42 protein-coding genes and 2 tRNA genes (1 of these 44 running past the window's edge) are annotated in these 47,680 nt (G+C 59.7%); 27 read left to right on the forward strand and 17 right to left on the reverse strand.

What is annotated here, in order from left to right; genetic code table 11:
- The 4 genes in view from yidC to rpmH are tightly spaced (at most 11 nt apart) and all read right to left on the reverse strand, a layout consistent with a single transcriptional unit that may run on beyond the window.
- Positions 1-740: the 5' portion of a membrane protein insertase YidC gene (gene yidC, locus AC5RK6_RS02265; protein ID WP_320757399.1), read on the reverse strand. Its footprint begins 388 nt before the window's first position; the window shows 740 of its 1,128 coding nt (coding positions 1-740); the start codon lies at positions 738-740; the stop codon falls past the left edge of the window.
- An 11-nt stretch (positions 741-751) separates the two neighbouring features.
- Positions 752-1,129: a membrane protein insertion efficiency factor YidD gene (gene yidD, locus AC5RK6_RS02270; protein ID WP_493926343.1), complete on the reverse strand. Its 378-nt coding sequence runs from the start codon at positions 1,127-1,129 to the stop codon at positions 752-754.
- Positions 1,126-1,500: a ribonuclease P protein component gene (rnpA, locus tag AC5RK6_RS02275; protein ID WP_410374591.1), complete on the reverse strand. Its 375-nt coding sequence runs from the start codon at positions 1,498-1,500 to the stop codon at positions 1,126-1,128. The genes yidD and rnpA overlap by 4 nt, the downstream gene beginning before the upstream one ends.
- A complete protein-coding gene (gene rpmH, locus AC5RK6_RS02280; RefSeq protein ID WP_039898524.1) occupies positions 1,501-1,641 on the reverse strand; it encodes a 50S ribosomal protein L34 in 141 nt (46 codons plus the stop codon). It lies immediately after the preceding gene.
- Positions 1,642-2,123: 482 nt separating this feature from the next.
- Here rpmH and dnaA point away from each other — a divergent pair, with 482 nt between their 5' ends.
- From dnaA to AC5RK6_RS02300, 4 genes are all read left to right on the forward strand, one after another.
- A complete protein-coding gene (dnaA, locus tag AC5RK6_RS02285) occupies positions 2,124-3,767 on the forward strand; it encodes a chromosomal replication initiator protein DnaA (protein WP_284901293.1) in 1,644 nt (547 codons plus the stop codon).
- Between the two features lie 557 nt (positions 3,768-4,324).
- On the forward strand, positions 4,325-5,455 hold the full coding sequence (gene dnaN / locus AC5RK6_RS02290) for a DNA polymerase III subunit beta (protein ID WP_016442054.1): 1,131 nt from the start codon (positions 4,325-4,327) through the stop codon (positions 5,453-5,455).
- A gap of 13 nt (positions 5,456-5,468) precedes the next feature.
- Entirely contained in the window at positions 5,469-6,731 is a 1,263-nt protein-coding gene (recF, locus tag AC5RK6_RS02295; RefSeq protein WP_320757398.1) for a DNA replication/repair protein RecF, read from the forward strand.
- Positions 6,721-7,311: a DciA family protein gene (locus AC5RK6_RS02300; protein WP_284901286.1), complete on the forward strand. Its 591-nt coding sequence runs from the start codon at positions 6,721-6,723 to the stop codon at positions 7,309-7,311. Before recF ends, AC5RK6_RS02300 begins: the two co-directional genes overlap by 11 nt.
- Before the next feature lie 19 nt (positions 7,312-7,330).
- Here the strand turns inward: AC5RK6_RS02300 and AC5RK6_RS02305 are convergent, their stop codons facing one another.
- Positions 7,331-7,702 (reverse strand): metallopeptidase family protein, encoded by a 372-nt coding sequence (locus AC5RK6_RS02305; RefSeq protein ID WP_231366691.1) that lies wholly within the window; start codon positions 7,700-7,702, stop codon positions 7,331-7,333.
- Positions 7,703-7,850: 148 nt separating this feature from the next.
- Here AC5RK6_RS02305 and gyrB point away from each other — a divergent pair, with 148 nt between their 5' ends.
- From gyrB to AC5RK6_RS02375, 14 genes are all read left to right on the forward strand, one after another.
- Positions 7,851-9,932 (forward strand): DNA topoisomerase (ATP-hydrolyzing) subunit B, encoded by a 2,082-nt coding sequence (gyrB, locus tag AC5RK6_RS02310; RefSeq protein WP_284901285.1) that lies wholly within the window; start codon positions 7,851-7,853, stop codon positions 9,930-9,932.
- A 14-nt stretch (positions 9,933-9,946) separates the two neighbouring features.
- Positions 9,947-12,565, forward strand: a complete 2,619-nt coding sequence (gene gyrA, locus AC5RK6_RS02315) for a DNA gyrase subunit A (protein WP_320757397.1) — start codon at positions 9,947-9,949, stop codon at positions 12,563-12,565.
- 1 nt (position 12,566) lies between these two features.
- Positions 12,567-13,226 (forward strand): DUF3566 domain-containing protein, encoded by a 660-nt coding sequence (locus AC5RK6_RS02320; protein ID WP_435730772.1) that lies wholly within the window; start codon positions 12,567-12,569, stop codon positions 13,224-13,226.
- Complete coding sequence (locus AC5RK6_RS02325; protein WP_320757909.1) at positions 13,219-13,908, forward strand: YczE/YyaS/YitT family protein; 690 nt, start codon at positions 13,219-13,221, stop codon at positions 13,906-13,908. Before AC5RK6_RS02320 ends, AC5RK6_RS02325 begins: the two co-directional genes overlap by 8 nt.
- 249 nt (positions 13,909-14,157) lie before the next feature.
- Positions 14,158-14,231: transfer RNA gene (locus AC5RK6_RS02330), tRNA-Ile, on the forward strand.
- 17 nt (positions 14,232-14,248) lie between these two features.
- Positions 14,249-14,374, forward strand: coding sequence for a hypothetical protein (locus tag AC5RK6_RS02335; protein ID WP_257960159.1), 126 nt, complete (start codon positions 14,249-14,251; stop codon positions 14,372-14,374).
- Positions 14,374-14,449 (forward strand) — tRNA-Ala (locus AC5RK6_RS02340). Before AC5RK6_RS02335 ends, AC5RK6_RS02340 begins: the two co-directional genes overlap by 1 nt.
- Positions 14,450-15,005: 556 nt before the next feature.
- On the forward strand, positions 15,006-16,250 hold the full coding sequence (locus tag AC5RK6_RS02345; RefSeq protein WP_320757910.1) for an ATP-binding protein: 1,245 nt from the start codon (positions 15,006-15,008) through the stop codon (positions 16,248-16,250).
- Positions 16,251-16,531: 281 nt separating this feature from the next.
- Entirely contained in the window at positions 16,532-17,299 is a 768-nt protein-coding gene (locus AC5RK6_RS02350) for a GntR family transcriptional regulator (protein ID WP_320757911.1), read from the forward strand.
- Positions 17,300-17,381: 82 nt separating this feature from the next.
- Positions 17,382-18,350, forward strand: a complete 969-nt coding sequence (locus AC5RK6_RS02355) for a ribokinase (RefSeq protein ID WP_320757912.1) — start codon at positions 17,382-17,384, stop codon at positions 18,348-18,350.
- Positions 18,351-18,373: 23 nt separating this feature from the next.
- Positions 18,374-19,078, forward strand: coding sequence for a deoxyribose-phosphate aldolase (gene deoC, locus AC5RK6_RS02360; RefSeq protein WP_320757913.1), 705 nt, complete (start codon positions 18,374-18,376; stop codon positions 19,076-19,078).
- Positions 19,079-19,086: 8 nt separating this feature from the next.
- Positions 19,087-20,061, forward strand: coding sequence for a nucleoside hydrolase (locus tag AC5RK6_RS02365; RefSeq protein WP_320757914.1), 975 nt, complete (start codon positions 19,087-19,089; stop codon positions 20,059-20,061).
- Positions 20,062-20,103: 42 nt separating this feature from the next.
- Positions 20,104-21,558 (forward strand): MFS transporter, encoded by a 1,455-nt coding sequence (locus AC5RK6_RS02370; RefSeq protein WP_320757915.1) that lies wholly within the window; start codon positions 20,104-20,106, stop codon positions 21,556-21,558.
- Positions 21,559-21,693: 135 nt separating this feature from the next.
- On the forward strand, positions 21,694-23,079 hold the full coding sequence (locus AC5RK6_RS02375) for an MFS transporter (RefSeq protein WP_320757916.1): 1,386 nt from the start codon (positions 21,694-21,696) through the stop codon (positions 23,077-23,079).
- Between the two features lie 21 nt (positions 23,080-23,100).
- Here AC5RK6_RS02375 and AC5RK6_RS02380 read toward each other — a convergent pair whose 3' ends face one another.
- The 6 genes from AC5RK6_RS02380 to AC5RK6_RS02405 form a co-directional block, all read right to left on the reverse strand.
- Positions 23,101-23,919 carry a class II aldolase/adducin family protein gene (locus tag AC5RK6_RS02380; RefSeq protein ID WP_320757917.1) on the reverse strand — a complete coding sequence of 273 codons (819 nt, stop codon included), beginning with the start codon at positions 23,917-23,919 and terminating at the stop codon, positions 23,101-23,103.
- Between the two features lie 16 nt (positions 23,920-23,935).
- On the reverse strand, positions 23,936-25,435 hold the full coding sequence (locus AC5RK6_RS02385) for a rhamnulokinase (protein WP_320757918.1): 1,500 nt from the start codon (positions 25,433-25,435) through the stop codon (positions 23,936-23,938).
- A 128-nt stretch (positions 25,436-25,563) separates the two neighbouring features.
- The gene (gene rhaI, locus AC5RK6_RS02390) at positions 25,564-26,742 is read right to left on the reverse strand and encodes an L-rhamnose isomerase (RefSeq protein WP_320757919.1); all 1,179 of its coding nucleotides are present in this window, start codon (positions 26,740-26,742) and stop codon (positions 25,564-25,566) included.
- A 33-nt stretch (positions 26,743-26,775) separates the two neighbouring features.
- Positions 26,776-28,068 (reverse strand): MFS transporter, encoded by a 1,293-nt coding sequence (locus tag AC5RK6_RS02395; RefSeq protein WP_026428932.1) that lies wholly within the window; start codon positions 28,066-28,068, stop codon positions 26,776-26,778.
- 23 nt (positions 28,069-28,091) lie between these two features.
- Entirely contained in the window at positions 28,092-28,457 is a 366-nt protein-coding gene (locus tag AC5RK6_RS02400) for an L-rhamnose mutarotase (protein WP_016442073.1), read from the reverse strand.
- 185 nt (positions 28,458-28,642) lie between these two features.
- Positions 28,643-29,653, reverse strand: a complete 1,011-nt coding sequence (locus AC5RK6_RS02405) for a LacI family DNA-binding transcriptional regulator (RefSeq protein ID WP_320757920.1) — start codon at positions 29,651-29,653, stop codon at positions 28,643-28,645.
- Positions 29,654-29,879: 226 nt separating this feature from the next.
- Here AC5RK6_RS02405 and AC5RK6_RS02410 point away from each other — a divergent pair, with 226 nt between their 5' ends.
- Complete coding sequence (locus AC5RK6_RS02410) at positions 29,880-31,100, forward strand: hypothetical protein (RefSeq protein WP_320757921.1); 1,221 nt, start codon at positions 29,880-29,882, stop codon at positions 31,098-31,100.
- Positions 31,101-31,106: 6 nt separating this feature from the next.
- On the opposite strand, the gene AC5RK6_RS02415 is transcribed toward AC5RK6_RS02410, so the two are convergent.
- The gene (locus tag AC5RK6_RS02415) at positions 31,107-31,769 is read right to left on the reverse strand and encodes an NADPH-dependent F420 reductase (protein WP_320757922.1); all 663 of its coding nucleotides are present in this window, start codon (positions 31,767-31,769) and stop codon (positions 31,107-31,109) included.
- A 187-nt stretch (positions 31,770-31,956) separates the two neighbouring features.
- Between AC5RK6_RS02415 and AC5RK6_RS02420 the strand changes: the two genes are divergently transcribed.
- Positions 31,957-32,625 (forward strand): VIT1/CCC1 transporter family protein, encoded by a 669-nt coding sequence (locus AC5RK6_RS02420; protein ID WP_435730771.1) that lies wholly within the window; start codon positions 31,957-31,959, stop codon positions 32,623-32,625.
- A gap of 31 nt (positions 32,626-32,656) precedes the next feature.
- Complete coding sequence (locus AC5RK6_RS02425) at positions 32,657-33,769, forward strand: Atu2307/SP_0267 family LLM class monooxygenase (RefSeq protein WP_493926347.1); 1,113 nt, start codon at positions 32,657-32,659, stop codon at positions 33,767-33,769.
- A gap of 89 nt (positions 33,770-33,858) precedes the next feature.
- Here AC5RK6_RS02425 and AC5RK6_RS02430 read toward each other — a convergent pair whose 3' ends face one another.
- Positions 33,859-34,806, reverse strand: coding sequence for a hypothetical protein (locus AC5RK6_RS02430; RefSeq protein ID WP_320757925.1), 948 nt, complete (start codon positions 34,804-34,806; stop codon positions 33,859-33,861).
- A gap of 144 nt (positions 34,807-34,950) precedes the next feature.
- On the opposite strand from AC5RK6_RS02430, the gene AC5RK6_RS02435 reads away from it, so the two are divergent.
- The 4 genes from AC5RK6_RS02435 (at position 34,951) to AC5RK6_RS02450 (ending at position 40,553) form a co-directional block, all read left to right on the forward strand.
- Positions 34,951-35,472: a peptidylprolyl isomerase gene (locus AC5RK6_RS02435; protein WP_087070133.1), complete on the forward strand. Its 522-nt coding sequence runs from the start codon at positions 34,951-34,953 to the stop codon at positions 35,470-35,472.
- 397 nt (positions 35,473-35,869) lie between these two features.
- Complete coding sequence (locus tag AC5RK6_RS02440; RefSeq protein ID WP_320757926.1) at positions 35,870-37,222, forward strand: ATP-binding protein; 1,353 nt, start codon at positions 35,870-35,872, stop codon at positions 37,220-37,222.
- A gap of 239 nt (positions 37,223-37,461) precedes the next feature.
- Entirely contained in the window at positions 37,462-38,130 is a 669-nt protein-coding gene (locus AC5RK6_RS02445) for a rhomboid family intramembrane serine protease (RefSeq protein WP_320757927.1), read from the forward strand.
- Between the two features lie 263 nt (positions 38,131-38,393).
- Positions 38,394-40,553 (forward strand): CAP domain-containing protein, encoded by a 2,160-nt coding sequence (locus AC5RK6_RS02450; protein ID WP_320757928.1) that lies wholly within the window; start codon positions 38,394-38,396, stop codon positions 40,551-40,553.
- 134 nt (positions 40,554-40,687) lie between these two features.
- Here the strand turns inward: AC5RK6_RS02450 and AC5RK6_RS02455 are convergent, their stop codons facing one another.
- Entirely contained in the window at positions 40,688-41,827 is a 1,140-nt protein-coding gene (locus tag AC5RK6_RS02455; RefSeq protein WP_016442084.1) for a 6-phosphofructokinase, read from the reverse strand.
- Between the two features lie 3 nt (positions 41,828-41,830).
- Positions 41,831-42,208 (reverse strand): cell division protein CrgA, encoded by a 378-nt coding sequence (locus tag AC5RK6_RS02460; RefSeq protein WP_320757929.1) that lies wholly within the window; start codon positions 42,206-42,208, stop codon positions 41,831-41,833.
- A 257-nt stretch (positions 42,209-42,465) separates the two neighbouring features.
- On the opposite strand from AC5RK6_RS02460, the gene AC5RK6_RS02465 reads away from it, so the two are divergent.
- Positions 42,466-43,368 (forward strand): class E sortase, encoded by a 903-nt coding sequence (locus AC5RK6_RS02465; RefSeq protein WP_320757930.1) that lies wholly within the window; start codon positions 42,466-42,468, stop codon positions 43,366-43,368.
- 56 nt (positions 43,369-43,424) lie between these two features.
- Complete coding sequence (locus AC5RK6_RS02470; RefSeq protein ID WP_016442087.1) at positions 43,425-43,583, forward strand: hypothetical protein; 159 nt, start codon at positions 43,425-43,427, stop codon at positions 43,581-43,583.
- Positions 43,584-44,030: 447 nt separating this feature from the next.
- On the opposite strand, the gene pknB is transcribed toward AC5RK6_RS02470, so the two are convergent.
- Together pknB and AC5RK6_RS02480 are read right to left on the reverse strand one after the other, a co-directional pair.
- On the reverse strand, positions 44,031-46,163 hold the full coding sequence (gene pknB / locus AC5RK6_RS02475) for a Stk1 family PASTA domain-containing Ser/Thr kinase (RefSeq protein WP_320757931.1): 2,133 nt from the start codon (positions 46,161-46,163) through the stop codon (positions 44,031-44,033).
- A 29-nt stretch (positions 46,164-46,192) separates the two neighbouring features.
- Positions 46,193-47,680, reverse strand: a 1,488-nt coding sequence (locus AC5RK6_RS02480; RefSeq protein ID WP_493926349.1) for a penicillin-binding transpeptidase domain-containing protein, incomplete at its 5' end; no start/stop codon positions are given.

Consider the following 47,680-nt stretch of genomic DNA (forward strand, 5'->3'; position numbering starts at 1 on the left):
GCACACCAGTAGATGAGCACACCCACCGGGAAGACCGCACCGGAGAAGACATAAATCAGCGGCATACCGTAGAGCATCATGCGCTGCATGCGCAGGGCCGCGTTATTCGGATCCTTCTGTTCCGGCATATTCTTCGTCATGAGCTGACGCTGCGTCCAGAACATACTGACGATCATGATGACAACAAGAACGACGGCGACAATCCGCACCTGGGTGGCATTAGCAAATTGACCTGCGGTCGAAATAGTGGCGGACATCGGAGCACCAAAGAAGGTGGTTTCTTCGAAATCCTGCGCAACCGACTGCGTAATCGGCCCGATGGGACCACGCTTACCCGTCGCAATGGAGGGGAAGTTAATAAGCACCCGATACAGCGAGAAGAGAATCGGCATCTGCACAAGCATGGGCCAGCACGATGCCATGGGGGAGGCCCCGTGTTTGCGGTAGAGCGCCTGCAGTTCTTCCTGCTGCCGCTGCATGGACACCTGGTCCCGCTTCCCCTTGTACTTCTTCTGCAGCTTCTGGATATCGGGTTGCAGCACCTGCATTGCCCGGGAAGCACGAATCTGCCGGTTATACAGCGGCAAGATGAGCAGACGAACCACAATGGTCAGGCCGATAATGGCGCATACCCAGGCCGGCCCAGCGCCCTGGTTCATACCCAGGAGTACGAGTCCTTCATGGATGCCGTACATCACCCACGAGACCGCCCACATAAACGGAGCGAGAATTGTATCCACTTAGTTTCTCCTCACGCTGCTGGACGACCCTCGTTGGGATTGTCCGTAGCGTTGTTCTTATCGTCTAACGCGTCTTCTTTGGCGTAAAGCTCGAGAAGCTCATCTTGGTCCAATGGTTTCTTTGGCCACTGACCCGGTGGTGGCACTCTATCTACGCCGCCCTTCGTCAATGGGTTGCACCGTAGCAAGCGCCACACGGTTAAAAGTGTACCTTTGCCGGTCCCGTGAATCTGTATGGCTTGTATCGCATAGGCCGAACAGCTCGGTGCATAGCGGCACCGCGGGGGACGCGCGGCTGAGATTGTGCGTTGGTACCAGCGCACCGCTCGTACCAGCATGCTTTCTTTGCGCCGTTCTTCCGCTTCTCCGTTGTCCCGCGCCGGCGTCATGGGGTGCTCACCAGCCGAGAACGGTGCGCGCGTGCCTTGGCGAGCGCTCGGTCCACATCGGCACCGAGTTGCGCACTGCTACTTCCCGCCGCGGCGGGAAAAGCGCGAACGACGACGAGATCGCCGTCGTCAAAAAAACTTAGGCGGGCACGCATGAGATGGCGCAGTTGCCGGTATACCCGATGCCGCACCACGGAATTTCCCACGGCTTTGGATACGACAAAACCGACCCGCACAGGGTGAGGGCCGGTTAGGGTCGATTCCGACTGGGAGCCGAGGATGACTTGGACGCGCCGCGCAGAGCCGCGCGTTCCGGAAAAGGCCGAGTCGAAATCCGCCGAACTCCGCATGCGGTGAACGGCTGGAAGCATTTACTGAGCCGAAATCTTGGCGCGACCCTTGCGACGGCGAGCTGCCAGAACAGCGCGACCCGCGCGGGTCGACATGCGCTTGCGGAAACCGTGTACCTTAGCGCGACGGCGATTATTCGGCTGGAAAGTCCGCTTAACCACGGTGATCCCCTCCACTAGATATTGACGGGCTTATCCACAAGCGGTGGCGGCCCTTCTTGACAAATAACGCGTGGCTGAACCACGCATGGACTAGATGACTTTACGCGAGATCGGGCCGATGAGTCAAAGGTTTTTAGCGCGCGGTGACCGTTATCTCAAGGATGATCACTGTGAGAAAACACGTACCGAAGCAATTTTTTCGACCTATACACATCTGTGGAAAAGATTGAGGATAGGTTTTTAAGGCTCCACAGCGCGCAAGTGACCTGTGAATAACAGGGATGTAATTTCCACAGGTGTGGAGAAGCCTGTGGATAACTTGTTAGCGTGTTGCGCGTCAATTCACCTACGATAGGCAGACAGATAGGGCATGGCCTCACCAGATAGTGTGAAACTTACAGTCGTGATCATCAACGGCGCTCGGATCACCTGGCTGCGAGGCTCGCCCCCTTTTTTCTTAGGAGAGTCCTCAGGAGGATGTCATGGCGGAGATGAACCCCGCGCGCGATGCTTGGCTGGCAGCCTTAGAATTGCTGCGCATGCAGGGTGACCTCTCCGATTCGCAATCCGCTTTTGTGCGCATGGCCCATCCACTCGCCACCGCCGAGGACATTTTCATGATCGTGGTGGGATCCGAGTTCGTGAAGAACTGGATCGAGGAGCACGTTGCCGATCTTATGACCGGGGCGCTATCCAATATTCTTGGCCACAACATTCGCTTGGTTATTTCCATTGATCCAAGCGTCAATGAATCCCCACTCCCGGCTGCGGAACGCCGCGAATCCCGCCCGGTAGAGACCGCTCCGGCTCCGCGCCGCGCGGAAACTCCCACTGCACTATCCCCGGATTCGGAGTGGAATCAGTCCGCTACCTATCGAGATTTCACCCGGGAGGAACCGGGGGGCTACCCGGAGTTTCCCGCCGAGCCGGTGGCCGCTGCTGCGCCGTCGGCCCTGAGTTCCCCGCGAGTAACCGCACCGGTCGAAAAAACTGAACCGACCTCCCTCGCAACTTTGGCAATGGCCTCCGGGGAAGAAAAAATTTACGGGAATTCTGCCGATCCTTCGTTTGCGGCGATGTCCACGGCCGCCGGGCTCAACCCGAAATACACTTTCGATAATTTTGTGATTGGGGATTCGAATCGTTTTCCGACCGCGACCTCGCTAGCGGTTTCCGAAGCACCCGGAACTACCTATAATCCACTTTTCCTCTATTCGGATTCCGGGATGGGGAAAACACATCTTATGCACGCGATCGGGAATTATGCGATTTCGCTCTACCCGAATATTCACGTGCGTTATATCAGCGCCGAAGAATTCACCAATGCTTTTATTAACGCGGTGCGCGACGGCCGGCAAAGCGAATTCAAGGATTCTTTCCGCAAAGTCGATATTTTGCTGATCGACGATATCCAATTCATTGGCGGGCGTGATACCACCGTGGAGGAGTTCTTCCACACCTTCAATGCTCTGACGAATTCCAATAAGCAGATTGTTATTACCTCCGATGTGGCCCCGAATCTACTCAATGGCTTCGAAGAGCGGATGCTTTCGCGTTTTAACTCCGGGGTGGTGGCCAGTATTGACCGCCCGAATCTGGAAACCCGTATCGCTATTCTGGAAAAGAAAGCGCATGTGGACGGTATTAGCGTGCCGCGCGAGGTGCATGAATATATCGCCACGCATATGACCACAAACGTGCGCGAAATGGAAGGCGCACTGCGGCGGGTCACCGCTTTCGCGGATCTGTCCAAGCAGCCGGTTTCGCTCACGCTATCCGAGATGGTTCTCAAGGATCTTATTACCAATCCGGATTCGGTGGATATTAAACCGAGCCTCATCATGGCGCAAACGGCGAATTACTTCTCCATCACCATTGATGATCTCACCAGCGCGGATCGTTCCCGGATTCCGGTGACCGCGCGGCAAATCGCCATGTACCTGTGCCGGGAAATGACGGATCTTTCCCTCCCCAAGATCGGTTCGCTCTTCGGCGGACGCGACCACACCACCGTCATGCACGCCTATCGCAAAATCGATAAGCAGATGGCCGAGCGGCAGACCACCTATAACCAGGTCTCCGAGCTTTCCGTGCGTATTAAGCAGGCCGCCAGCCAGGCGGAGTAACGCTGTAGCTCGCGTTTCGTCCGTGCGGCACGTTTAGTGCGGCACTTTGAATTCGGCACATGTAGTGCGACTAATGTAGTGCGACGACGCAGCTACCTGACGATCTGCGTCACATCATCTTTAATGCCAGCCTGAACCTTGCCCTGTTTCCTCACCCACATTACGTGCATGAAAGCTATCCACAGGTCTTGCGGATAAGCTGTGGACAGGAGCATAAATTTAGCGGATCGGCGAGATCTAGCGGTGGATAGCCACGTGAGGAAAGTGTCTCATCCCCCGAAAGCCCTCATTATCCACAATGCCGTCCACAGGCCCATCCACAAGCAGGATCCGCATGCTCACGCCGTTTCGAACACATTTCCACAGTGTCCACAGCACCTACTACTACCACTACCTATTAACACTCGCACGGACAACAACCGGTCGCCGAGGGCCTGTGCACCCGCCGCGGTAAACTACACCGTTGTAATTACAAAGCCGCTAAATTCTTTTCCTTCCGGGCCCTCCCTCGCGTAAAGTAGCTCTAGAAGTTCTTGTCATTGGGAGGAAGGTTCGCTGTGAAATTGCGGATTGAACACGATGTCTTCGCGGACGCCGTCTCGTGGACGGCACGCACTATCCCCACCCGCCCTTCGCTGCCCATCCTCTCCGGGATCAAAATTGAAGCCAAAGACACCGGTGTCGTTGCACTCTCCTCTTACGATCCTGATATTTCCTCCTACGCTGAAATTACCGGTGATGTAGAAGAAGCCGGAACTATTTTGGTGCACGGGCGTCTCCTGGCTGAATATGCCCGCGCACTCCCCAATAAGCCCATTGACCTCACTGTCGAAGGAACCAAACTTGATCTCCAATGCGGCTCTTCGCGCATGGTCATGACCTCGATGCCGCTGGAAGATTACCCGGCCGCTCCGCCCCTCGACGGGGTATCGGGCGTGGTTGATGGTGCGGCCTGGCAGCATGCGGTAGCCCAGGCTGTCACCGCCGCCTCCACCGATGACACCCTTCCGCTCCTCGTCTCGGTCTGCATTGAAATCAACGGTGAAAATATTGCCCTCATGGCAACTGACCGCTACCGCCTGGCCATCGCTAACCTCACCTGGGAACCGGAAGATCCGCAGATTTCCGCGCGAATCCTGGTACGGGCCAGTCGGCTTTCCGATATTGCGAAGTCCCTCGGCTCGGTTGGTAATGTGCGCATGACCCTGGATACCACCGGACGTACCGGCCTCATTGGTTTCCGGGCTGCGGACCGCCAGAACGTGGCTCGCCTTATCGACGGCGATTACCCGCAGGTTCGGGCTCTCTTCCCGGATACCGTCAATGGCTACGCGGTGATTGATCGCCTCATGTTGCTTGATGCCATTAAGCGTGCGCGGCTCGTCGTCGAAAAAAATAGCGCGGTGCGCCTGAGCTTTAGCGAAGGCAGCGTGGTATTGGACGCCGGTCAAAACGATTCGGCGCAAACCAGTGAAGCACTGCCGGCAACCCTCACCGGAGAAGACATTGCGATGGCTTTCAATCCGGCTTACCTGCAAGATGGCTTGACCGCGGTAGATACACCCTTCGTGCGTCTCTCCTTCACCAGCCCCACGAAACCTGCGGTTATTACCGGCCAACCCGAAGAAACCGGCTCCGATACGGATGAGTTCCGCCTCCTCCTCATGCCGATTCGCACCTATTCCTAAGGCGCGGGTGTGAGTGTACATCTCTGACTTAGCGCTGGCGGATTTTCGTAACTACCGGCGTGAAGTGGCTCGTTTCCGCCCCGGGGTGACTATCCTCGTGGGCGAGAACGGCCAGGGGAAAACCAATCTGGTGGAGGCTATCGCCTACCTCGCCACTCTCACCTCCCATCGAGTTTCTTCCGATAATGCCCTGATCCGCCAGGGTGCGACCGCTGGCGTGGTACAGGCCCGGGTGGTGCGTGGCGAATCACCAACCACCGCGGAAGTGGAAATTTATGCCGGGCGTGCTAACCGAGCCCGCCTCAATCGCGGTAATGTGCGCCCGATAGAAATTCTCGGAACGATCCGCGCGGTGCTCTTCGCACCCGAAGATCTCGCTCTTGTGCGCGGCGAACCTGCGGTACGGCGCGCTTTCCTGGACGACCTTATGGTGCAGCTCCGCCCGCGGCTCGCCTCGGTGAAAAGTGAATATGAACGGGTGATCCGTCAGCGTGCTGCCCTTCTGAAAACTGCGGGAGCCGCGCGCCGCCGCGGAAAAGCAGTGGATCACGCCGCTATTGATGTATGGGATGAACAGCTGGCCACCCTTGCCGCCCAGATCGTGGCTGCCCGCGCTGAATTGGTGGCGCGGCTACGCCCGTATGTCACGGATATGTACAACATTGTGTCCGGTAACCGCGGGCACGCCCGCCTCGATTACGCGGCGAATGCGTGGCGCGGTAGTTTCACTCTTCCCGATGCTGCCGCACTGTTAAACGACGACGCCGCCAGCTGCCAGGCCGTCACCGCCCAAGAAGAGGCGCTGCGGGATGTGGAAACCGCCCGGTCTCTGCTGCGTTCTCAGCTGGATGAACGCCGGGATCAAGAAATTGAGCGCGGCGTGAATTTGGTGGGTCCACACCGCGATGACCTGCGCTTATCTTTAGGAACCCTGCCGGCCAAAGGCTATGCCAGTCACGGGGAAAGCTGGAGTTACGCCCTCGCCTTGCGTCTGGCCTGCTGGAAGTTACTGAGCGAGGATGGCGAACCCATTCTCCTTCTCGACGATGTTTTTGCTGAACTTGATGCCCGGCGCCGGGAGCGCCTGGCTGAGCTGGTGGCGCAGGCTGACCAGGTGATTGTTACCGCCGCGGTGGGCGATGACCTGCCCGAAAGCCTGCGCGGGGATCGCCTCCATATTACGGCGGGCAGCATTACCGGGGAGCTTCGTGACGGTACGTTGACCGAAGAAGTGAACGGTAGCGCGGTAACCGAGGAGGTGCGCGATGGCGCGTGAGGCTGGAGATCTCTTCGCGCTCCACGCCTTGGATGCCGCTCGGGAAGCAGCTTTCCGGCGCGGGGATGTGCGTACCCGCCGCCCCGCCGCGGCACCCCGTTACATTGCGGCGAATAGCACGGGCGCAGCCGGAGAACCCGGCGTGGCGGATCGCATTGGTGATCCGGTGGCTAGCCCCGGCCCGGGTTGGGGTGATGTGGGATCCGGGGCCCGGCCCTCCTGGCGCGACCCGCATCCGGTTGGTGAACTCCTGGCTCGCACGATCCGCGACCGCGGCTGGCAAAGCCACCTCGATATCGCCTCCGTTTCCGCGCGGTGGGACGATATTGTGGGACCGAATGTGGCGCGGCACTGCCGTATTGAGGATTTTTCCGACGACGGCGTTCTCACCCTGCGCGCTTCCTCCACTTCGTGGAAAACCCAGATGCGCGCGCTCCTCGCCACCCTTTCCGGGCGGATTGCCGCTGAAATAGGGGAGGGGATTGTCAAAGACATTGTGATTCTGGGTCCGCATCGGCCCAGCTGGAAGCATGGGCCGCTCTCCGTTCCCGGGCGCGGGCCCCGGGATACTTACGGATAGCCCGGCGCACCGATGCTGGCTATTCCCAGCCCAGGGCATGCAGGGCGTCGTCGTCCAAACCGTAAAAATGCCCAACCTCGTGGATAATAGTGACCCCGATTTCCTCCACTAATTCTTCGCGAGTTTCGCACCAGCGCATAAGCGGGCCGCGGAAAATAAAGATGCGGTCGGGAAGTAAGCCGGCGTCATCCCCGCGCTCGGTGAGCGCTACCCCGTCGTAAAAACCGAGCACCGCGGGTAAGCCGTCCTCGTCGTAATCCTCCGGGCGGAGCATATCCGGCTCGGGTTCTTCTTCCACTAAAAACACCACATTGGGAAGGGAAGCAAGAAAAGCCTCGGGCAGCAGATCGATGGCATCGGCCACCGCCTCTTCGAATTCTTGCTCGGACATCTCCAGCACAGCGGTCCTCCGTCTCAGTTTCATAGCTGCTTATAGGCTAGAATAGACGAGGGACTCTCCAGCGTAGGTACCTACCAGAACGGCGGTTAACGCGGGAGAGGCCCATTTTTGAGAGTTAGCCTGAAGGAGTGTTCCGCGCGTGTCGGAAACAACGAGTCATCCCGAGCCGGAACAGCGCCCGGTTCAGCAGAGCCCTGCGCATCACGTCGGCGAAGTATCCCCCGATCAATCTTATGATGCATCGAATATTACCGTCCTCGAAGGCCTTGAGGCGGTGCGCAAACGCCCCGGTATGTATATCGGCTCTACCGGGGAGCGTGGTTTGCACCACCTGGTCTACGAAGTTGTGGATAATTCCGTTGACGAAGCGCTGGCCGGCTACGCGGATACCATCACGGTGACCCTGCGTGAGGATGGTGGGGTCCGCGTGGAAGATAACGGGCGCGGTATCCCCGTGGATATGCACCCCACCGAAGGGCGTCCCGCGGTGGAAGTGGTCATGACCGTGCTGCACGCCGGCGGTAAATTCGGCCAGGGCGGCTACGCGGTATCCGGTGGCCTCCACGGTGTGGGTGTGTCCGTGGTGAACGCACTATCTACCCGCATGGAAACTATTGTCAAGCGCGATGGTTATGTGTGGCGGATCGCCTATGAAAACGGGGTTCCCACCCGGGAACTGGAACGCGGGGAAGAAACCACCGAAACAGGAACTACCCAGACTTTCTGGGCCAATCCGGATATTTTCGAAACTACGGATTATGATTTCGAAACGCTGCGTAAGCGTTTCCACCAGATGGCTTTCCTCAATAAGAATTTGCGCATTAACCTCATTGATGAGCGCACCTCCGCCACCTCGGAAGGCGATGAAGTCACCGGGGTCGAAGGTGAAACCGCGGCGGAAGTTCCGGCCCGGCGCGAAGTGTCCTATTGCTATTCCGGCGGGTTGCTCGACTACGTCAAGTTCCTCAACTCGATGAAAAAGTCGGAGATCATCAATAACGACATCATCTACTTCGAAGCTGAAGATGATGAGAAACAGATCGAAGTGGAAGTGGCCATGCAGTGGACCTCGGCCTATTCCGAATCGGTCAATACCTTCGCCAATACGATTAACACCACCGAAGGTGGAATGCACGAAGAAGGTTTCCGCTCCGCACTCACCTCGGTGATTAATAAGTACGCGCGCGAACACGGGCTCCTCAAAGATAAGGACCCGAATCTTTCCGGTGATGATGTGCGTGAAGGCCTCACCGCGGTGATCTCCGTAAAACTGGGTAATCCCCAGTTCGAAGGCCAGACCAAAACCAAGCTCGGGAATACCGAAGCGCGCACCTTCGTGCAGCAGCAGATGTACACCCAGCTCAGTGATTGGCTTGATTCACACCCGGCGGATGCCAAAGAAATTATTCGCAAGGGTACCCAGGCTTTTGCCGCCCGCGCGGCCGCCCGCAAAGCCCGGGAAGCGACCCGCCGCAAATCTGTGCTGGAATCCGCCTCGATGCCAGGCAAGCTTAAGGATTGCACCTCGAATAAACCCGAAGAATGCGAAATCTTCATTGTGGAAGGTGATTCCGCCGGTGGTAGCGCCGTGAACGGGCGCGATCCGGAACACCAGGCGATTATGCCCATCCGCGGCAAGATCCTTAACGTGGAAAAGGCCCGCCTGGATCGGGCGCTTTCCTCGGATACTATCCAATCGCTTATCACCGCTTTCGGCACCGGTATCGGTGATGAATTCGATATTGATAAGCTGCGCTATCACAAGATCATTTTCATGGCGGATGCGGATGTGGACGGCTCGCATATTGCAACGCTCCTGCTCACTCTGGTGTACCGCTACATGCGTCCGCTTATCGAAGCTGGGCATGTTTTCCTGGCTATGCCCCCGCTCTACCGCATCAAATGGACGAATGCCCCGCATTCCTACGTGTTCTCGGATCGGGAACGCGATGATGTGCTCGAAGAAGGCAAAGACAAGGGTTGGCGGCTGCCCCGCGAAGAATCGCAGCGTATCCAGCGCTATAAGGGTCTGGGCGAAATGAACGCGGAAGAACTGTGGGATACCACCATGAATCCGGAATTCCGCACCCTCAAGCAGGTCTCCATCGGGGAGGCCGCCGCAACAGACGAAACCTTCAGTGTTCTCATGGGCGAAGATGTGGATTCTCGCCGCGGCTTCATTCAACGTAATGCGCACGACGTGCGCTTCCTCGATATCTAGGATTTGTCATCATTATGAGCGAAAGCGAAACGACGTCCACGTATAATCACGGCGCGATTATGGAGGTGGATCTCCAGCGCGAAATGGAGAGTTCCTACCTCGATTACGCCATGTCCGTTATTGTGGGCCGCGCGCTGCCGGACGTGCGCGATGGCCTCAAGCCCGTGCATCGGCGCGTTATCTACGCGATGTACGACGGCGGATACCGGCCCGATTCCTCCTTCTCCAAGTCAGCGAAAATCGTGGGCGATGTTATGGGGCACTACCACCCGCACGGTGATGCCGCCATTTACGACACCATGGTGCGCCTGGCCCAACCGTGGTCCATGCGCTACCCGCTGGTGTCCGGGCAGGGTAATTTCGGTACGTCCGGTGATCTGGGTGCGGCTGCCCCGCGGTACACGGAAGCGCGGATGGCTCCCCTCGCCTTGGAAATGGTACGGGATATCAAGGAAAATACGGTTGATTTCGAGCCGAATTACGATGGCTCGCTCATGGAACCGACCATCCTCACCTCCCGTTTCCCGAATCTCTTGGTAAACGGCTCCGAAGGTATCGCGGTGGGCATGGCCACCCGCATCCCACCGCATAACCTGCGCGAAGTGAATGACGGCGTGCAGTGGTACCTCGCCCACCCGGATACTTCCCGCGAAGAACTCCTGGGCGAGCTCATGCGCCGCATCAAGGGCCCGGATTTCCCCACCGGGGCAACGATCCTGGGGACTCGCGGTATCGAGGATGCTTACCGGACCGGGCGCGGGTCCATCACCCAGCGTGCGGTGGTGGAAGTGGATGAGATCGGCGGCCGCACCTGCCTGGTCATCACCGATCTGCCCTACCAGGTCAATCCGGATCGCTTGCTGGACAAAATGGTGGAGGGTATTAAGGATGGCCGCCTCCCGGGTATTGCTGATATCCGTGATGAAACTTCGGGGCGGGCCGGCCAGCGTATCGTCGTCGTTCTTAAACGCGACGCGGTACCGAAGGTGGTCCTCAATAATCTCTACAAGCACACGCAACTGCAAAATAATTTCCCGGCGAATATGTTGGCCCTGGTGGACGGGGTGCCGCGTACGCTTTCCCTCGATGGTTTCGTACGGCACTGGGTCGCGCACCAGATGGATGTGATCCGCCGGCGCACCGAATACCGCCTCAACGAAGCCCTCAAGCGCATGCATATCCTCGAGGGTTACCTCAAGGCTCTCGATGCTCTTGACGAAGTTATTGCGCTGATTCGTGCTTCGGCCACCGTGGATGTGGCTCGCACCGGCCTCATGGAGCTCCTCGATATTGATGAGGACCAGGCCAATGCGATTCTGGAAATGCAGCTGCGCCGCCTGGCCGCACTGGAACGCCAGAAGATCCTGGACGAATACGAAGAAAAGCGGGCCCTCGTGGAGGACTACCGCGGTATTTTGGCTTCGGAGGATCGCCAGCGTTCCATTATTTCTGAAGAGCTGCAGGCCATTACCGATAAGTACGGCGATGACCGGCGCACCACCATCCTCCCCTATGACGGGGAGATGAGCGTGGAAGACCTCATCCCCGAAGAAGACGTGGTGGTCACAGTCACGCGCTCGGGTTACGTCAAGCGCACCAAGGTGAGTGAATACCGCGCCCAGCATCGCGGCGGTAAGGGTATTCGCGGGGCTTCGCTGCGCGTAGACGACGTGGTCGATCATTTCGGGATTGCTTCTACCCACGATTGGCATTTGTTCTTCACGAACCTCGGGCGGGTCTACCGTCTCAAGGGTTACGAACTTCCCGAAGGTGGGCGTGACGCTAAGGGCCAGCACGTGGCGAATCTACTGGCCTTCCAGCCCGGCGAAACCATCGCGGCGGTGCGTTCGATTCGCAGTTACGACGACGCGAAGTATCTGGTACTCGCCACAAAGTCCGGGCTGGTGAAGAAGACCCCGCTCCAGGATTACGATTCCCCGCGCTCGGGCGGTTTGATTGCGATTAAGCTGCGCGAGCTGGCGGATGGGAGCAGCGACGAGGTGGTAGCCGCCTCCCTCGTGGATGATGCCGATGACCTGCTGCTCGTCTCCCGCCACGGGATGTCTTTGCGTTTCACGGCGAATGCGGAATCGCTGCGGCCGATGGGCCGGGCGGCTTCCGGGGTGACGGGCATGAAATTCCGCGGGGATGATTCGTTGCTGACCATGGACGTTGTACATGATGATTCCCAGGTTTTCGTGATGACGGAACAGGGCTTTGCCAAGCGGACCAGCGCGGATGAATACCGGGTGCAGGGGCGTGCCGGTATGGGTATTAAGGTGGCGAAGCTGACCGAAGCCCGCGGGGATCTGGTGGGCGCGCTCATGGTGTCCAGCGGTGACGAAGTGCTCGCTATTATGGAATCGGGCAAGGTGATGCGCGCCGCGGTTGATGAAGTGTCGCTCACCGGCCGCAACACCCAGGGCGTTACGTTCGTGCGGCCCGATAAGGGTGACAGAATTATTGCTGTCGCGCGTAATGCTGAGGTGGAGATAGAAGAAGATGAGGTCCCCGCCGCCGGCGAGCAGGCGGCAGCGGAGGAACCGGCTACCGAATCGGAATCGGCGGAACCTACGGCGGCTACGCAACCGGAGGAACCTACGGCACCGGCCGCGGAAACCTGGGAGAACTGAGATGACAGATACACAACACACTCCGGAACATCAGCCCGGCCGCGGGCGTGATGCCGCGGGATTGGAGGCAACCCGGGTGCGTGGCGCCATGCCGATGGCCGCGGAGGGCCACAGCGGTCCGGCCGTTGCTTCCGCACCTGCGCATTCGTCTCCGCGGTACGACGGCGCAGCTGGCGCCCCGCCCCGGGGCGCCAGCGGGTCAGCCGCCGGGGCGGGGCGCCCGGCTGCTACCGGGCAGCGGGCGAGCGCCTACCCGCGGGTATCCGCTCCGGAAGGTGCTGCTCCCGCGAAGCAAACCGTGGGCATCCGCCGGATTCGGATGACTATCGCCAAGGTGGAGCCGATGTCCGCCATGAAAATCGGCTTCCTGCTGTCCGTGGCGATTGGCATCATGATTGTCATCGCGATGATGCTTATCTGGTTCGTGCTGGACGGCATGCACGTGTTCTCCCAAATGTCGGATCTTTTTGACACCCTTGGCAATGAAGAATTGCTGCGGGTGGGTGAATACATGGAATTTGGCCGCTGGATGGCTTTCGCTGTGCTGGTGGGGATTATCCATATTGTGCTTCTGACCGCGCTCTCCGCGATCGCGGCACTTATCTACAATCTTTTCGCTGCTCTGGTGGGAGGACTGCGCCTGACAGTCACCGATGAGTAGGGCGCGCGTCCCGTGGTGGCTGTGGGTTATCCGCTACCTTGTGCTGGCCCTGGGCCTATTCATTATGGGCTTCGGTATCCAGCTGGCTATCGCTTCTGACCTGGGTACCTCCCCCATTTCTTCGCTCCCCTACGTGGTCTCGCGCATCACGCCGATCTCGGTGGGCACCCTGACCGGGTGTATGCACGTGGTGTTCATTGTTATCCAGGTGGCCTTGCTGCGCCGGGAATTTCCGCCGCTGGAATTTCTACAATTACCCATGGCTGTACTTATGGCCACGGGTATCGAAGCGGCTGGCGCGATCCTCGGTCAGATCACGTATTCGAGCTACCCGCAGCAGTGGCTGCTCTGCCTGGGCGGGGTGGCGGTGCTCGCGGTAGGAATCTGCGTGGAGGTGAGCTCCGGGGCGATTGTCAACGCCGGCGAAGGCGTGGTGATCGCAATCTACCGGAAAACAGTGCGCCGCTTCGGCGTGCATCGCTGGACTAATTTCGGCGCCATTAAGGTCTATAACGACGCCGCCCTGGTTGTTCTGGCCAGCGCATTGTCGCTCGCGATGCTCGGGGAGCTCGTGGGCGTGCGAGAAGGCACCCTCGCGGCTGCGGTGCTCACCGGCCCGGCCATCCGCTTGGTGACTCCCTGGATTGGGGTGCCGCTGCGCCGGCTGCTGCGGTTGGCTTAGTTACTGGCCACCAGCCACCCGCCCCTGCTGCGGCTGAGCTAGCCACGTGCCGGCCGGGCGCGCCGGCTTCGCCGGCGCCGGCGTCGTTGTAGAAAATGCGCGTGCGGGTGCGGGAAAACGCGCGAATGGGGGTGTGGGTTCCCGGGTGTGACAACAGTGTTTGAGCACGCCATCGGACCGGTGTGACGCGAACCGCAAGCAAAACGATTTGGAAACAGCGGCTCGCCGGTGTAAACTCATGTGGTCACCGGGCCTATAGCTCAGTTGGTTAGAGCGCAGTCCTGATAAGACTGAGGTCGATGGTTCGAGTCCATCTAGGCCCACGGTTACGAGGAGGCTTATGAAACGGGTTGGTTTCTTCCTCGGCTCACTTGCTGCTGGATGTTGTGCTGTCGCTGCCCTGGTGCACGTGATGGATGAGCATTCTCGTTGGCACCACGTTCCGGATCCCGCGCCGGAATCTTAGGGGCTATGGCGCAATTGGTAGCGCACCTGCTTTGCAAGCAGGGGGTTAGGGGTTCGAGTCCCCTTAGCTCCACCAGGTTTTCCTTTCATGCTTGGCCTTTAGGCCGCCAGCAAAATGTGCGTGGGTGACAGTTTTCAGCGGGTTTTATGTTCCTGATGTACATTTTGCGGCTCGTCAGGTCCGAAATGTACATTCTGTGAAGCCGGAAGACCAAGCCAGAGGCCTATTCGGGATAAACGTAACCCCGGCGATTCAGCCGAGGCTGGTGATCGTTTCGGGGTCTTCGCGAGTAATCCTACGGGAAATTCGAAACGCTTTGGCCCAGCGTATTGGCGTGCGCCTGAATTGACTCAAGTTCCCAAGGTTCGAAGCGGATGTCCACCGTGGATGTGTTCATAACTTACCTCTCCTACAACGTTGTGAAGCAAGTGCTAAGGTCGCTATATCCAAGGATATCTTCAATGGGATCGCCCGCGCTCCACAAACTGACGACTGAAATCCCCACAAACTGACGACTCGATTTCCGATAAACTGACGACTGTATGGTCCATAAACTGACGACTGTATGGTCCATAAACTGACGACTCCGCCCTAAAAGCGCGAAATATCAGGGAAAATGAAAGCGGGCGATATGGCTCAGGAAAGTGTCTCTTACCGGCCCAGGCTGGCCGATAGCGAGCTGGAGGACGCCCTTGCGCGCGCCGGTGGTGTGCTCGTGACCGGGCCTAAGGGTTGCGGGAAAACGGAGACGGCCCGCCGGTATGCCAAGAGTGCGATCCAGGCGGATATCGATCCGCAGCTCGAACAGCAATTAGCGGTGCTCCCGCAGCTTGTCCTCGAGGGCGATACCCCGCGGCTTGTGGACGAATGGCAGGTTTACCCGGTGCTATGGGATCTCGCCCGGCATGAAATTGATCGGCGCCACCGCCCGGGCCAGTTCATTTTTACTGGTTCCACCGCTCCCGGCGAGGGCGCCGCCCGCCATAGCGGTGCGGGGCGGTTCGCGCGCCTCGTGATGGGAACTATGACCTTCGCGGAAACCGGGCACAGTGACAGCGCCGTCTCCCTGCGTGAGCTCGCGCAATTACCGCCCGGAGCTGCGATAACTCCGGCCTCCTCCTCCCTCACCGTTCCGGATATCGCCCAGCGCATCGCGCACGGGGGCTGGCCGGGCAACCTCGAGCTCAGCACGGAACAAGCTCGTGCTAATAATCGTGATTATCTGGAGACTGTCTGCGCCGTCGACATTAGAATTCCGGACAATACATATCGTGACCCGCAGCGCGTCGCGGCTCTCCTCACCTCCCTCGCGCGCGGAACCGCAACGGAAATGTCCGTCAGCGCCCTGGCGCGCGATACCGGCCTGGCGCGCGATTCGGTGCGTGACTACCTCGATTCTTTGCAGCGTATTTTTATTACGACGCCGCAGCCAGCCTGGCGCGCGCATCTTCGCTCCGCAGCGCCGCTCCGAGAAGCGCCCAAGCATCACCTGGCCGATCCGGCGCTTGCCGTCGCCGCATTGCACGCAAGCGAGCGCGAACTCCTGGACGACCTGGAGTTTTTCGGGCAGCTTTTCGAATCCCAGGTTGTGCACGATCTGCGCTACCTGGCTCGTACCGATATTTATCACGGCCGCGGCGCTGACGGGCTGGAAGTGGATGGCATCCTGGACGTTGGTGGGCGTACGGCGCTGGTAGAAGTAAAACTCGGCTCGGTTCCGAGCATTATTGATGGAGCAGCCGCGAATTTACAGCGGTTCGCGCGGCGGTATGTGAAAAGCACCGATCCGCTCCTCGTGGTGGTGACCGGATCGGGCCTCAGTTACACCCGTCCCGATGGCGTGCACGTGGTGGCCTTCGGAAACCTCGGCGCGTGAAGGCGGCGACGGGAATGTACTGCGTTTGTGGTACATACGCGGTACAGCTCGGAAAGAATATACCGTCTCCGGCGCCGCCCGCGCCTCGCGTTCCGAATCCGCTCGCACCCGCGCCTCGCACCCGCGCCTCACGCCCCGGCGCACTCCCGCCCGCCAGCCCACCATCAGGTACTTTCCAGCGCCCTCCCAGGCCGTGCGGTACCCTAGAGATGCCGGGCAAAGCAGCCCGGATCCGAACATAGAGCCGAACATAGACGTCCAGGAAGCGATGGTGAGGAACCATGCACACCGAGTCCCCGGGCCTTGACCGCAATGCCCCCACTCCGATTTTTCGGCAGCTCGCCACCTGGATGCGTGAACAAGTGAGTACCGGTGCGTGGCGGCGCGGTGACCAGCTTCCCATGGAAATCACCCTCGCCGAACAGCTCAATGTGGCCCGGGGGACCCTGCGTAAAGCCGTGGACCAGCTCATCGACGAAGGCCTGCTGGTGCGGGTGCGTGGGCGCGGCACGTTCATCGCCCACGATATTGTGCGCTCGCCGCTCACCTCCTCCCTCACCACCCTCGCCGAAGAACTTGAGCAGCGCGGCATTGACTACACCACCCGGGTGCTCGCCCAGGAAGTCATTCCTGCCCCGCCGCCGATTGCGGCTGCGCTGGGAGTTGATGGCAGCATTTTCCACCTGCGCCGCATGCGCGGCGATGCCGAAGGCTCCATCACGCTCCTTGATAATTGGGTGGTTCTCCCCCCGCTGTGCGCGGAACGTGCCATCCTCGTCAAGCAGGATTACGCGGAAAATTCCCTCTTCGGCACTCTGGAAAATGGTCTCGGCATCGCCCTCTCGCACGGCAGCCGCACCATTTCGGCCACCGGGGCGGATCGCAATCTTGCGCGTATCCTCGGAATTCCGCACGGTTTCCCGCTTATCGATATGAAGCAAGTAACCTACGACGCCTCCGACCGTCCGGTAGAAACTTCGCGGATCTGGATTCGCCCGGATCGCCTGCGGATTCACTCCATCGTGCACCGCACCCCGCTACCGGTCTAAACTTGTCCACTAGCTGTACCTACTTGTATATGCTTGTTCACACTGCTACCCTCGCCTTAACGCACGAGTTCGAGGGGGAGCAATGCGAATACTTGTTGTCGGCGGCTACGGCGTCGGCCTGTCGTTTTTCACCGCGCGCCCGCCCGCGGATGGAGAAACCATTTCCGGGGCGCGCTTCAGCCAGGAACACGGCGGCAAAGCATCGAACCAGGCAGTCGGGGTAGCTCGGCTAGGTATCCCGGTCAGCTTACTCACCGCTGTCGGTTCGGATTGGTACGCGCACGCCGCACGTGAGATGTGGGCGGCCGAGGGTGTGGACGCCTCCGCCGTCGTTACCAAAGAAGGCGTGACTATGGTTGGTGCGATTATTACGGATGCCACCGGAGAAAATCGGATTATTCTAGCCAACGGGGTCTTAGACCAGCTCAGCCCGGCGGATATCGGCGCGCATGCCGCGATTTTCGAGAGTGTGGACACCGTTCTCATCTCCTGCGAAATTCCCGCGGCCAGCGTGGCCCGAGCCATCACCTTTGGGCGCGCGGCCGGAGCGCGCGTCATCCTCAACCCGGCTCCGGTGCCGCGCCTACCCGAACATGTGTTGCGGCAGGTCGATGTCATCACGCCGAACGAAACGGAAGCGGTTGCGCTTTTGCAGATGTTGGGGAACGCCGCCGCCGCTCCTGCGCTCGCTGCCCTCCCACCCCAAGAGAAAGCTGCGCGTATCGCCCGAGCTCTGGAGTGCACCGTGGTGCTCACTCACGGAGCAGCGGGTTGCTATGTGTGCGAAAGCGGGGGCAGGGCGGAGAAAATTTCAGCTGAGAAGCCGCGCGCTGTTGTGGATACCACCGGGGCGGGGGATGCCACGAATGCGGCACTCGCGGCGGCGCTGACCTGCGGGGCCGGACCGGTGGAGGCGGCTCGCTTCGCGAATTGCGCCGGCGCACTTACCGTAGAAAAAGAAGGAGTGCTGCCGGGTATACCCAGCATTGATGATCTTCATACCCGCTTCGGTGCCGAACGCTGCGCCGTCGTACTTCCACGAAACTCATAACAATCCGAACGGAAGGATAAATAATGGAAAAAACTACGCGTATCGCGCCGGAAAATATTACGAACCCGCGCGATTTAGCTCCGTATATCCAACATACCCTCATTAAGACCGGAACCACGCGGGCCGAATCGATCCGCCACGCCGAGCAGGCCATCGAATATGGATTCAACGCGGCTATGGTCGCTGGATCTCAGGTGCCTATTACCGCGAAGGTTTTGGAAGGAACCGGGATTGAAGTGGCATCCGCTCTTGATTTTCCGACTACCGGGGTGATGACTTTGGCCGGGAAAGCCGCGGAAGCCGAAGCTTTGGTGAAGGCCGGCGCTACCCAGATTGATATCGGGGTGCAGATCGGATGGCTTAAAGACGGCGAATATGACAAGTTCCGCGAGGATATTGCCGGCGTCGTCGCCGCGGGTGTGCCCGTTAAGGTGATGCTCGAACTGCCGCTCCTCACCGAGGACGAACGCCGCGCCGCGGTGGAACTTTCCGTGGAAGCTGGTGTGAAGTATCTCAAAAATGCGTCGTCCGGTTCGGTAGAAAAGGCGAGCGTCGCATCCATTAAGTTCTTGAAAAGCCTGGCACCCGCGGGCGTTCTCATCAAGGGATCAGGTGGTATCTCCACCTTTGACCATGCACTATCTTTGATCCGGGCCGGAGCGGCCCTGGTGGGATCGTCGAACTCGGTCGCCATCGTGACCGGGGAAAACGGCCACGAGAGTTACTAGGAGCACTCATGACGAAGGTACCTTTTATCCTCGATACTGATACCGCGCAGGATGATTGCGTGGCGATTCTTTTCGGCCTTCTCGATGAGCGGGCTGATTTGCGGGCCATTACCATGGTGGCCGGAAATGTTGGTTTTGAGCGGCAGATCAAAAATGCGCAGATGACGCTTAATGCTGCTGGTAAGCTCGGCGAAGTTCCCATTCACGTGGGTTGCTCGCAGCCGATGCTACGCGAGTGGGTGTCCGCGGAGGACGTGCACGGTGATGGCACCGGCGGGTTGAGTATTGATTTTACGACGACGCACGTCGAGGATGAGCACGCTGTTGACGCTCTTCTTCGTATTACCGCTGCCCAACCGGGTGAGGTGAGCGTGGTGGCGATCGGGCCGCTGACGAATATCGCGACCGCGGTAGTCAAGGACCGCACTTTTGTAAAGAACGTCAAGAGCCTCTACATTATGGGTGGATCTAATAACGGCCGTGGAAATACGATTTCCGCGGCTGAATTTAATTTCTATGTGGATCCGGAAGCCGCCCAGATTGTTTTTACGGCCGGCTTTGAGGATATTCACGTGGTGACCTGGGATCCCATCACCCTGCGTGATGCCACCATCACCCGTGCGGAATACAATGCGCTGGCCGATAAGGATACGACCCTCGCGAAGTTCTTCAAGAAGGTATGCGATACCACCCTGGACTTCAACGAATCGGTAGGGGTGGATGGCTCCACGCATCCCGATTCCATGACGCTTGCCACGCTCCTACATCCGGAACTTATCCTCAGCGAAAACCGCTACCGGGTGGATATTGAAACCAGTTCGGAGCTTACCCGCGGATATTCGGCCATGGCCTGGGAGAAATTCCCGCTGCCCGCCAACGCGTACGTGGTGGAGGAAGCTGATAAGAAGGCGTTCTTTGCGCGTCTGGATGCCTTGCTCGCACAGCAAACTACCCCGAACCAGCCCTTCGTGGGCCTGGCCTAAGTTCTGCCGGATATCGGTCCATAATGTGTGAAGGAGAATTCCATGGCTGAACTCTCGAGGGAGCTCCCCTCCGAATTTATTGAGGGGACCACGGTGCGCGCCGCCGGGAACCGCGCGATTAACCCGAAGCTGGTGCTCACCGCCCTCATGCTGGTGATCGCGAGTTTCCAGCTCAATGCCACAATGCTGGCACCGGCTATCGGCGATATGGCCAGCGCCCTCAATACTAATGCCGGGGTGATCGGCTGGAGCTCCACGGTGTTCCTCGCGGTAGCCGCGGCGCTCGCGATTTTCTTCCCGCCGCTGGCCGATAAAATCGGGCGGCGCGTAACGCTGCTCATTTCCGTGAGCTTTATGGTGGTGGGAACGGTGCTGGTGCTGGTCACTAGCAGCGTGGCCATGCTCATGGTGGGGCGCTTCCTGCAAGGTTTCTGCGGGGCGACTTTTGCGCTGGGTAACCTCACCCTGCGCGCCATTCTCCACCCGAAGAAATACGGTTTTTATATTGGTTTGGTGGCCGCGATTAATTCCGGGGTGGCCGGGATCGACACCCTGCTGGGCGGAGTAATCGTGGATCATGCCGGCTACAAGGGAATTTTCTGGACCATTTTGGCTCTGGAAGTGCTGGCCCTCATTTGCGTGGTTGCCTGGGTGCCGGAAACCCGTGTTCCGGCGGCCAGCCGTATGGACTGGGGCGGGGCAATGACCCTCACCGGCTCGCTATGGTCGGCAAATATGGCACTCACCTTCGGCTTCGGTTCGCTGGGCTGGGGGAATACCTGGACCATTGCCGCAATCATCGCGGCGGTGGTGCTGGCCGTAGCATTCGTGCTGGTGGAGCGCGGGGTTGCGGACCCGTTGGTCCCGCTGCCCGAGCTGGTCAAACGCCAAACCTGGGGCGTGACCGGGACGGCGTTCTTCACCCTGGCTTCCGCTTTCTCGGTACTGATGTACCTTATCCCGGCGGTATCCCAGGATGTGGAGAACGGTCTGGGTATGGGCGGTACGGAATCGGCGCTGCTCTACCTCACGCCCTTCTCGCTGCTGGGCTGGCTGCTGGCGCCCTTCGTAGGCAAGTACGCCCCGCGGCTGGGCTACCGCGCGATTCTGCGCGCCGGCCTGCTGGGCAGCATCGTGCTCATCACAGGTGTGGTGGTTTTCGGGTTCGAGAACCGCTGGGTGCTCTTCACCCTGGCCTTCCTCATGGGCGCCACCTATACCGCGATGTCCAATACCACGCTTAATGCCATGGGTGTGCTTTATGCCTCGCCTACCCGGCCGGGGGTGCTTCCGGGCCTGACCTCCGCGGCCTTTAACCTGGGTGCGGGCGTGGGTACCGGGGTGATGGCCTCCTTCGTGGCCCGTAACGCGGTAGCCGGCGATATTACCGCCGGGTACTCGCAGGCCGCGATTGTTGGTTTGGTCTGCGCGGTCATCGCTTTCGCAATTTCTCTGGTGTTGCCGGCCCAGGAAACGACCGGAGGTGAGAAGATCTAGGCTGGCTGGTGATAGCGGGGTCGCGGGTTTTCTGCCGTGCAGCATGCATGCGGCATTGAACCCGCGGCCCCGCTTTTCTCGGTAGGGTGGAGGAGTTGACACCGCACGCAAAAGATCCGCACGCAAAGGATAGTTGTGACTGAGCAGCCCTATGTTTCGCGCCGCCGCCGCCCGCCGAGCTCGCGCCACTATAGCGCCACCCAATTGCGCCATGCCCGCCTGGCGGTGAGCGCGCTCTTCTTCACCAACGGTGCAATTTTCGCTAATATTGTGCCGCGTTTCCCCGAACTCAAGCGGATCCACGAGCTCGATAACGCCGTGTACGGCCTTGCGCTCGCGGCTTTCCCGGCCGGTGGCATTATCGCGGGGATTTTCGCCGCGCCACTCATTCGTAAATTCGGGTCCGCGCCGGTGGCGGTGGCCGGTACCCTTTTCACCGCGCTCGGTCTTATTGTGGCGGGTGTGGGGCCCACCGGAATCTTCTTCGCGGCCGGAATGTTCCTCGGGGGCGCCTGCGATGCGGCTACCGACGTGGGGCAAAATGCGCACGGCTTGCGAGTGCAGCGCCATTACGGGCGCTCGATTATTAATACTTTCCACGCGACCTGGTCCGTAGGCGCGATGAGTGGTGGGCTCATGTCCGCCGCCGCGATCTGGATTGGGTTGCCGGTGCCCGCGCATATGGTGCTGTCCGGGATACTGTGGGCTGTTGTCGCGCTGGTGGCCCGGCGCTTCTGCTTGCCGGGGAACGACGCCGCAGACCCCGGCCCGGGCGGTGATACGGCGGGGCATGCCGGTGGCGGGCGAAGCGAACCGGGGGATGGGTCGGCGTCGTCGAACCTATCTGAGGGTACGCAAGAAGCCGCGCCTTCCGGGGCTCCCGTGCCGGCCGAAACTTCGGGACCACTGGCGTTCCGCACCGTGGCGATGCTGGGTGCGCTTGTGCTCATTGCCACGATGGGTGGTCTTATTGAGGATGCTGGATCCAGTTGGGCGACTCTGTACGTGGGGCAGCTCGGTGCCGCGGGAGGCTTAGCCGCGGCGGGATATGTTGGTTTGGTTGGTTCGCAATTTGTGGGGCGATTGCTGGGCGACGGGCTGGTGGATCGCTTCGGGCGGCGCACCGTAGCCCAGGGCGGGGCACTTCTCATTACCGTGGGGATGGGGCTGGCGCTGCTGTTCCCGAGTGTGCCGGGCACGATTGCCGGTTTCGCGGTGGCCGGTTTCGGTTCGGCCACGCTAGTTCCCGCGGCAATTCAACAAGCCGACGAACTTCCCGGACTCAAACCGGGCACGGGCCTGACGGTCATTTCCTGGCTCATGCGCATCGGTTTCCTGGTTTCCCCGCCGATTGTGGGTATGGTGGCCGATACCTTTGGGCTGCGCACCGGTCTGTGCGTGGTGCCCTTCGCCGGTATCACGGTGCTTCTCCTCAGCTGGACGCTGAGCCAGGGCGAGCGGGGTAATCGGGATATCCCCGCCTCGCCGCGGCTCAGCGCCTCGGAGGAAGATGAGAGCTAATGCTCTTAGATCTTGTGATTCTTAGTACATATCGGTCTTTACATTAAATGCGGATACGACTCGGCGGATTTCGTCATCACTGAGGCCGGTTCCCTTTCCACCGCTCGCGGCGTTCATGTGTTCGTACATGGCGCCGGTTTCGAGGTACTCGATGGTATCGACCGCGGAAAGTGCGGAGGAATCCGAGCGAACCATAATTCCGTGCTTGGCCCAGAGTGCGATGCGATGATCGCGAAGCCCGATCACATTGTTTTCCATGAGTTCATCGCTACCGGGAACCATGAATTCGAGGACAGCGATTCCTTCGGGGACTTGAACGATGGTTTCCGGCTCCCACCGGAAGATCATGCGATTGAAATCCTTGTTGTTGAGAGTCTCAGGAATATGGGAGAGGGCAACGAGGTACGGAGGCTGCGCGTGCACAATGGCCTGGAAACTCACGCCGCGTTGAGCCACCTGGTCGTTATGCACCGCAAGATGCGAATTGAATTCGCTCGTGGGGCGCTGATACGCCTTGTTTGGATGCGTGTACCAGGTACCGGTTTCGCCACCTTCATCCACAATGAAAGCCGACACGTTCTTTTCGGGTGCATCCGCTACCTCACGTAAACGGCATCCTGATCCTGTTACAAACACCGTTCGTCCCGCCAGATCAGGCACCTTCCAGGGGAGCTTGACGCCGGCCTGCTTCTCCGGGAAAACTGATTCGAGATCGGTATCCCAATCAACGGAAATAGAGATATTTCCGGCGCCGGCTTCCGCGGCGTGCAGGTGGTCGAGGCGACGTCCGGTCACTCCCATTTGTTCCAGGAGGGCGTCAACAGTTAATTGAGAAGTCATGGTCTCTCCATCCTTGTTAGAAAATTCGACGTCGGGCTTCTTGCCAAACGCTGTGATTGTTCTGGGGTGTATAGCTGGTGAGTTCGGTCGATGCACGCACAACCTCACGCAGCGAGGTAAGTGAATCCGATATCGAACCAGCCGTTCGTGCCTGGAGTAAAAGATTTCCAAGCGCCGTTGCTTCCGTGGGGCCTGCGACGACGGGAAGTCCGCACGCATCGGCAGTTAGCTGACACAGTAATTTATTCTGAGATCCTCCTCCGACGATATGGATGACATCTATATCCATCTGCGCAAGGCGGGCAGCCTGCTCGATGGTGTGGGCATGTGCAAGAGCTAGGGAATCGGTGATGCAACGGGCATATTCCCCAATATCCCGGGGGCGCGGTTGCCCGGTCGCTTCAGCCAGGCAATCAATTCGCGCGATCATATCTCCCGGCGTTGCGAAGATCGGGTTATTGACATCGATAACCGTGCGGAGGGACGGTGCTGATGCCGCAAGGGAAATGACCCGAGCAATTGAGAGGCTGGGATCGGTTTCTTTCCATTGGGCTACGCAACCGTTGAAGATCCACATACCCATAATGTTCTTCAAATAGCGGATAGTCCCATCAACACCGAGCTCATTAGTGAAGTTAGCTTGCCGCGATTCTTCACTGAGGATCGGGGAATCTAACTCAAGTCCGGCCAGTGACCACGTCCCACACGAAATGAAAGCGAAGTTCTTGTGTTCACTAGCGGGCACGGCTGCTACCGCTGACGCGGTGTCATGACTACCCACCGCCACCACCGGAGTGCTTTCTCCGTTCTGAGTACGTAGATCGCAAATCTCAGGCCGAATAGCACCGATTCGAGTTCCGGGTTCGATGAGTTCGGGTAGTTTCGCGGAGATATCAATGCCGGATATCTCCTCATATATGCCAGTCATCTTGGGCGACCAGGATCTAGTGCGGGGATTGACAAAGCCCGTTGACGACGCGTTTGTTATCTCCGCATATTTCTTTCCGGTCAGCCAATAATTGACGAGGTCCGGCAGGAGCAGGAGTGATTCAGCTTGTTCCACGGCCGGCCGATAGTCTGCGCTGCGAGCCGCTGCGAGCAATTGGAAAATTGTGTTGATATCGATGTTTTGCAGGCCGTTATGGGTGTAAATATCCGTTGCCGAGTAGCGGTAATACACTGTTTCAGGAACACCCTGAGTTCTGCTATCGCGATAGCTAAAGGGGGGACTGATGAGTCCGCCTTCCGCACCGAGGAGACCGTAATCAACCGCCCAAGTATCTACGCCAATTGATTCGATAGGTGTTCCTCGCAAGGTCTTTAGAGAGGTACGAATATGCTCCCACACCTGAATCATGGGCCAGAAAAGATTATTCTTTTCGGTGCCTGGAACACAGATAGGTCTGTTTGGGAATCTAGTGATTTCGCTTGTCGATTTCAGTTTTCCGTCGGCAATTGAGCCGGTCATTACTCTGCCGGAGGAAGCACCTAAATCGATAGCAACAAAAGTTTTCATTACTCAAATTCCTCATTGGAGCTTCGGGCCGGGCCCGTAAGAGCTCGGCCCGAAGCTGGTTTGGCGCTCAATAGTTTCACTAATTCAGCGCTGAATGGTTAGTGAGGCTTGGCAGGGAAGCGGGAGAATTAGGCGCCCCAGCTTGCCTGAGTTCCGCCAACCCGCTCCTTCCGAATCTTCTCCAGATAGCCGGATTCCATAAAGGCCCGCATCGGATCCGGATCGATACCTTGGGACTCGCGCAATTCGCCCAGGAGGCCGCGGACGTCCGTGTAGAAGGCATCCATAAGAATGTCATTCGCCCCGAGAACATCTCCGGCCACCTGCTTTTCCTTGAGAGCATCGCGATCAACGATCAGAGCCTTCGCGGTCATTTCCTGCACGTTGGTCACGGAGCGGATTTCAGCCGGGATCTTTTCTTCCAGGTTATGGCACTGATCAAGCATGAAGTTCACGGGCGATCCTTCATCCAGGGCACCGGCCGCGACGATCTCATTGAGAATGCGGAAGAGCTGGAACGGATCGGCAGCCCCGACGATAAGGTCGTCGTCGGCATAGAACCGAGAATTGAAGTCAAATGCACCAAGGCGTCCTACTCGGAGGAGCTGAGCCACGATGAATTCGATATTGGTTCCGGGAGCATGGTGGCCGGTATCAAGAACCACCATGGCGCGTTCGCCCAGCGCCTGGCACTGAACAAGGGACGTGCCCCAGTCCGGAACATCGGTGTGGTAGAAAGCCGGTTCGAAGAACTTGTATTCCAGAACCAACCGCATATCGTCATCGAGTTCGGCGTAAATTTCCGCAAGCGATTCCGCCAGCCGATCTTGACGCTCCCGAATCGAATCTTGACCGGGGTAGTTAGTGCCATCAGCCAGCCAAATCTTCAGATCCTTCGATCCGGTTTTGCGCATGATATCGACGCATTGCTTGTGATGATCGATTGCCTTCTGGCGGATCTTCGGGTTCACGTTGCACAAGGAGCCGAACTTGTAATCTTCGTCCTGGAAAACATTCGAGTTAATCGTCCCGATTGTTACACCCAGGTCCTCCGCGTGCTTGCGGAGTGCATCGTAATCATCGGTGAGATCCCACGGGATGTGGAGGGAAACTTTCGAGGCGGCGTGAGTGTAGGCATTTACCTGTGCCGCATCGGAGACCTTCTCGAAGGGATCGCGCGGGACGCCGGGCGTTGTGAAAACACGGAAACGCGTGCCGGAATTTCCGAAAGCCCACGAGGGGAGTTCAACATCTTGACGTTCGAGGATCTCGCGGTTCTTCGCGCTGAGATCACTGAGTTTCACCATTGTCTGTTCCTTTCTCAATATTTCTTTGCGGTTTTATTTCGACGACGCAGCTGAAACAACTCGCCCGTACCGCTCGATCTCGATATCCTCAAGCGACTTGCCCTGGGTCTTCGGTGCGCCAAGGGTGCCAACAATGAGAGAAATCGAGAGGAATCCGATAAGGATCAGTCCGTCGATCATGAGTCCGTTCTCCCACTGGAGGATGACCGGGAAGATAAGGGAAATTAAGCCGGATGCGACTCGTACCAGGAAGAAGATGATTCCCTGCGCACCGGCGCGGTACGGAGTGGCGAAGAGTTCCGGTGCCCACACCGAGTAGAAAGCCTGGGCGGAAGGACCAGCTGAAATTCCCCAGATGATCGCGTAACCGAAAGCGGTGAATGCGGAATCGGAAGGGCCGAAGATGAGGATGAGCCAGGCAACGATGGCAAGAACAGCGCCGATGAAGAAGTGGGTGCGGTAGGGCATCGTGTCCACGAAGTACATGAAAAAGACCGTGCCGATAATGACCACGCCCCACGAAAGCATGGAGAAGAGGTTCGATGCCAGCTGGTCGTAGCCAACGCTATTGAGGATGGTCGGGAGGAAAATACCGTTTTGTGAGGCGGCCTGGTTCCAGCAGGTGTAGATAACCGCGAGGAAGACCAATGCGCGGATATTGCACTTCCAGGAGAACAGTGCCTTGAAGGACTGGAACATCGACGGCGGTTTGGTTTCGGAACCACCCTTGGCTTGCTGCCAGGCCTCCGATTCTTCCAAATTTCGGCGAATATACCAGGTAATCAGAGCGATAACGACGAGGTGAGCGAAGACCAGTCGAGATCCGAGTAGTCCCAGGGGAGTCACGGCGCTCGCGAGACCAAAACCGATGAACGGTCCGAATGACCAGGCCAATTGGGTTGCCCCAATATGTCTGCCTCTACTCTCTGTTGGTGCAAATTCCGCAATATATGTCCATCCTGCTGGAACTGATGCACCTACCGCGAGTCCGATTATGACGAAGCCTATGAAGAGCATCGGGAGGTTACCGGCAAAGACCACAATAAGCCCACCCAGCGCGTAGACGAGGAGGTCGTAGGTGTAGATAACTTTTCGCCCGTATTTGTCACAGAGCGGTCCGCCAATAAGAGCACCGATGGCGGCACCGAAAGCATTGGAACTGAAAGCAGCGAGCAATCCTGCTATTCTGCCGTTGTCATCAGGGAAGTATGCGGCACCCCAAAAACCAAGTGAGGTTGCAATCGCAATAATGGACCCTGAGTCGATGTAATTGGACATGGAAACGGCGATCGTTGCCTTCCATCCGGTTAATGGCTTTTTTGACATGTTCTCTCCGTTGAAATCAGATGTCACTGAAGATAGAAATACTGGGACAAGAAGTAGTTTGTGCCACCGTCAGGCTGTACGAAGTACTGAGCCATTTCGGCTTGCCACTTGGTGTTAATCTCCTCGTTCTCCATGCAGTTCATCGCTTGCCACACGTCATCGGCTTCGAAGTAGCCAAAAACGACGGCGGTTTCCGGATCGACGAAGAGTGAGTAGTTCCGCCACCCGGAACGTGACAAGGCATCGCGCATTTCTTCCCACACATGGCAGTGCGCTTGGAGGTATTCATCCAACTTGTCTTCGCGGACTCGTAAAACAAAGCCACATCTTGAATCAGACTTCTGCGTCGTGTCATTCAAAATCTGGTCAACAGTCGGGGTGCTAACCATAAGTCAACTCCTTCGTTGAAGGATGAAAGGTTTCAATCCGTAATGAAATACTACGTTTGATACGTTTCAACGTCAAGTGGCAACGTTGTTTGCTTCTGAGCAAACGCAGCTTGGTTGCTTATTCGCGCGGCTGCGCTACCCAAAGAAAGGGCGCAATAAGGGCGCAATAACGCCACTTTCGTATATTAATTGGCATGCTGGCGTGGGGGCGCCGTCGATTCTCGAATTACCAGCTCAGGAATAAAAGCAATGTCTTGAGCTTCGGCGGGTTGCTCCAGAAGAAGGCGAGCTGCGGTTTCTCCCAGTTGCTCCATGGGCTGACGAACGGTTGTCAGCGGAGTGATGAGTTCACGGGCAACGTCAATATCATCAAAGCCAATAATGGACATATCGCGTGGGATAGAAAGATGATGCCGCCTGGCGGCACGCATTGCACCGATGGCAAGGGAGTCGTTGGCGCAAAAAACAGCGGTAACTTCCGGGTGGGAGGAAAGGAGCTTCGTCATGGCGCGTTCACCGCTTGCGGCATCAAAACGCTCGGCGCTGATTTCCACCAAGGTCAGTAGGTCATCGGATTTCATGACCGTCTGGCGCACCCCTATTCTTCGCGCCTGCGCTTGCCGTACTTTAGCTGAACCGTTGATAAAGCCAATGCGGTGATGGCCGAGACTTCGAAGGTGCTCGATAGCTATTTGAGCACCTTTGGTATCGTCAACGGAAACAGCATTCATCCCGTCCTTGAGCGCGGGATGATCAAGTAGAACGAGGGGTATTCTCCGAATTTCGAGAAGTTCGAGGCTTTTCTTGGCACCTGAGGACGGTGTCAGAATAATTCCACGTACTTCTTGGCCGAGTAGAAGGCGAAGTAAACCGGCCTCACGGTCGGGATCTCCCCCTGTTGAACCGATAACGGGAAAACATGATTCTTCCGCTAAACGGGCTTCGATTGCACTTGCGGCAGCGGCGAAAAAGGGGTTAGCGACATCGAAAACGAGAACGCCAACTAATTTGGAATCAACTTTACGTAAGCGGCGTCCAGCTTCAGAGGGAATGAAACCGAGTTTTTCGATAGCTGCTTCGACCTTTTTACGCGTGTGGTCGGAAACCCGTTCCGGATGATTGAGAACGTTGGAAGCAGTTCCTAATGACACCCCGGCTAATTGTGAGACCTCGCGGATACTGGGACGTCGAATCACGTCTCCTCCTCGGAATTGGAACGGTAATATTAGCCATCCTAGGCGAGTTTCTTTATGGGCGGCGCCTTCCACATCACCACTAAACACTTACACGAAAAAGACCTCGCCGCGAAACGAGACCATACGGTCCGGAACCAATTAATTCGGAGCCTGCCACGACGTGCGTGATTTTTAGGCAACCATTTCGCCTAAAAAACGTGTCTTAGCCACCGGGTAAACTGATGGCATGAGCGACAATGGAGCCCAAACTCAGCAAGAACCGCGCGGCCGCGCCACCCGCACGTCCCTGATAGCGGCACTGTTGGTGCTTACACTTGGCGTGGCAGGCGGGCTCTGGTGGTGGTTCAATGGGAGAACCTCCTCAATTCCAGCGGCCGGCCCCTCAGCTAGCGCAACGGCATCGACTGAGGCGGGCGGAGCGGCAGGTGCGTCGTCGTCGCCCATTACCGCGGCGGAATCTAGCCCCGCACCGGTGCCCGGCCCCACGGATAAAGAAATGCGCAACGGAACCTATATTCTTCCGGATGTGTGTTACACCAAACGTAACCCGCCCGCGCCCGTAACCGTGGCGCACGGGAAAATCCTTCCAGACCGTCAAACAGGGATGCAGCCGGGCACCATTTACCTCACCGAACCGCTGGTGCTTGGAGGCGTGGAATATCGCGCGGTTGCGATGTCCTGCGGGGTGGGGGACCCGGCCATCGGTGCCATCGGGATTTACGATGCGAACCTCAGGCTCGTTTCCGCCATTGGCAACCATCAGTGGGGTGCGAAAAACAGCGTCCGCGGCACCCACATCGCCCAAGATTATGACGGCCTGTGGTCCTTCAGCGTGCATTCCATGGAATTTGAGGCCGGCCAGGCGCGGATTACGTACACGTCCTATACGCCCGTCGGTGGCGTGACGCGAGCCATGGAACGCGCGTATCCGCCGCATACCACCACCGTGAATTTCGTGTGGAACGGCAGTCAGTTCGTGCAAACGGGCGAGGTGTCTTTCCAGTTTGAGGACGGGCATTCCGTCACCGCACCCACCGAAGAACGCGCGCAGGCGGACCGTCAAACCCTTGCCGCGGCGGGATCGGAATGGGAAAATCTGCTCCCCGAACTCGCCAGCGATCCACGCCTCGCGGATGAAGAAGAGCGCACCTCCTCCGCCGCCGCACACCCCGTTTTCCGCGGATGCAACGCTCGCGAACCCCTGAGCACTGCAGTCAGCGGCGGGCATGTGAAAGATACCGGCGGGTACGTGAGAGAAACTGATCGCTTTGATGCAAAGGTGCCCGGCGAAGGCGATATCAAACCGCGCCCCACCGATATTCTCTGCGTCTTTTCCGTGGACAACCCGGCAGTTGAGAACGGTCTAGCGGACTATACCTACTACCTTGTGTACGACGGCGCCACCTCCGGCACCCCGCCTCTCATCAACGTAGGGATACGCCCCTAGCAGCGCTTAGCTCCGGTCCGCCAAAATATCCACCGGCCAATCGGATAGCTCCAAGCGTTGCCCGAAAGCCACCCCACCCGGCTCCAGCAGCGGCGCATGCTCGGCAGCCAGCTCCACCGGATCAAAACCAATCGCATCAATAAAAGCAGCCACTCGGGAACGTGCGGCACCGTCATCCCCGGCCACAGCCACCGTACGGCGCGCCGGAGCTCCGTGCGGGCGAGCCTCCGCGGCCAACTCCGTATACCCGGCATGATTAAGACTCTTGACGATAGCCAGCTCCGGATAGCGTGCTTGCAGCGCGGCGGTGGTGTGCCGGGCAGGTGCAGCGCTGGTATTCGAAATGCCATTGGCCGCGGCCCCGTCGGTCGCCTCCCAGGCATTCGTGGCATCAACAACAACGCCACGAACCCCGCTCAAATCAATCGAAGCGAGCGCAGGCTGCGGGAGCGCCAAAATCAAAATATCCGCCGTGCGGGTCAGCTCCTCGAAAGGAACCAGGCGAGCGGTCGGTAGCAAGGTAGGCAAAGTGAGATCGTAGAGCGGATTACCCGGACGCACACTCACCGCCAGCGGAAAACCCGCCTCCGCAGCCAAGCGCCCGATAACGGTGCCAAGCTTACCCGCCCCCAGCAGGCCGATCAGATCTTTATCCGCAGTGGTGTTCATAAAGAAAGAACGGAAAGCGAACGGTGAAGTATTCCCAGGGCCACTGGCTGTGACACCACCACACCGCGGGCCCTGCCGCCAAAATAAAACACATTATATCCAAGTGAGTGTAGCCTGACCTTCCTATCTTTTCCGTGATTTCCGCATAAGAATGGGCTTAGAAGTACCACCAATGGAGGTTTTAGTTGTGGAGAAGTGTGCAATTGAAGCATGTGAATTCAAGCATGGGGACACGGGTCTCTTAGAAATGTCCGATACCACGGCGGGTATCCCCGGCGTGTTGGGTATCGAAGCGATGAACCGGCTGCGGGCCGGGGTGCTCGGCGCGAACGATGGCATTGTTTCCGTGGCTGCGGTAGTGATAGCCATGGGTGGCGCGCGGGCCTCAAGTACCGCGATTCTGCTGGCCGGGCTCGCCGCACTCATCGGCGGTGCAGTATCCATGGCGCTCGGTGAATACATTTCCGTTTCCTCCCAGCGCGATGCGGAACTGGACGCGCTGCGGCGCCGGGCGGGTGTAGTGCGCTGTGCGGATGTAGCATGCCGGAGCGCCGGGGCGGGCGGACCCGCCACAGAACATGACATTGTCTCTCCCTTCGGAGCGGCCTTCTCGTCCTTCTTCTCTTTCCTCGCTGGCGGTGCAGTGCCCTTCGCCGCCAGCCTGCTCGCCCCGCTCGGTGCCATTGCCCCAATCTGCTTCGTGGTCACCGTCGCCGCACTTGCGCTCACCGGCTGGATCGCCGCGTGGATCGGTCAAGTCCCGCCGCTGCGCCCCACCCTCCGCACCGCCGCGGGCGGTACCCTCGGCCTCGCCCTCACCTTCGGCATCGGAGCACTTTTCGGCCAAGTAGTGTAGTATTCAATCAGGCGTGGCGCTGGCTCGTTCTGTGGCTAAGCTCAGACTGGAAGTTTGGCCCGGCCCGTCGGATCTCACCCGGCCCTCGAAAGGACCTGATATGACCTACACCTTCGGAATCGATACTTTTGGCGACGTCACTGCCGATGCCTCCGGTACCAAGCTCAGCCACGCGCAGGTGGTGCGCAATGTGGTGGCCGAAGCGGTGCGTGCCGAAGAGGTCGGCATCGACATTTTCAATATCGGTGAACACCATCGCGACGATTACGCAATCCCCGCCCCCGATGTAGTCCTCGCCGCGATTGCCGCGCGCACCCAGCACATCCGCCTCTCCTCCGCCGTGACCGTCCTCAGCTCTGACGACCCGGTCCGGGTGGTCGAACGCTTCGCCACCGTGGATGCTCTTGCTAACGGTCGCGCCGAACTCATGGTGGGCCGCGGCTCCTTCACCGAATCTTTCCCGCTGTACGGATACAACCTGGCCGATTACGAGGATCTCTTCAACGAAAAGCTCTCCCTACTCACCGAACTCCTCGCGCGCAACGGCCAGCCCGTCACCTGGAAGGGCGGGCCCCACACCCAAGCGCTGAGCGCCGTAACCCTCTACCCGCCACTCGAACACGGTCCGCTGCCCACCTGGGTGGCCGTGGGCGGCAGCCCGGAATCGGTGGTGCGCGCCGCCCATTACAAGCTGCCGCTCATGCTCGCCATTATTGGTGGCCCCACCGCACGTTTTGTTCCGTTCACGGACCTGTACCGGCGCGCCTGGGAGCAGTTCGGGAACGACGGCGCAGCTGAGGTCGGCTACCACTCATACGGCTACGTTGCTCGCACCGATGAGGAAGCCGTGGCTGACTTCTTCGACTACTACGTGGAAACGAATTCCCGGATCGGGCGGGAGCGCGGCTGGCGCCCGCCCTCCCGCGAAGCTTTCCTCTACGAAGTGAAAAATGGGGCGCTTGCGGTTGGTTCCCCGGAAACGGTGGCGCGTAAAATCGCCACCGGGATGCGCGAACTGGGCGCTACCCGCTATGACCTCAAGGTTTCTTATGGTTCGCAGCCCCACGAGCAAAATCTTTCCTCCATCGAGCTTTTCGGCACCGAAGTCATTCCGCGGGTCAAGGAGCTGCTGGCCGGCGAATAAAACAGCGCGGCCCGGGCTGATATATGCCCGAGCCGCGCTCGCTAGTGCTGCCCTATTTTTCGCGAAAGGGCGAGCCCGCTGAGATAGCTCTACTTCTCCACAATATCCTCGACGATGTCCTTGGCCTGGTCAGCCGCGTGCTGCGCTGCTTCCTTGGCCTTATCGGTTACATCCTCGGCCGCATCCTTGGCTTCGTGCGCGCCTTCCTTGACGGCATCTTCAGCCCGGGAGCCAGCACGCTTGGCTTTATCAGCCACGTCGCCGGCTGCGCTTGCGGCGTCGTTCACAACGTCTTCCGCAGTTTCCGCAACCTCCTCAGCACCGGCCTTCACGGAAGCTTCCGCATCTTCCGCGGGAGCTTTCACGCCATCCACATCCTCCCAGTAGGCTTCCGCCCAGGGATCCTCCGTGGGCTGGGAGCGCTTCCACAGGTAGTAGACCGCAACCCCAAGGCCGCCAACCAGAGCGATCGTGCCGAAAACTCGGCCCTTCCCGCGGGACTTCTTCACCGGTTCGGGAGTCTGAATCTCACGCGAGGCCACCCGCGCGATCTTCTGACCGCGTTCGGCCACCGTACCCTCCCCCTTGGCCGCCTCAGCGGCTGCGTGCAGGGCACGCTGGGCGCGCGGGAGGTAATCATTGCGCACGTTCTCCACGAACTCCGAAGCGTTATCGCGGGCCTGCTCCACGTAGGGCTTGGCCTTCTCGGCAAGATCGTTGCCCACAGCCTTCGCCTGTTCCACGTACGGCTTCGCCTTTTCGGCCAGCTCCTGGGCGCGTGGTGCCGCCCATTCGTAACCTTGATTGGCGTAATCGCTCAGGCGTTCGCCGGCCAGCTTCGCGTAATCCTGGAAATCGGACGCGGCGCTCTTTGCCTTGTGCTCCCACTTCTTCTGATTCCGCTTGCCCTTGAGCTGGGCTTTCTTTGCGGTGCGTTCGGCCTGGCTGCGCAGGTCATCGATTTTCGCCATAATGGCGTCAACCTCCCGCTGCGCTTTCTTGGCCCGCTTGTCCGCGCGGCTTCGTCCACAAGCCATCGTTGACCTCCTACCGTTGAACCACAGAATTCTCCTGCGATTGAGTACCCCTCTATTGTTTCACTTTTCGCCCCCCATTTGTCACGTGAATCACGTTTGCTTTTCGCGTGGCATAAAACCATGAGGTGTGCGAGACTTGAGCGCATGGAAGCAATTTTTCACACAAGCGAAGGCGATATTCGCGTCGAACTCTTCCCGAACGAAGCGCCCGAAACGGTCGCTAATTTCACCGGACTAGCTCGCGGTGAACGCGAATGGACCAATCCCGCCACCGGTCAGGCTTCGACCGATCCGCTGTACAACGGAACGATCTTCCACCGCGTGATCTCCGGTTTCATGATTCAGGGCGGGGATCCGCTCGGTAACGGCACCGGTGGTCCCGGTTATACGTTCGACGACGAAATCGCTCCCGGCCTCAACTTTGACGCCCCCTACGTGCTGGCCATGGCCAATGCCGGAACCCGCTTCGGCAAGGGCACCAACGGTTCGCAGTTCTTCATCACCGTGGCCCCCACCCCGTGGCTGCTCGGCAAGCACACCATCTTCGGGAAGGTTGCCGATGAGGAATCCGTCAAGGTTGTGGATAAGATCGCCGCGGTGCCCACCGGCGGGAATGATCGCCCGCTCAATGACGTGGTGATTTCCTCCGTCGAGGTTATCGACTAAGCACCTGGCTGCGCGAGCGATCAAGCGCGAAGCAAGCTTTTCGGCATAACTGCATAACTCTGCAAGCGGGGTGGTACTCAGGTACCGCCCCGCTTTTGTGTGCTCTGCCGGCCGCGCTTAGGTGCACTCGCGGCTCGGCGTGCGGGAACACTACTCAACACTCATCCCAACACTCAACTCAACACTCACATACATGAGTGTTGAGTTGAGTGTTAAGTTGAGAGCTCGTAGGATGGCGCTATGCGCATCCCCACAACAAGCGAGGAAACGGGTCACCTTATTGAGGCTTTTCGTCAGCAAGGGCGCGATTCTCAGCACATCGAGGTAAAAGCGGCCGCCCACGGCTTGCCGAAAAGCATCGTGGAGACTCTCGGCATTCAGCAACGGTTCGGGTGGCTTGATTGTTCTTGGACTCGATGAGGCCCGCGGTTTCACACCGGTTCCCAAGTTCCCGGCAGCGCGGATTTACGATGCGCTTGCGGGGGTGTGCAGTGATAGCCTCACGCCTCCGGTCCGCGCGGATATCGCCATGGTTCCCTATGGAGACACCACTTACGGAGACACCACGCTGGTCATGGCTGCGATCCCGCCGCTCCAGCCGCGCGATAAACCCTGCTATGTCACTGCCCGCAATGTCTACGGTGGTTCCTATATCCGCACCGGAGATGGGGACCGCAAACTTTCCGCCTACGAAATTGATCGCCTCCTGGAAAACAAAACACAGCCGCATTGGGATACCGACCTGGTGGAAGAAGCCGGCCTCGATTCCCTAGACCCAGACCTCCTCCACGCGGTACTAGAACGCGAACGCCTCAACCACCCGCGCATTTTTGGGAAACTCCCGGATGAAACCGCGATGGAGCAGTTGCGCATTATCGGCACCGGCCCGGATGGGCAGCCCCACCCCACCCTGGCTGGCCTCCTCTGCTTAGGTACGTATCCCCAGGAATTCTTCCCCCGCCTCACGGTTACCTACGCGGTGTACCCGGGATCAACAAAAGCTTCTTCGCTTTCCGGGCAGCGGCATCTGGACTCGGGGACGCTGGCGGGTCCTATTCCCGCCCTGGTGGCCGACGGTGTCGGCGTCGTCGCAAAAAATATGCGGGTGGGTGGCGTGGTGCGCGGTGCTTTCCGGCATGACCTGGTGGATTATCCGCTCGTTGCGGTGCGCGAAGCGCTCACAAATGCGCTCATGCATCGCGATTATTCTCCGGTGGCGCGCGGCACCCAGGTGCAGTTGAACCTTTATGCGGATCGTTTGGAAGTGATCAATCCGGGCGGGCTATTCGGCACAGTCACTATTGATTCCCTGGGCACAACCGGGCTGTCTTCCACGCGCAATCAATTCCTGGCGCGGCTGCTGGAATCCACGCCTTTCGAGGAGGGCGGTTTTGTGGCGGAAAACCGGGGGAGTGGCTACCAGGAAATCATGACTCAGCTGGAGCGGGAAATGCTTCCTCCGGCGCTGCCCGTCGACCGGTTGGATAGTTTCAGCCTCACCTTCGAGCGCCGTCGCATGACCCCCGCGGAGCAGGGTGCCGCGGCGGGAACGTCCTCGCGTGAGCGCGTTCTTGAATATCTGCGCACCCACGCCAGTGCTACCAGCCGCGAACTCGCGGGAGCTGCCGGGATTAGCCTGGGCGGCACCCGGGCTGTGCTCAATACCTTGGTGACCGAGGGGCAGGTGCAGCGCACTGAGCCTAAGACAAGTCCGAAGCAGCGTTACCGCCTCGCTCAATCTGGCGCTTAGGTGCACTCGCGGCTCGGCGTGCGGGAACACTACTCAACACTCATCCCAACACTCAACTCAACACTCACATACATGAGTGTTGAGTTGAGTGTTAAGTTGAGAGCTTGCGGGCTATACCCGGTTCCGCATCTATCCGGTATCGCACCTATCCGGTACCGTCCACTCGGTCACACCCCCGCGCCGTCCGGTACGCTTGATTCAGAGTTGTCGAGCGGGATGACCGCGCAGAGAGGCCGAAAGTGCACAACGTTCCCAAGAAGCGCCGTCTTCAGATCCGCAAACCCATCCCCTATGTCACCATCACGCTGATCGTGGTGAATGTGGCTCTATTGCTGGCCCAATGGCTCGACGCGCGCGTGGGGCAGGTCCTCATTTTCTCCCCCGGCATCGCCCACGAGGAGCCCTACCGCTTCATCTCCTCCACGTTCATGCACGCCGGCTTCACGCATCTACTGTTCAATATGTATGCACTGTGGCTGATCGGTTCGGTGCTGGAGCGAATGATTGGCTGGTGGCGGTTCTTGGGGTTATACCTGCTCAGCGCGGTGGCCGGGAACGTCATGGTCCTCTACACGGTCTCCACCGACATCGACTACTACACCGGCACCGTCGGCGCATCCGGCGCAGTTTTCGGAATTTTCGCGGCGATGTTCGTGGTGCTGCGGCGTTTCGGCGGCAGCTTCACCCAAATGGCGGTGGTCATTGCCATTAACCTCGCAATCAGTTTCCTGCCCGGCACCAATATTTCCTGGCAGTCCCACGTGGGCGGGCTCCTCATGGGCGCGCTGCTCATGGCTATTATTTCCCGCCGGCGGCACGTCTCCCGCGCGCTCACCGCCCGCGATATTGCAGTGTTGCTGCTCGGCGCGGCATTCCTGGTGGCCGCGATTTTCTTCGGGTACCGGTAGGGGAGCGTCAAGCTGCGCCGCCGTTCTTTCTTGGTACGACGACGCCATCACCTCGCAATCCGCACCCAAATAACATCGATGTAATTATCCACAGGGTTATCCCCGGCTGGGGATAACAGGGCCCTGAGCTGGGTGTGTATTCCGGGTTGCACCGGCTGTCCCCGGCGACTTCGCGACAGTGCGCATGGTCACTTATTTTTCAACGTGCATGCCTATATTCTGAAAATTGCCTGGGAGCGTAGCGCTGATCGAAGGAGACATATATGCGCACAACAGCACTCATTCTGGCGGGAACACTTCTCGCCCCGCTGGCAGTCCACGTCCTGCCGGCCACCACCCCGAACGAGCCAGCCCGGCTGGTGTGCGGCGCGGGAAAAATGTCCCCGGACCAGCTGCGCGCTTGCCTGGCGAAAGCCATTAAAGAACGCGATGCGATCGTCGCCGAACTGGAAGCCAAGGGAATTGACGTGGCCGAAGCGCGCGAGCTCGCGCAGGAATGGGCCAAGGCTGATATGGAGCGTAGTACCTGGGAAGCGCGCTATGTCCCAGAAAAGCTTGCGGTCGAAAACTTTGATGAGATCAAGAAGAAATACGATGATGCCGTTGCCAAACTGGCGGCAGCGCAGCGTGCATTTGATCAGGCCCAGGCGGAATACGATGCAGCCACCCAGCCCGATCCGGCGGCCGTGGCCGCAGCGCAACGCCAGATGGATAGCGCGAATGCTGCGCTCGAAGCCTCCAAGCGGGAAGCTCAGGCCCGTTGGAATCGCGGCTCGCTCGGATTCTTCGAGGCCATGGGGGATACTGCCGCGGTCGAAGTTTTTTCTGAGACGGGTACCGTGAACGACGTTCCGATTCCGCAATATACCCGGTTTGGACAGCCCGGGGATGCCACGAATCTTGATCTTATGCGCGACTCGATTCAACGCGTGAATAAGCTCAATGAACTGCGGGCACGCCACGGGCTCGCCCCGCTCAAAATATCCTCCGCTCTTATGGCTCGCGCCCAGATCAACGCCAATGTGAATGTGCACGGCGGCTTCTTCGATCACGTGGGGGGCTTCAATTACGGCGAGAATATCGCTGCCATGCCCAGCCGCAATGGGGATCCCTTCACCCTGTGGTACGACCAAGAGAAAGCGGATTACGACCGGGGCGTACGCGACTATCCAAAAATTGGGCACTACCTCAATATTATTAAGCCGGAATATGTGGTGACCGGCTTCGCCATCGCGGATTATGACGCGCATCCCACGTACTTCTTTGGCAATACTTTCGGGCGTGGGGACAAGTTCAGCCAGAGCTACCTTCCTGGATACACCACCGTGGAGTACCTGGCTCGCCTGGACGGATACATCGGTAGCGCTCGCGAAAATATGACCCACGGGACCCCTGAAGCCCGCCGCGCGGTGGTGGATGCACAGGATGCTTTCCAGCGCGCGAACGCCGGCAAGGAAGATACGGCCGCGCGCGAAAAGCTCGACAAGGCCCGGGAAGCTCTGAATAGTGCTCGGAGCGTTCACTTCGTTGCCAAGCACTCCTACGATGAAGCACTCAAGGCGCAGAAGACCTTCCCGGAAACCAAGAAGGCATGGGAAAAGGCCGTGGCGCGTTTCCAAGAGATTGATGCCAAGATGGCCGAAGCCGGCGATCTCATCGCTAAGCTCGCCAAGGCCGAAGCTGAGGTGCTGCGCGCCCAAGAGCTGGTGAACCAGATCGATACCCCGGTGCGCCCGGCCGATACCGGCAACGTCTTCTACGTATCGAATGACTGGACGTCCACCCAGGCCTCCTCGGTGTTCTCCTACGGCCGGGCGCGCGATGAGGTGCTCGTCGGGGATTGGAACGGTGATGGCACGGATACTTTCGCGGTGCGCCGCGGGAACATGATCTACGTGAAGAACTCCGTGGACGGCGGTGCCGCTGATATTGCCTTCAGCTACGGGCGCGTGGGCGATGAGATCCTCGTGGGTGATTTTGATGGCGATGGCCGCGATACCTTCGCGGTGCGGCGGGGTAATACCTTCTACGTCCTCAATTCCCTCCACAGCGGGAACGCGGACCAGGTCATTAACTACGGCCGTTACGGGGACACCGTGTACGCCGGTGACTTCGATGGTGACGGCATTGACACCTTCGCGGTGCGCCGCGGGAGCACCTACTTCGTGAAGAACCACATTTCCTCGGGAATCGCGGATCATGTATTCGCCTACGGGCGCGCCGGTGATGCCACCATCCTGGGTGATTTCGACGGTGACGGCCGCGATACCTTCGCGGTGCGCCGCGGTAACACCATCTACGTCAAGAACTCGCTGGGTGCCGGAAACGCTGATTCCGTTCTCAGCTACGGGCGCGTGAGCGACGAACTGTACGTGGGTGATTGGGACGGTAACGGAACCGATACCCCGGCGGTGCGGCGCTAAGCACGAACGTGTGGCGCTAAGTTCGCCCGCTAACCAGGCGTAATGCGCCAACTCACGCGAACACAAACAATAAGGGGGCGGCCCGCCACATGGCGCGGCCGCCCCCATATTTGTCAGCAGTACTAGCGGTACTCCTAGATCGCCTCACCCAGGCTAGTACCGACGGCGCGTGCCGCGGCCACCCAGGGATGATCCACCGGGACCAGCTTGTCCTTCCCGGCCACATCCTCGAGCGGCACCGGCACGGCCTGCCCGTTCTGGGAGGCAATCATCACGCCGGATTTCCCGTGCGCCACCACATCGGCAGCCGCGCTCCCGAGCACGGTTCCCAACAGCCGATCCGCGGCGTCGGGAATTCCTCCACGCTGCACGTAGCCGAGGATGGTCACGCGTGCTTCCAGGCCGGTGGCCTCCTCCAGCTGCTGCGCCACCAGGAAAGTAGATTCCCGCTCGTTTTCCTCGATGGAACGCCGGTGGCTCTTCGCCGCCTCCTTCGCCTCCGGGGTCGGGGCGTGGCGCACCAGATCATTAGCGGCGGCCAGTTGGGCTGCCACCGGAATGGAATGTGCGCCTTCGGCCACGGCGACCACGGAGAAAGGCCGCCCGTTTTCCGCCCGCCGCCGGATCGACGCCGCACACGACTCAATCGAATACGGAATCTCCGGGATAAGAATAATATCGGCACCCCCGGCAATACCGGCGCCCAGCGTCAGCCACCCGGCACGATGCCCCATGAGCTCCACCACGATAATACGGTGATGCGAATGGGCGGTGGAATGAAGCCGGTCGATAGCATCGGTGGCGATAGACAGCGCCGTCGAAAAACCGAAGCTGGTGTCCGTGTGCATGATGTCGTTATCGATGGTCTTCGGCAGGTGGATGACGGGCAGCCCCGCCTGCGCCAACCGGTTCGCGTTCTTCGCGGTTCCGCCTCCGCCGATGCACACCAACGCATCGATGTGCTCATCTTCAAGATTCTGGGCGATCTGCGGGATCATATCCACGTACCCGCCGTTACCGTCCGGGAACTTATGGACCTTATCGCGCGAAGTCCCAAGCATGGTGCCGCCCTGCGTCAAAATCCCGGCCAGGGAATCCGAATCCAGCGGCATATAGCGGTTATTGACGAGCCCGGTAATACCGTTGCGGTACCCCACCAGCTCCATGCCGTATTTGCCCATCGCGGCTTTTCCGAAACCGCGGATGGCGGCATTGAGCCCGGGGGCATCCCCGCCGGCAGTGAGGATACCGACCCGCTTCACTGCTTTCCCCATCGGCTACTTCCACCCCATTGTCATGAGGAATCCGACGATCATAAAGCCGAATCCGAGGAACAGATTGCCGTTATTCCACCCCGGAATGGGGAAGCGGCCACCCGTCACGTAAGCGAGTACCACCACGATAAGCCCGATAATCATGAGCGTACACATCACCGGCGCCCACCAGCTCGGCGAGCGACGATCCTTCTGCGCGACCTTACGGGAACGCTTGGCTGCGTCCTTTTCCCGGGTGGCCTGCGCTTCAATATCGCGTTTGGTGCCGGGGCGGCGCACGTCCTTCGCCGAGGGAGCAGCGCTTTTGCGCGACTTCCGAGCCGGGGCAGCGTTGCCGGCGGCTTCCGAAAGTTCGGGTTCGTCGTACTGTTGATCTGTCATGTTCTACCTTCCGCGGTTCCTTCCGCCCCTAAGCCTAACGAAGTAACGCGCCCGGTGGCGCGCTGCATCGCCCGATTCCTCTGGTATTTTTTCACAAAAGCCGGCGCGGGGCCATGTGCACGGCCGCTGGCGGGTAGCGCGCGGGCGCAGTGGCGGCGTCGTCGTAAAAAATGAGGGGAGTTATCTCACCGCATTTTTCGAGCCGGAACCACTATTCTGTTTCTAGTACGAATCCGGTGGCAGTGGAAGGTGAGACTATGCGCGAACAGCAGCCCGAACGGGGGCGCCGTGCGGGAAAGCGTGCGGCGGAAGGGAACGCCACTCGCGCTCCGCGGCACGAAGCTGTGGGGCGGTACCGCCCTGCTACCGCCGGTGCAGGTACGACGGCGCAGCTTCCCGCTCAGGCCGCCACCGCCACCGTCACCGCAACTCGACCGGCCGCACCCGCGCGGCGCCGCGGCGGCATCCTCAACGCCATTATTGGCGTGATCGGAGAGCTGCTCATTACCGCAGGTATTGTGGTGGGCCTCTTCATCGTGTGGCAGGTGTACTGGACTGACCTGGGCGCGAACCGCGATCAGGCCCAGCAGATCGAGAACGTCAATAAGCAATGGGGTGATCCGCGGGGGGCCACTAAGGTAGGGACCCCGCGCACGGATGCCCCGCCGGCCGCGGATCACGTGAATCGTACGGGTGACCTGGAAGGCATTATTTACATCCCGCGCTTCGGTGCCGACTGGCGCTACACCGTCAAATACGGCGTGGACTTGGAAGCCGTGGTGGATACCGGGAGCTTCGGGCATTACCCGGATACCCAGTACGTGGGCGAGGTCGGCAATTACGCGATCACCGCGCACCGCCAAACCTACGGCGCGGCCATGCGCGATGTGCCCGAGCTTCAGCCCGGCGACCCCATCATCGTACAAACGAAGAACGCCTACTACGTTTACAAAGTGAGTGAGCACGAGGTTGTACCGCCCACCCAGGTGGGCGTACTGGCCCCGGTGCCGAATAAGCCGGAGGAGGCACCCACCCAGCGCATCCTCACCATCACCACCTGCCATCCGCCCTTTGTGTCCAGCGATCGCTGGATCACCTACGCCACCCTCGATCATTGGGTCGACGCCGCCGAGGGCGCCCCGGCAGAGCTGGCGAAGTAGGCGGCCGGTTGGCCGCGAGGCTAGTAGACATACATGAAGAAGAAACGGAGCACACAATGTACGGATTTATTTGGCGGCACCTGCCCGGCCCGACGTGGCTGAAGGTCATCGAGGCCCTCATCATCATCGCCGCGATTGTTTTCGCGCTCTTTGAGTGGGTTTTCCCCTGGGTGAATACCGTGTTCCGCCCGCAGGACACCACCATCAGCCAGTAGCCCGCCCCTGGAAACAAAGTGGTACTGGAGCTACAGCCAACGGCCGATTTTCTGTTCTGGAGTACCACTTTGTTCGGCAATAGTTTTACATCTACCTCGGGCGCCTCACCAGCACCTGGGGAGGGGCCATGTGTTTTCCTGGGTGTACTTCGCATGTACGACATCCGCAGTACATCCCGGAAAAAACACCCCGCCGCGCCGGCTTGCGCACTCACGCCCCGCCGGCCGCGGGGCAGCGATGCTCCAGCGGGCAAACATAGTGCAAATTCCGGACGGTCGGGGGCGCGTAGCGCAAACTCAGAGCAGAAATCGGGCCAAAATGGTGCGTAGATTTGCACCCTGGTGTGGGCCCTCTACTGAAATCTTAAGTAAATGGATAGAACGCGAAAGCCCGCATCACAGAAAAACATGCGATGCGGGCTAAGTTCGCGGAACTTGGCTAGCTACTTACCCGTTCCCCTGGCCGGTGGGTGCGGGATTGGGATGGGCACCGCCGCCCGATCCGCCGGAGCCTCCCGATCCGCCCGAGCCGGAGCCGCCGGAACCTGAGCCTGCGGGCGGGGTGCTCGGGGTGGGAGTGGGTGCCGGGGCGATGCCCACGGTAATACGCATCTCGGTATCGCGTTGCACCACGGTGCCCGGGGCGATGCTCGCATCCACGACCTTACCGACCTTCGCCGGATCGGTGACTTCCTGCTCGCTTTGGCCCACAACCGTGAGGCGCGCATCGCGCAGCGCCGCCCGCGCCTCATCCACGCTCATTCCGCGTACATCCGGAACTGCCACATTGCCGCTGGCCACCTGTAGTTTCACGGTGCTGCCTGGCTTCACGCTTTCACCCACATTAGGGCTGGTGGATACCACCCGGTCGCGGTCCTCGCTCGGGTCGTTGACCTGCTCCATGCCGCCCACGGTCAGCCCCGCCGCGCGCAGCGCCTGGGAGGCTTGATCCGTGCTCATCCCCACCACATCGGGAACCTGCACGGCGGATGGACCGGAGGAGAAGTGCAAGGTCACCCGGCTGCCCACATCCACGGTGCTCCGCATCGCCGGATTAGAGGACACGACCAGCCCCTTGTCCACGGTATCGCTGGCTACATCCGTACCGCGCACGAACTCCAGGCCCAAGCTAGTCAGCTGCTGGCTGGCCTGCACCTCGGTCCACCCCACCATATCGGGGATCGCCACCTGCGCCACCGCGGTTTCGGTGGGTTGCGGTTCGGCGGAGTCGCCCCGCCCGGATAGGAAGAACCAGCCGAGAATCCCCAGGGCAATAACAAGCAAAACCACCCCGCCCCAGATGAAAGGCGCACCGGACTTCTTCTTTACCGGCGGTTGTGCCCCGGTGGCCGTTGGGTCATAGCCCGGATAGCTCCCGGTGGGGTAGCTGCCCGTGGGGTAAGCCCCGGGGTAGGCGCCCGTCGGGTACCCACCCGGGTAGGTGGGCGCGCCGCCCGGCTGCGCCGTCGTACTAGACATCGCACCCGCACCGGCACCGCCCGCGGCACCACCGGCGCTCCTGGCAGTCGCGGTGGGATAAGCAGTAGTGGAAGCGGGGCGCGTGTTCGCGGCCGAATATGCCTGAGTGGCAGCCGTCGCGGCATTCGCCCCCGCGGCACCAGCACCCGCGGCACCGGCAACGCCGGCTGCACCAATACCGGCACCGGCAATCGCCCCCGCCCCGTAAGCATTCCAGGAGGTAACCGCCGGGGCGTCCACGCCTTCCCCGCGCGCCGCTGCCAGCAGGTCCGCGCGGAATTCTGCGGCGTCCTGGTAGCGGTCCTCGCGGCTCTTCGCCAGGGATTTCATGACAACGCGGTCAATAGCATCCGGAATATCGGAAGCGATCTGGGAAGCCGGCTTCGGGGTTTCGGAAACATGCTGGTAGGCCACTGCCACCGCGCTATCGCCCACGAAAGGCGGGCGCCCGGTGAGGAGTTCGTAGAGCACGCAGCCGGTGGAATACAGGTCCGAGCGCGCATCCACCACTTCCCCGCGCGCCTGCTCGGGGGAGAGATACTGGGCGGTGCCCACCACGGAATTGGTCTGCGTCATCGTGGCAGCGGAATCGGCAATCGCGCGGGCGATCCCGAAGTCCATGACCTTCACCTTGCCGCCGGTGGTGAGCATAATATTGCCCGGCTTGATATCGCGGTGAATGATGCCCTCGTGATGGGAGTATTCCAGCGCGGAGAGCACCCCCACCACAATCTGCACGGCCTCCCCGATGGGCACCGGATCCCCACCGTGCAGTAGGGAAGCCACGGTGCGGCCCTTGACGTACTCCATGACGATATAGGGCAACGCCAGCTCGGTACCGCCCGTAGAGGTCACGGTTTCCTCACCGGTGTCATACACGGACACGATGGAGGGGTGATTGAGCGCGGCCGCTGATTGCGCTTCACGCCGGAAACGGGCCAGGAAGGTGGCATCCTGCGCCAGGTCGGTGCGCAGGATCTTAATCGCTACCGTGCGTGAGAGGCGGGTGTCGTAGCCGAGATGTACCTCGGCCATACCGCCTCGACCGATGATCTCGCCCACCTGGTAGCGGTTGCCGAGTACGCGGGGGATATCATTCACGTCGCGTCACCTTTCTGCTGAGCATCTGCTTAGTTCACCTTAGCTTCAAGTACTGTGCGGGCAAGCGGTGCGGCAACGGAGCCACCGTCGCCATCCCACACGGCATTGCCCGAATTTTCGACCACGACGGCCACGGTATAGGCCGTGTCCCCGATGGTCGCATTCCCCACAAACCACGCGTGCGGGGGGATATCATTCGTGATTTCCGCGGTACCGGTTTTCCCGGAGGTTTCAATCCCGGGGAGGGTGAAAAGATACCCGGTGCCGTTCTTGACCTCATTGACCATCATCTGGTGCATATAGCTCGCGGTTTGCTGGCTCATTGCGCGGGAGAGCACTTCCGGTTCGCTTTCGCTCACGGGTTCGAGATCCGCGGTGAGGGTGCGGCGCACCAGATTCGGTTTCATGACGACGCCGTCATTAGCGATTGCCGCCCCGACCATCGCCATCTGCATCGGGGTGACCCGAATATCGCGTTGGCCGATGGAATCCATGGCGAGCGCCGCGGCATCGGCGGGGGCGGGGAAACGCGACGCGGATACCGGCAGCGGGGTGGCCAGTTCGCTATTGAAACCGAATTTTTCGGCCTGCGCGACCATCTTTTCCGGGCCCACCGCAATCCCGCCAATCGCGAACGGCGTATTGCACGATTGTGCGAAAGCCTCGGTGAGCGTGACTTTCCCGGAGCCGTCCCCGCAGGCAGCCTGCCCCGGATTCCACATATCGTGGGTGGTCCCCGGCGGCACGAAGGTGCGGGGGGCCTCCACCGGCGAATCGGGGTTCAGCCCGAGGTTCTCAATCATCGCGGTGGCGGTGAGCAGCTTGAAAGACGAGCCGGGAGCGTACTGGTCCCCTCCGGTAGCCCGGTCGATCAGCGGCTTGGCGGGATCGGTTTCGAGGGCCTGATAGTTCTCGCGCGCGGCCGCGGTATCGTGCGTGGCCACTCCGTTCGGATCGAATCCGGGGGTGGAGACCTGCGCCAGAATATCTCCGGTGCGGGAATTAAGTACGACGACGGCGCCGCGCTGGTTACCCAGCGCGGCGGCTGCGGCCTCCTGGAGCTGGGGATCGATAGTGAGCTCAACGCCCCCGCCCTGGGGCTGGGAGCCGGTAATGAGCTCTTCGATACGTTGACCGGCCAGGGAGGAATCCGAGCCGCCCAGGACCGGGTTCATGGCGCGTTCCAAGCCCGTCATCGAGTTATGGGCGATGGAGTAGTAGCCGGTGAGGTTCGAGTAGATCTCCGGGCGCTCGTAAACACGCAGGTAGTTATAAGCATCGTCGATGGGTTGGGAGGAGACGATGGAGTCCCCGGCCACGATAATGGGACCGCGCTGGGTGCCGTATTCGCGGTAGAGCGTACGCACATTCCACGCGTTGGCATTCAGGCTGGCGGCCTGGAAGAACTGGATCGCGGTGGTGGAGCCGGCCAAACCTAAAAACATGACCGCGAGGACCGCGACGAGCTGGCGGATAGGGCGATTCACGGGCGCACCACCTCCGTGCGAGCGCCGCCG

It is taken from the genome of Actinotignum sp. usb-actsch-213 (assembly GCF_059085665.1).

Coding starts and splice junctions, on each gene's coding strand:
- yidD (WP_493926343.1), bottom strand. CDS start 1,129: ATGACGCCGGCGCGGGACAACGGAGAAGCGGAAGAACGGCGCAAAGAA.
- rnpA (WP_410374591.1), bottom strand. CDS start 1,500: ATGCTTCCAGCCGTTCACCGCATGCGGAGTTCGGCGGATTTCGACTCG.
- dnaA (WP_284901293.1), top strand. CDS start 2,124: ATGGCGGAGATGAACCCCGCGCGCGATGCTTGGCTGGCAGCCTTAGAA.
- AC5RK6_RS02300 (WP_284901286.1), top strand. CDS start 6,721: ATGGCGCGTGAGGCTGGAGATCTCTTCGCGCTCCACGCCTTGGATGCC.
- AC5RK6_RS02305 (WP_231366691.1), bottom strand. CDS start 7,702: ATGTCCGAGCAAGAATTCGAAGAGGCGGTGGCCGATGCCATCGATCTG.
- gyrA (WP_320757397.1), top strand. CDS start 9,947: ATGAGCGAAAGCGAAACGACGTCCACGTATAATCACGGCGCGATTATG.
- AC5RK6_RS02320 (WP_435730772.1), top strand. CDS start 12,567: ATGACAGATACACAACACACTCCGGAACATCAGCCCGGCCGCGGGCGT.
- AC5RK6_RS02325 (WP_320757909.1), top strand. CDS start 13,219: ATGAGTAGGGCGCGCGTCCCGTGGTGGCTGTGGGTTATCCGCTACCTT.
- AC5RK6_RS02335 (WP_257960159.1), top strand. CDS start 14,249: ATGAAACGGGTTGGTTTCTTCCTCGGCTCACTTGCTGCTGGATGTTGT.
- AC5RK6_RS02345 (WP_320757910.1), top strand. CDS start 15,006: ATGGCTCAGGAAAGTGTCTCTTACCGGCCCAGGCTGGCCGATAGCGAG.
- AC5RK6_RS02350 (WP_320757911.1), top strand. CDS start 16,532: ATGCACACCGAGTCCCCGGGCCTTGACCGCAATGCCCCCACTCCGATT.
- AC5RK6_RS02355 (WP_320757912.1), top strand. CDS start 17,382: ATGCGAATACTTGTTGTCGGCGGCTACGGCGTCGGCCTGTCGTTTTTC.
- deoC (WP_320757913.1), top strand. CDS start 18,374: ATGGAAAAAACTACGCGTATCGCGCCGGAAAATATTACGAACCCGCGC.
- AC5RK6_RS02365 (WP_320757914.1), top strand. CDS start 19,087: ATGACGAAGGTACCTTTTATCCTCGATACTGATACCGCGCAGGATGAT.
- AC5RK6_RS02370 (WP_320757915.1), top strand. CDS start 20,104: ATGGCTGAACTCTCGAGGGAGCTCCCCTCCGAATTTATTGAGGGGACC.
- AC5RK6_RS02380 (WP_320757917.1), bottom strand. CDS start 23,919: ATGACTTCTCAATTAACTGTTGACGCCCTCCTGGAACAAATGGGAGTG.
- AC5RK6_RS02385 (WP_320757918.1), bottom strand. CDS start 25,435: ATGAAAACTTTTGTTGCTATCGATTTAGGTGCTTCCTCCGGCAGAGTA.
- rhaI (WP_320757919.1), bottom strand. CDS start 26,742: ATGGTGAAACTCAGTGATCTCAGCGCGAAGAACCGCGAGATCCTCGAA.
- AC5RK6_RS02395 (WP_026428932.1), bottom strand. CDS start 28,068: ATGTCAAAAAAGCCATTAACCGGATGGAAGGCAACGATCGCCGTTTCC.
- AC5RK6_RS02400 (WP_016442073.1), bottom strand. CDS start 28,457: ATGGTTAGCACCCCGACTGTTGACCAGATTTTGAATGACACGACGCAG.
- AC5RK6_RS02410 (WP_320757921.1), top strand. CDS start 29,880: ATGAGCGACAATGGAGCCCAAACTCAGCAAGAACCGCGCGGCCGCGCC.
- AC5RK6_RS02415 (WP_320757922.1), bottom strand. CDS start 31,769: ATGAACACCACTGCGGATAAAGATCTGATCGGCCTGCTGGGGGCGGGT.
- AC5RK6_RS02430 (WP_320757925.1), bottom strand. CDS start 34,806: ATGGCTTGTGGACGAAGCCGCGCGGACAAGCGGGCCAAGAAAGCGCAG.
- AC5RK6_RS02435 (WP_087070133.1), top strand. CDS start 34,951: ATGGAAGCAATTTTTCACACAAGCGAAGGCGATATTCGCGTCGAACTC.
- AC5RK6_RS02450 (WP_320757928.1), top strand. CDS start 38,394: ATGCGCACAACAGCACTCATTCTGGCGGGAACACTTCTCGCCCCGCTG.
- AC5RK6_RS02455 (WP_016442084.1), bottom strand. CDS start 41,827: ATGGGGAAAGCAGTGAAGCGGGTCGGTATCCTCACTGCCGGCGGGGAT.
- AC5RK6_RS02460 (WP_320757929.1), bottom strand. CDS start 42,208: ATGACAGATCAACAGTACGACGAACCCGAACTTTCGGAAGCCGCCGGC.
- AC5RK6_RS02465 (WP_320757930.1), top strand. CDS start 42,466: ATGCGCGAACAGCAGCCCGAACGGGGGCGCCGTGCGGGAAAGCGTGCG.
- AC5RK6_RS02470 (WP_016442087.1), top strand. CDS start 43,425: ATGTACGGATTTATTTGGCGGCACCTGCCCGGCCCGACGTGGCTGAAG.